This window comes from Flavobacterium sp. N2270 (assembly GCF_025947225.1).
In the GTDB taxonomy this organism is placed as follows: Bacteria; Bacteroidota; Bacteroidia; order Flavobacteriales; family Flavobacteriaceae; genus Flavobacterium.
Genome location: NZ_CP110005.1, coordinates 2,018,498 through 2,076,168, shown reverse-complemented (window position 1 = coordinate 2,076,168; position 57,671 = coordinate 2,018,498). Strand labels below are relative to the sequence as shown.

54 protein-coding genes and 1 pseudogene (2 of these 55 running past the window's edge) are annotated in these 57,671 nt (G+C 28.2%); 29 read left to right on the top strand and 26 right to left on the bottom strand.

Features of this window, described 5'->3' with window-relative positions:
- The 3 genes from OLM55_RS09630 to OLM55_RS09620 all read right to left on the bottom strand — a co-directional run.
- Positions 1-500: the 5' portion of an archaemetzincin gene (locus OLM55_RS09630; RefSeq protein WP_264558689.1), read on the bottom strand. Its footprint begins 118 nt before the window's first position; the window shows 500 of its 618 coding nt (coding positions 1-500); its start codon is at positions 498-500; the stop codon falls past the left edge of the window.
- A gap of 244 nt (positions 501-744) precedes the next feature.
- Positions 745-2,457, bottom strand: a complete 1,713-nt coding sequence (locus OLM55_RS09625; protein ID WP_264558688.1) for an AIPR family protein — start codon at positions 2,455-2,457, stop codon at positions 745-747.
- Positions 2,458-2,764: 307 nt separating this feature from the next.
- Positions 2,765-4,741 carry a dehydrogenase E1 component subunit alpha/beta gene (locus OLM55_RS09620; RefSeq protein ID WP_264558687.1) on the bottom strand — a complete coding sequence of 659 codons (1,977 nt, stop codon included), beginning with the start codon at positions 4,739-4,741 and terminating at the stop codon, positions 2,765-2,767.
- Positions 4,742-4,951: 210 nt separating this feature from the next.
- Here OLM55_RS09620 and OLM55_RS09615 point away from each other — a divergent pair, with 210 nt between their 5' ends.
- The 10 genes from OLM55_RS09615 to OLM55_RS09570 all read left to right on the top strand — a co-directional run bounded on the left by OLM55_RS09615 (position 4,952) and on the right by OLM55_RS09570 (position 11,987).
- A complete protein-coding gene (locus OLM55_RS09615) occupies positions 4,952-5,905 on the top strand; it encodes an isopenicillin N synthase family dioxygenase (protein WP_264558686.1) in 954 nt (317 codons plus the stop codon).
- 163 nt (positions 5,906-6,068) lie between these two features.
- On the top strand, positions 6,069-6,464 hold the full coding sequence (locus tag OLM55_RS09610; RefSeq protein ID WP_264558685.1) for a GxxExxY protein: 396 nt from the start codon (positions 6,069-6,071) through the stop codon (positions 6,462-6,464).
- A 145-nt stretch (positions 6,465-6,609) separates the two neighbouring features.
- Positions 6,610-6,942: a translation initiation factor gene (locus OLM55_RS09605; RefSeq protein WP_264558684.1), complete on the top strand. Its 333-nt coding sequence runs from the start codon at positions 6,610-6,612 to the stop codon at positions 6,940-6,942.
- Positions 6,943-6,963: 21 nt separating this feature from the next.
- Complete coding sequence (locus tag OLM55_RS09600; RefSeq protein WP_264558683.1) at positions 6,964-7,830, top strand: nucleoside phosphorylase; 867 nt, start codon at positions 6,964-6,966, stop codon at positions 7,828-7,830.
- A gap of 80 nt (positions 7,831-7,910) precedes the next feature.
- Positions 7,911-8,450: a DUF1003 domain-containing protein gene (locus OLM55_RS09595; protein WP_264558682.1), complete on the top strand. Its 540-nt coding sequence runs from the start codon at positions 7,911-7,913 to the stop codon at positions 8,448-8,450.
- Positions 8,451-8,828, top strand: coding sequence for a VOC family protein (locus tag OLM55_RS09590; RefSeq protein ID WP_264558681.1), 378 nt, complete (start codon positions 8,451-8,453; stop codon positions 8,826-8,828). It abuts the gene before it with no gap.
- Complete coding sequence (locus tag OLM55_RS09585) at positions 8,829-9,368, top strand: GNAT family N-acetyltransferase (protein ID WP_264558680.1); 540 nt, start codon at positions 8,829-8,831, stop codon at positions 9,366-9,368.
- Between the two features lie 54 nt (positions 9,369-9,422).
- Positions 9,423-10,268, top strand: a complete 846-nt coding sequence (locus OLM55_RS09580) for a substrate-binding domain-containing protein (protein ID WP_264558679.1) — start codon at positions 9,423-9,425, stop codon at positions 10,266-10,268.
- A gap of 27 nt (positions 10,269-10,295) precedes the next feature.
- Positions 10,296-11,228 carry a transglutaminase gene (locus OLM55_RS09575; protein WP_264558678.1) on the top strand — a complete coding sequence of 311 codons (933 nt, stop codon included), beginning with the start codon at positions 10,296-10,298 and terminating at the stop codon, positions 11,226-11,228.
- Positions 11,229-11,345: 117 nt separating this feature from the next.
- A complete protein-coding gene (locus OLM55_RS09570; protein WP_264558677.1) occupies positions 11,346-11,987 on the top strand; it encodes a hypothetical protein in 642 nt (213 codons plus the stop codon).
- Here the strand turns inward: OLM55_RS09570 and ung are convergent, their stop codons facing one another.
- Entirely contained in the window at positions 11,988-12,656 is a 669-nt protein-coding gene (ung, locus tag OLM55_RS09565) for a uracil-DNA glycosylase (protein ID WP_264558676.1), read from the bottom strand. It lies immediately after the preceding gene.
- Between the two features lie 67 nt (positions 12,657-12,723).
- Between ung and OLM55_RS09560 the strand changes: the two genes are divergently transcribed.
- Genes OLM55_RS09560 through OLM55_RS09550 form a run of 3 tightly spaced genes read left to right on the top strand, consistent with a single transcriptional unit; the run spans position 12,724 to position 15,532 of the window.
- Positions 12,724-14,892 carry an endonuclease MutS2 gene (locus OLM55_RS09560; RefSeq protein ID WP_264558675.1) on the top strand — a complete coding sequence of 723 codons (2,169 nt, stop codon included), beginning with the start codon at positions 12,724-12,726 and terminating at the stop codon, positions 14,890-14,892.
- Between the two features lie 13 nt (positions 14,893-14,905).
- Positions 14,906-15,325, top strand: a complete 420-nt coding sequence (locus OLM55_RS09555; RefSeq protein WP_264558674.1) for a thiol-disulfide oxidoreductase DCC family protein — start codon at positions 14,906-14,908, stop codon at positions 15,323-15,325.
- A gap of 60 nt (positions 15,326-15,385) precedes the next feature.
- Positions 15,386-15,532 carry a hypothetical protein gene (locus OLM55_RS09550; RefSeq protein WP_264558673.1) on the top strand — a complete coding sequence of 49 codons (147 nt, stop codon included), beginning with the start codon at positions 15,386-15,388 and terminating at the stop codon, positions 15,530-15,532.
- Between the two features lie 33 nt (positions 15,533-15,565).
- Here OLM55_RS09550 and OLM55_RS09545 read toward each other — a convergent pair whose 3' ends face one another.
- Both OLM55_RS09545 and aroC read right to left on the bottom strand, forming a co-directional pair.
- Positions 15,566-17,248, bottom strand: coding sequence for a T9SS type A sorting domain-containing protein (locus OLM55_RS09545; RefSeq protein ID WP_264558672.1), 1,683 nt, complete (start codon positions 17,246-17,248; stop codon positions 15,566-15,568).
- Between the two features lie 205 nt (positions 17,249-17,453).
- The gene (gene aroC, locus OLM55_RS09540) at positions 17,454-18,509 is read right to left on the bottom strand and encodes a chorismate synthase (RefSeq protein WP_264558671.1); all 1,056 of its coding nucleotides are present in this window, start codon (positions 18,507-18,509) and stop codon (positions 17,454-17,456) included.
- A gap of 122 nt (positions 18,510-18,631) precedes the next feature.
- Between aroC and OLM55_RS09535 the strand changes: the two genes are divergently transcribed.
- Both OLM55_RS09535 and OLM55_RS09530 read left to right on the top strand, forming a co-directional pair.
- Positions 18,632-19,414 (top strand): hypothetical protein, encoded by a 783-nt coding sequence (locus OLM55_RS09535; RefSeq protein ID WP_264558670.1) that lies wholly within the window; start codon positions 18,632-18,634, stop codon positions 19,412-19,414.
- 52 nt (positions 19,415-19,466) lie between these two features.
- On the top strand, positions 19,467-19,958 hold the full coding sequence (locus OLM55_RS09530) for a hypothetical protein (protein ID WP_264558669.1): 492 nt from the start codon (positions 19,467-19,469) through the stop codon (positions 19,956-19,958).
- A 42-nt stretch (positions 19,959-20,000) separates the two neighbouring features.
- On the opposite strand, the gene OLM55_RS09525 is transcribed toward OLM55_RS09530, so the two are convergent.
- The 12 genes from OLM55_RS09525 to OLM55_RS09470 all read right to left on the bottom strand — a co-directional run bounded on the left by OLM55_RS09525 (position 20,001) and on the right by OLM55_RS09470 (position 31,566).
- Complete coding sequence (locus OLM55_RS09525) at positions 20,001-20,429, bottom strand: protease complex subunit PrcB family protein (RefSeq protein WP_264558668.1); 429 nt, start codon at positions 20,427-20,429, stop codon at positions 20,001-20,003.
- Positions 20,429-21,562: an N-acetyl-alpha-D-glucosaminyl L-malate synthase BshA gene (gene bshA / locus OLM55_RS09520; RefSeq protein WP_264558667.1), complete on the bottom strand. Its 1,134-nt coding sequence runs from the start codon at positions 21,560-21,562 to the stop codon at positions 20,429-20,431. The genes OLM55_RS09525 and bshA overlap by 1 nt, the downstream gene beginning before the upstream one ends.
- 64 nt (positions 21,563-21,626) lie before the next feature.
- Positions 21,627-22,082, bottom strand: a complete 456-nt coding sequence (locus OLM55_RS09515; RefSeq protein WP_264558666.1) for a DUF1801 domain-containing protein — start codon at positions 22,080-22,082, stop codon at positions 21,627-21,629.
- A 20-nt stretch (positions 22,083-22,102) separates the two neighbouring features.
- Positions 22,103-24,985: a glycoside hydrolase family 3 N-terminal domain-containing protein gene (locus tag OLM55_RS09510; RefSeq protein WP_264558665.1), complete on the bottom strand. Its 2,883-nt coding sequence runs from the start codon at positions 24,983-24,985 to the stop codon at positions 22,103-22,105.
- A gap of 69 nt (positions 24,986-25,054) precedes the next feature.
- Positions 25,055-25,537, bottom strand: a complete 483-nt coding sequence (locus tag OLM55_RS09505; RefSeq protein ID WP_264558664.1) for an ABC transporter ATPase — start codon at positions 25,535-25,537, stop codon at positions 25,055-25,057.
- Between the two features lie 2 nt (positions 25,538-25,539).
- Positions 25,540-26,157, bottom strand: coding sequence for a hypothetical protein (locus tag OLM55_RS09500; RefSeq protein ID WP_264558663.1), 618 nt, complete (start codon positions 26,155-26,157; stop codon positions 25,540-25,542).
- Between the two features lie 15 nt (positions 26,158-26,172).
- On the bottom strand, positions 26,173-26,817 hold the full coding sequence (locus tag OLM55_RS09495) for a hypothetical protein (protein ID WP_264558662.1): 645 nt from the start codon (positions 26,815-26,817) through the stop codon (positions 26,173-26,175).
- A 4-nt stretch (positions 26,818-26,821) separates the two neighbouring features.
- Complete coding sequence (locus OLM55_RS09490) at positions 26,822-27,613, bottom strand: (Fe-S)-binding protein (RefSeq protein WP_264558661.1); 792 nt, start codon at positions 27,611-27,613, stop codon at positions 26,822-26,824.
- Between the two features lie 26 nt (positions 27,614-27,639).
- On the bottom strand, positions 27,640-28,086 hold the full coding sequence (locus tag OLM55_RS09485) for a phosphoheptose isomerase (protein WP_264558660.1): 447 nt from the start codon (positions 28,084-28,086) through the stop codon (positions 27,640-27,642).
- Between the two features lie 26 nt (positions 28,087-28,112).
- Entirely contained in the window at positions 28,113-29,444 is a 1,332-nt protein-coding gene (locus tag OLM55_RS09480) for a (Fe-S)-binding protein (protein WP_264558659.1), read from the bottom strand.
- 13 nt (positions 29,445-29,457) lie between these two features.
- Positions 29,458-30,408, bottom strand: coding sequence for an MlaD family protein (locus OLM55_RS09475; RefSeq protein ID WP_264558658.1), 951 nt, complete (start codon positions 30,406-30,408; stop codon positions 29,458-29,460).
- Positions 30,409-30,441: 33 nt separating this feature from the next.
- Positions 30,442-31,566, bottom strand: a complete 1,125-nt coding sequence (locus OLM55_RS09470) for an N-acetylmuramoyl-L-alanine amidase family protein (RefSeq protein WP_264558657.1) — start codon at positions 31,564-31,566, stop codon at positions 30,442-30,444.
- A 71-nt stretch (positions 31,567-31,637) separates the two neighbouring features.
- Here OLM55_RS09470 and OLM55_RS09465 point away from each other — a divergent pair.
- Together OLM55_RS09465 and OLM55_RS09460 are read left to right on the top strand one after the other, a co-directional pair.
- Positions 31,638-34,321, top strand: a pseudogene (locus tag OLM55_RS09465) (putative LPS assembly protein LptD).
- A gap of 31 nt (positions 34,322-34,352) precedes the next feature.
- On the top strand, positions 34,353-34,733 hold the full coding sequence (locus tag OLM55_RS09460) for a RidA family protein (protein ID WP_264558656.1): 381 nt from the start codon (positions 34,353-34,355) through the stop codon (positions 34,731-34,733).
- A 78-nt stretch (positions 34,734-34,811) separates the two neighbouring features.
- Here the strand turns inward: OLM55_RS09460 and OLM55_RS09455 are convergent, their stop codons facing one another.
- From OLM55_RS09455 to OLM55_RS09435, 5 genes are all read right to left on the bottom strand, one after another.
- Positions 34,812-35,183 carry a methylglyoxal synthase gene (locus OLM55_RS09455; RefSeq protein WP_264560617.1) on the bottom strand — a complete coding sequence of 124 codons (372 nt, stop codon included), beginning with the start codon at positions 35,181-35,183 and terminating at the stop codon, positions 34,812-34,814.
- 16 nt (positions 35,184-35,199) lie between these two features.
- Positions 35,200-36,051, bottom strand: a complete 852-nt coding sequence (locus OLM55_RS09450; protein WP_264558655.1) for an N-acetylglucosamine kinase — start codon at positions 36,049-36,051, stop codon at positions 35,200-35,202.
- Complete coding sequence (gene gap, locus OLM55_RS09445) at positions 36,052-37,056, bottom strand: type I glyceraldehyde-3-phosphate dehydrogenase (protein WP_264558654.1); 1,005 nt, start codon at positions 37,054-37,056, stop codon at positions 36,052-36,054.
- A 68-nt stretch (positions 37,057-37,124) separates the two neighbouring features.
- Positions 37,125-38,111, bottom strand: coding sequence for a 6-phosphofructokinase (pfkA, locus tag OLM55_RS09440; protein ID WP_264558653.1), 987 nt, complete (start codon positions 38,109-38,111; stop codon positions 37,125-37,127).
- Positions 38,112-38,155: 44 nt separating this feature from the next.
- Positions 38,156-42,562 carry a translocation/assembly module TamB domain-containing protein gene (locus OLM55_RS09435; protein WP_264558652.1) on the bottom strand — a complete coding sequence of 1,469 codons (4,407 nt, stop codon included), beginning with the start codon at positions 42,560-42,562 and terminating at the stop codon, positions 38,156-38,158.
- A 190-nt stretch (positions 42,563-42,752) separates the two neighbouring features.
- Between OLM55_RS09435 and tsaD the strand changes: the two genes are divergently transcribed.
- From tsaD to OLM55_RS09380, 12 genes are all read left to right on the top strand, one after another.
- Complete coding sequence (gene tsaD / locus OLM55_RS09430; protein ID WP_264558651.1) at positions 42,753-43,775, top strand: tRNA (adenosine(37)-N6)-threonylcarbamoyltransferase complex transferase subunit TsaD; 1,023 nt, start codon at positions 42,753-42,755, stop codon at positions 43,773-43,775.
- A gap of 5 nt (positions 43,776-43,780) precedes the next feature.
- Positions 43,781-44,488 carry a 16S rRNA (uracil(1498)-N(3))-methyltransferase gene (locus OLM55_RS09425; RefSeq protein ID WP_264558650.1) on the top strand — a complete coding sequence of 236 codons (708 nt, stop codon included), beginning with the start codon at positions 43,781-43,783 and terminating at the stop codon, positions 44,486-44,488.
- Entirely contained in the window at positions 44,478-45,125 is a 648-nt protein-coding gene (locus OLM55_RS09420) for a DUF4159 domain-containing protein (RefSeq protein ID WP_264558649.1), read from the top strand. Before OLM55_RS09425 ends, OLM55_RS09420 begins: the two co-directional genes overlap by 11 nt.
- An 11-nt stretch (positions 45,126-45,136) precedes the next feature.
- Positions 45,137-45,643: a TrmH family RNA methyltransferase gene (locus OLM55_RS09415; protein ID WP_264558648.1), complete on the top strand. Its 507-nt coding sequence runs from the start codon at positions 45,137-45,139 to the stop codon at positions 45,641-45,643.
- A gap of 20 nt (positions 45,644-45,663) precedes the next feature.
- Positions 45,664-45,987, top strand: coding sequence for an AI-2E family transporter (locus OLM55_RS13260; RefSeq protein WP_319800092.1), 324 nt, complete (start codon positions 45,664-45,666; stop codon positions 45,985-45,987).
- A 151-nt stretch (positions 45,988-46,138) separates the two neighbouring features.
- On the top strand, positions 46,139-46,753 hold the full coding sequence (locus tag OLM55_RS09410) for an AI-2E family transporter (RefSeq protein ID WP_413614311.1): 615 nt from the start codon (positions 46,139-46,141) through the stop codon (positions 46,751-46,753).
- A gap of 1 nt (position 46,754) precedes the next feature.
- Positions 46,755-47,933 (top strand): THUMP-like domain-containing protein, encoded by a 1,179-nt coding sequence (locus tag OLM55_RS09405; RefSeq protein WP_264558647.1) that lies wholly within the window; start codon positions 46,755-46,757, stop codon positions 47,931-47,933.
- Positions 47,934-47,935: 2 nt separating this feature from the next.
- On the top strand, positions 47,936-48,502 hold the full coding sequence (locus tag OLM55_RS09400) for a hypothetical protein (RefSeq protein ID WP_264558646.1): 567 nt from the start codon (positions 47,936-47,938) through the stop codon (positions 48,500-48,502).
- Between the two features lie 260 nt (positions 48,503-48,762).
- Entirely contained in the window at positions 48,763-50,073 is a 1,311-nt protein-coding gene (locus tag OLM55_RS09395; RefSeq protein ID WP_264558645.1) for a site-specific integrase, read from the top strand.
- A complete protein-coding gene (locus OLM55_RS09390; protein WP_264558644.1) occupies positions 50,074-51,084 on the top strand; it encodes a hypothetical protein in 1,011 nt (336 codons plus the stop codon).
- 87 nt (positions 51,085-51,171) lie between these two features.
- Entirely contained in the window at positions 51,172-51,459 is a 288-nt protein-coding gene (locus tag OLM55_RS09385; protein WP_264558643.1) for a helix-turn-helix domain-containing protein, read from the top strand.
- A gap of 79 nt (positions 51,460-51,538) precedes the next feature.
- The gene (locus tag OLM55_RS09380) at positions 51,539-54,325 is read left to right on the top strand and encodes a CHC2 zinc finger domain-containing protein (protein ID WP_264558642.1); all 2,787 of its coding nucleotides are present in this window, start codon (positions 51,539-51,541) and stop codon (positions 54,323-54,325) included.
- 232 nt (positions 54,326-54,557) lie between these two features.
- On the opposite strand, the gene OLM55_RS09375 is transcribed toward OLM55_RS09380, so the two are convergent.
- The 3 genes from OLM55_RS09375 to OLM55_RS09365 all read right to left on the bottom strand — a co-directional run.
- Positions 54,558-54,884 (bottom strand): hypothetical protein, encoded by a 327-nt coding sequence (locus OLM55_RS09375; RefSeq protein WP_264558641.1) that lies wholly within the window; start codon positions 54,882-54,884, stop codon positions 54,558-54,560.
- Positions 54,885-55,034: 150 nt separating this feature from the next.
- A complete protein-coding gene (locus tag OLM55_RS09370; RefSeq protein WP_264558640.1) occupies positions 55,035-57,179 on the bottom strand; it encodes a hypothetical protein in 2,145 nt (714 codons plus the stop codon).
- Between the two features lie 244 nt (positions 57,180-57,423).
- A protein-coding gene (locus OLM55_RS09365; RefSeq protein WP_264558639.1) for a DnaJ domain-containing protein crosses the window boundary here: on the bottom strand, positions 57,424-57,671 show its 3' portion. Its footprint extends 280 nt past the window's final position; the window shows 248 of its 528 coding nt (coding positions 281-528); its start codon lies beyond the right edge, outside the window; it ends in the stop codon at positions 57,424-57,426.

Genomic DNA, 57,671 nt, shown 5'->3' with positions numbered 1-57,671 from the left:
AAATTATGTCCAAATTCGTGAATGGTGACTTTCTTCAATCTAGTAAAATATTTTACTTCGTTTTTATGTTTTAAACGAAAGGAAGAAATGATACAACTGTTACCCGGACAATACGCCAGTCCCATTATTCCCCAATCTTGGTATTTGTATTTGGGTTCTTTTACAGCTCCATTTTTATCTCTTTTTGTAGTAGAAATATCTTTATTGGTCAAACCAAGAATAAAATCATATTTGTTTAAATCTTTACGCTGAAATTTAATGATACTGTCTGCTCTATAACGAGGTGATTTTGTATTAATAAATGCCGATTTGTACATTTCTTTTGTTTCTAAAACTTCAACGGAAACCTTATAAAAGTCTTCAACTAATTGCGCTAAAGAGTCTGTTTTAACTTCTGAAAAACCTGTATAAGGTTGTATGGCAACTTTAGTGTCTTTTGATATTCTCTTTTGACAAGAAAAACATACAACTATAAAAAGTAAAATAGAATATTTTGGCATTGATTAGGTTGGTTTTTCAAATATAGTAAAAGTGACGATGTTTAAAGGTTTTGTGTATGAAACGTAGCGAATAAATAAACGCTAACTTTTCGGATTTAGAACGAGCCGAATTTTTATTTTTTCTATTTATCTTTTAACTTCTAAATATACAAAAATAAAAATTTGGCAGACTTAATAAATAAGCAAAAAACTCTCAGAAAGCCTATAATAGCTATGTTTTATACAAGTTGTAACCACCAGTTTTTTATTTATTCGAATTTACATAATCAAGTAATATTTTTGTTTTAGACACTAATTTAACATCTTGTTTATCTGTTTTGTCAAAATCAGAATTGTCAATTATTTCTACGCATTTTTGAAATGCTTTAATTGCCTTTTCATCATCATTAAGTATTTTCAACAAATCATCACAGTATTTATCCATTTTCTTACTGTTGAAAAGAGGTAGTGGCTCTTTTGAATTTAGAATTCTAAATAGCATTAAAATATGAAACTTAACTTTTCTGTATGAAGTATCTATATTACCTTTTCTGAAAAATGTTTCTAATTTATAATATGCAAATGCACTTGTATAGTAAGGTGAATAAAGGTGTTCGGAATTAAATATTTGCATTCTACCTTCGTTTAATCTCCTAACAATTAATCCAAAATAGCTTGTAACATTATGAGGTTCGTCAAGGAACATTCCAGCAAATGACTTGATTTGATAAGGAACAGTAATAATTCTTGATTTTAAAACATTATTATCGGTATTATACTGTTTGGACCTTCTTTCATAATATATTTTAGAATCTCCAGTAAATGAATTATAATACTGTTCTAAACTTCTCTGAAATTGGGTTAAAGAAGCAAGCTGTTCTTTCTTTATAGGTGTTTGATTATTTGTTGCAAGTGTAATTCTAGTTTTAATATCATCATCAGTTGTCGCAATCAACTTGATTGGAATATTTACTTTATTTATATTTTCTGAATCTTTGTTGTTGTACAAAACATTACTTGTTTGACAACCATTTACAATTTGATAATCAGTAATAGTAAACTGATTACCTGTTGGAGAAATAGAACTGGCAACTATGGTTACACCGTTATTAAGTACGCTAAAAATTTCTGAATCATTGTTGTTCAATGTCGAAGATATACCACCATTTACATCATTATTTTCCCCTTGAAAGTCTCTTACATTATCTTCAAACACGCTTAATAAACTTCCTTCGTCATCAGAAACTATTTTGATAAATTCTTCATAAGGTAACAAACCAATATAAGCTTGAGAAATACCATTAATTTCAGGCATTGTTATACGATTGTTGAAATTTATAGTTGTACTAATGGATTCTTTAGTTTTACGATAAGCAATCGATAATTCTCTTGCTCCATAAGGTGTGAAATTTATTTTTTCAAATAGATTTGTTTCTTCTAATGACTCAATTCCATTTTCTATAATTCCTTTTAAATTTTGGTCTTCAGTCCATTTTCCAGTTGTTACATAGTATAATTTTAATATTGGATTAGTTTTGAATTTCGGTGCATTATCGTATATATGATTTGTTATTTCAACGTACTTTAATATACTTTCATTTCTAACTAACTTTGGTTTGTTTGAGAAAAAGTCCAAAACACCAAAGAAAAAAGTGTTTATATCTGCACCAGAAAATTTAGAAGATGTTTTTGATTGCGTAAAAATGAACTCAACATCTAAAAAATTATTTTTTTCAATCAAATCATCAACTTCTTCTTTTGAGTCAATTAATTGACCATTTACAATTATTGCTAAACCATCAACTCCAGTGTCATTTCCTTCACCAATTGTGAGATTTTCAATATCAAAAGTCTTATTGTATTCGTTCGATACAATTGTATAATTTACCAACTTTTCAAAATCTTTTGATTCTCCTTTTGACTTTAATTCTTGGTTTAATAATAATTCTTTAATTAAACTTTCTGTTATTCTATCCATTCTAGGTTTTTTTTCAAATTGCTGGTAACTTCTGTATACTTACTATTAAGTCAGGTAAAACATATATTTTTCAAATTTAATAAAAAAATACGCACAAGAACTAGGTAGAAACACCTGTTTTAAGCTTAGTTTTTAACAACTAAAATATCAGGTAATAAAAAAGAGCTTCCTAAAGGAAAGCTCTTTTTTATTATAATATCAAAAAACGTTTGGTGTAATTAGTCAACCGGTTGTTTGTATGAGCTTGTCGAAGACCTTCTAAAAAAACATTTCGACAAGCTCAATGTTATAAACACTGTAAAATAAATTAATACGCCAATAAATCTTTCAATTCATTTTCAAAACGATTTTTTGGTAAATATTGATCTTCTAGTGCTTTTACAAAAGGAATAGCCGTTTCTAAACTTCCAACTCTTTTTACTGGAGCATCTAAATGTTCGAAGCAATTTTCCATTATCATTGCCGAAATATCACTTGCAACACCACCAAACAAGGTATCTTCTGTTAAAATAATTACTTTATTGGTTTTCTTAACCGAAGCGTAAATAGTTTCAACATCTAAAGGCTGTAAGGTTCTTAAATCGATTAAATCAGCTGAAATTTCAGGGTTTTTATTCAATGTATCCAAAGCCCAATGTACTCCTGCACCAAATGAAATAACCGTAACGTCATTTCCTTCTTTAATTAAAGAGGCTTTTCCAAAAGGAATGGTATAATAATCTACAGGAACATCTTGGTACACACTTCTATATAATTGTTTGTGCTCAAAAAACATAACCGGATTAGGATCGTTAATGGCAGTATTCAACAAACCTTTTACATCATAAGGAAAGGCAGGATACACTACTTTTAAACCTGGTGTTTTTGTAAACCAAGCTTCGTTTGTTTGTGAATGGAACGGTCCTGCTTGAGTTCCACCACCACAAGGCATACGCACTACTACATCGGCTTTTTCATTCCAACGGTAATGTTGTTTTGCTAATAAGTTTACAATTGGGTTAAAACCTGTAGAAACGAAATCTCCAAATTGCATTTCCATAATGGCTTTATGACCGTTAATTGAAAGTCCGTTTGCTGCAGAAACCACAGCACTTTCACAAATTGGTGTATTACGAACTCTTTCTTTTCCAAAAGCGTCTACAAAACCATCTGTAATTTTAAAAGCACCACCGTATTCTGCAATATCTTGACCCATAATAACCAAGTTATCATGACGTTCCATTGATTGTCTTAATGCGTTAGAAATGGCATCAACTACACGTATGTTTTCAACTTCTTTAGAATGTGTAAATTCCTCAAAATCATAAGGTTCATACATGTCATTTAACTCTTCAGTTAAATCAGCAATAACATCTGGTTCACCTTGAGTAATTACCCAATGTTCGTCTATTTCTGCTTTTATTTCTGCTCTGTATTGTGTATCTGTTTCTTCGTTTAAAACATTTGTTCTAAGTAAGAATTCTTTAAAGTTTTCAATTGGATCTTTTTCAGCCCACATGTCCATTAACTCTTGCGGAACATATTTAGTACCACTCGCCTCTTCGTGTCCTCGCATTCTAAACGTTTTAAACTCTAGTAAAACCGGACGAGGATTTTCGACCATAGAAGCTTTTAATTTAGAAATTAAATTTACTACTTCTAATATATTGTTTCCGTCAACTATATGGCTTTCCATACCAAAACCTACACCTTTATCGGCCAAGTTTTCACAACGATATTGTTCGTTTGTTGGAGTTGAAAGTCCGTAACCATTGTTTTCAATTACAAATAACACAGGTAAATCCCATACCGCAGCAATATTTAAGGCTTCATGAAAATCTCCTTCTGAAGTTGCTCCTTCACCAGTAAATACTGCGGTTACTTTTCCGTTTTTCTTTAATTTATTGGCTAAAGCAATTCCGTCAGCAACACCTAATTGCGGACCTAAATGCGATATCATTCCAACCAACTTAAATTCTTGTGTTCCAAAGTGAAAACTTCTGTCTCTACCTTTAGTAAAACCAGTCTTTTTACCTTGCCATTGCGAAAATAAACGATGTAATGGAATCTCTCTTGTAGTAAATACACCTAAATTACGGTGCATTGGTAAAATGTACTCATCTTTATCTAAAACCGAAGTAATACCAACTGATATTGCTTCTTGCCCTATTCCTGAAAACCATTTAGAAACCTTACCTTGACGTAAAAGAATCAACATTTTTTCTTCAATAAGCCTTGGCTTTAATAGTTTTTTATATAAATCTAATAACTGTTCGTTTGTTAAATCTTGTCTGTCAAAATTCATAAAATGAGTGCTTTTAATTTGGTACCAAATGTATGAAAAATAACATTTTCAAAGCGTATTGTTATAAAAAAAATATGAATAAATATAAACAGCTTTAAACTAGATTTTTATAATGTTAACAACTTTCATATTTTCAATTAAAAATATTTAATTACTTTTGTTCTAAGTAGGTATTAAACCTATTGTAAGTTATTAACAAAATGTAATATAATGCAAAAAATTCCTAGTGTTGACTTACGTGATTTCCTGTCGGATGATCCGGCACGTAAACAAAAATTTGTAAATGAAATCGGAAAAGCCTACGAAGAAATTGGTTTCGTAGCATTAAAAGGTCATTTTTTAGATGACAAATTAGTTGAAGATTTGTATAGTGAAGTTAGAAATTTCTTCAATTTACCATTAGAAACTAAAGAAAAGTATGAAATTCCTGGTATTGGCGGACAAAGAGGTTATGTTTCTTTTGGAAAAGAACATGCTAAAGGTCGTTCTGCGGGAGATTTAAAAGAGTTTTGGCACTTTGGACAATATGTTTCTGAAGGTTCAAAATATGCAGGAGAATATCCTGATAATGTTGAAGTTAAAGAATTACCTAAATTCAATTCTGTAGGTAAAGAAGCGTATCAATTGATTGAAAAAACTGGTGTTTATGTTTTAAGAGCATTGGCCATTCATATTGGTTTAGATGAATTTTACTTTGATAAGTACATAAAAGACGGAAATAGTATTTTACGTCCTATTCACTACCCACCTATCACTGATGAACCTAAAGAAGGAGCTGTAAGAGCTGCTGCTCATGGAGACATTAACTTGATTACTTTATTAATGGGTGCTCAAGGAAAAGGATTACAGGTACAAAACCATAACGGTGATTGGATTGACGCTATTGCAGAACCAGATGAAATGATGATTAATGTTGGTGATATGTTATCGAGACATACGAACAACAAATTAAAATCTACGATTCACCAAGTGGTTAACCCACCAAGGGAATTATGGGGAACATCTCGTTTTTCTATTCCGTTTTTCATGCATCCAGTTAGCGATATGTCGTTAAACTGTTTGCCAGAATGTATTGATGAAAATAATCCGAAAGGATTTGAAGACATTACTGCTGGAGAATTTTTACATGAAAGATTAGTAGAATTAGGATTGATAAAAAAATAATTTTAATTTTATAATATAAAGAAAAGACATTGAGTTTATCTTGATGTCTTTTTGCTTTTTAGTGTTGAACACAGATTAAACAAAAAATATACGCCAAATAGGACGCGGATAAAACGGATTTACTTCGTAAAACGCAGATTTTACAGATTTTAATAATTATTATATGCACTTATTACATAACGAATTAACATCGTTTATTTTAAAAACATTCTACGACGTTTATAATGAACTAGGCTATGGTTTTCTTGAAAAAGTTTACCAAAACGCTCTACTCATTGAATTAAAGAATAAAGGATTAGAAGTAACTTCTAATGAAAAGATTAAAGTTTATTATAAAGGGGAAAACGTAGGAGATTATTATGCAGATATTATTGTAAACAATACCGTAATACTAGAATTAAAAGCAGCCGAATGTATAGTAGAAGCATTCGAAAATCAACTTCTCAACTATTTGAGAGGTACAGACTGTGAAGTAGGTTTGTTATTGAATTTTGGAAAAAAGCCTGAATTCAGAAGAAAAATATTTGAAAATAAAAGAAAACAAAGAAAAAATCTGTAAACAAGCGATTCGCATTTGCAAATCCGTGTAATCAGCGTTCAAATAGCATTTTACATTAAAGAAAATATTTGAAAACAGTATAAAAAAATCAGTATTAATCAGCGTTTCGCGTAAGCGAATCTGTTAAATCCGCGTTCAAAAAAAAATGGACTTAAGCGAACAATTAAAAAAACTATTTCCAGATCATGAACCTTCAAACGAACCTGAAGTTGTTGTCGATTCTGAACACGAATTATTCGTTCAAAAAGAACCTATGATTTGTAAATACGAAAAGAGAAAAGGAAAACCAACCACTATAATTTCTGGTTACGAAGGAGAAGATGAAGATTTTAAACTTTTAGCAAAAGAAATTAAAAGCAAATTAGCTGTTGGCGGAAGCTTTAAAGAAGGTGAAATCATCATTCAAGGTGATTATAGAGATAAAATAATGAAAATTCTTCAAGATAAAGGTTTTAAAACCAAGCGTGTTGGAGGATAAGAATAATTAAAATAAATAAAAATGATTAAATCATCAGAATTAATATTAAATCCAGATGGAAGTGTTTACCATTTGAATTTAAAACCAGAAAACATTGCACATGATATTATCTTTGTAGGAGATCAAAATCGTGTAGAAAAAATAACTAAACATTTTGATTCTATTGAATTTTCTACTCAAAAAAGAGAATTCAAAACTCAAACAGGAATTTATAAAGGCAAAAGGATGTCAGTCATGTCAACCGGAATTGGTCCAGACAATATTGATATAGTAATGAACGAATTAGATGCTTTAGTTAATATCGACTTAGAGACGCGTAAACCAAAGCAAAACTTAACATCGTTAAACATTGTTCGTATAGGTACTTCAGGTTCTTTGCAAGCAGATATTCCTTGCGATAGCTTTGTAATGAGTCAATACGGATTAGGTTTAGATAACATGCTTCGCTCCTATTTAATTGATGATATTTCTGAAATTGAAATTGAAGATGCATTCATTAATCAAACCAATTGGGATTTAAGAAAAGGACGTCCTTATGTAATTAAAGGAAGTGAAAAGTTAGAAAAAATATTTGAAAGCGATAAAATTTACAAAGGTTTTACAGGAACCGCTGGAGGTTTTTATGGACCACAAGGAAGAGTATTGCGTTTAGAAATTCAAGACAATGATTTAAATAGAAAAATGGACAGTTTTAACTATAAAGGTACAAAAATGACCAATTTAGAAATGGAAACTGGAGCCATTTATGGTTTAGGAAAATTACTAGGTCACGAATGTTTATCTTTAAATGCCATTATTGCTAACAGAGCAACAGGAAATTTTAGCGCTGATCCATACAAAGCTGTTGATGAATTAATTGCTTATGCTTTAGATAAATTAGCTGAATAAAAGTAAAAATTTAGATCTAAGAAACTGATATAATTTTAAAATCTCCAATTTCATTAATCTGTTTTCTAAATAAAATAGCAATGGATAAATCCTCAAAAAATTTACTAAACTCTGAAAAAGAGCAATTGTTAAAACTTCAAAACATTGTAAAACAAACGTTTGAAGAAGAGAAACTAATGGTTGATAATTTATTACATCAACCAGAAGAAGTAATAACAAAAGGTCAAAAAATTTCAGACAAAGTAGCTAGTTTTGGAGGAAGTTGGAAATTTATAATATTATTTGCAATTATTTTATTTATATGGATTCTATTCAATACTGTTGCTATACTATCTTTACGATTTGACCCTTATCCTTTCATTTTAATGAATTTGATTTTATCTTGTATTGCTGCACTTCAGGCTCCAATTATTATGATGAGCCAAAACCGTCAGGAAGAAAAAGACAGGAAACGAAGCGAAAATGATTATTTAATTAATCTGAAAGCTGAATTAGAATTAAGAAGTTTACATCAAAAAGTTGATTTATTACTAGAAGAACAAATTCAAATGCTAATAAAAAGTCAAGCTGAACAACTTGAAATGTTGAAAAAATTGCAAAAAAAATTAGATTCAAAATAAATGAAATTTAGAATTGCCAGACATACAAATGATTTAGAAAAAATAAAAACCTTTTACACTAAAGTTTTAGGTTTTGAAGTCTTAGGTAGTTTTGAAAACCACAATTTATATGATGGATTTTTCATAGGAAAACCTAATACAGATTGGCATTTAGAGTTTACAACATCAAATGAAGTTGTTGAGTTTAATTATAATGAAGATGATATTATTGTATTTTATCCTGAAAAAATAAACGAATACAATCAATTACTTGATACTGTTCAAAAACATAATATTTCTTTCATTAAAGCGAAAAATCCTTATTGGAATGAAAACGGAAAAATGATTTTAGATCCAGATGGGTATCGAATTATAATTTCAAATTTAAAATGCAGATAAATGAATTTAATTCTTGAAACTGAAAGACTTATAATGCGAGAAATGCGTCATGAAGATGCAGAAGCTTTATTTGATATGGATTCTAACCCAAATGTTCATATTTATCTTTGGCAAAAACCGTTTACAACTATTGATGAGATTCATTCTTACATTGATATGGTTCGTAAACAGTATCAAAGAAATAAAATTGGACGCTTCTCAACAATAATTAAAGAAACTGGTGAGTTAATTGGTTGGACAGGAATTAAATATATCGATGACCACGTAGAAAATGGAAATACAAATTTCTATGATTACGGTTATCGTTTAAACGAAAAATTTTGGAATAAAGGATTTGCTACAGAAGCAACAAATGCGTGGTTAGATCATGGTTTTAATGAAATGAATATTGATGTAATGAATGCTTATACTCATGCCGAAAACGGTGCTTCTAATCATGTTTTGAATAAATGTGGTATGAAATTCATAGAAGATTATTTAGATCAACACGGAGCGTCATGGAAATGGTGGCAAATGGTGAATCCTATTAAGTCATTATAAAAAAGTAATTAGTAATAAAAATCGGAATGAGAATCCCTCGTTCCTCTCAATGACATGAAAACAATAAAAATAGCAGGCGTACCAGAACATTTCAATTTGCCTTGGCAAATGTGCATAGTTGATGGTGATTTTGAAGAAGTTGGAATTGATTTACAATGGATAGATGTCCCTGAAGGAACAGGCAAAATGTGCCAAATGCTTCGCGATAAAGAAACAGACATTGCAGTAATTCTAACTGAAGGAATTGTAAAAGATATTATTGCTGGAAATGAGACAAAAATTGTTCAGGTTTATGTAAAAAGTCCACTTATTTGGGGAATTCATGTTGCAGCTAATTCAAAATTTGAAAAAATTTCTGATCTAGAAAACACAAAAGCAGCTATTTCTCGTTTTGGATCCGGCTCACATTTAATGAGTTATGTAAACGCACAAAACAATAATTGGGATACTAATAATCTTCAATTTGAAGTTGTAAATACTATAGACGGCGCTGTTGAAGCTTTAACTAATGAAAAAGCAGATTATTTCATGTGGGAACGTTTTATGACTAAACCTTTAGTAGATAATGGAACATTTAGAAAAATTGCTGACTGTCCTACTCCATGGCCTTGTTTTGTAATTGCTGTACGAAATGAAATTTTAGAAGAAAAACCTCATGTAATTGAACAAATATTAGAAATTATAAATACTACAACTTCAGAATTTAAAATGATTCCAAGTATCGATAGAATGTTAGCTTCAAAATACAATCAGAAAATTGAAGATATACAAGAATGGTTGTCTTTAACCCATTGGTCACAAAAACAAATCGATAAAAAAACACTTAATAAAGTACAAGAACAATTATATACGTTAAATATTATTGAAAAAAGAGTTCCGTTTGAAACTATAGCTAAATAATTACTTATTTTTATCGTTTTAAACACAATGGTTAAAATTGATCCCATTTCTTTTACAAAACTTAAGGAAAAGCTTTCTTTGCCAAAGCCATGGGATAGTATTGTAATTTTTTTATTAAACATTCTTATTGCAATACCTACTTTTTTAATTGTTCATCATAATATTATTGAATTTAATTGGCCAATAAACTTAGATCGAATTTTTATTTTTATAGGAATATTAATTCTTATTCAACTCATTTTAAGAACATTAAAAACAATAATTGTAATTTGTATATTTTTCTATATAATTACACTTATTTACGGAACATTATTTGGAGAATATGGCTTTCAACGCGTTTTTGAAGATTATCGTTCCATGATATATTCAATGCAAGAAGATCCACATCCACAAGATTTAATTATTTCTAAATTATTGCCATTCCCTAATAAATCAAAAATTATTGATGCCGTAAATTTTACCAATCCAAAAGTTCGAAATTTTGCATTATATGCAACCACAAAACACTTTAAAGACATCAAAGGCCATGCAAAAGACAGAAAGCTAATTCAGTGTTTTGCTGTTTTTAAAGAAATAAAACAACGCTGGAATTATGTAAATGATCCAAAAGGTCAAGAGTACATAGCCGCTGCATCTGAAAGTATTCAACATTTTTCAGGCGATTGTGATGATCATGCTATACTAATGTCAGCTTGTATAAAAGCTATTGGTGGAACCCCAAGAATAATCCACACAGGTGGACACATGTATCCTGAAATGCTTATTGGCGATAAAAACGATTTAGAAACTGCAGTTTACCTAATTAAAGAAGTTTTATTTGTTGAAGAAAGTAAAAATAAAGAAATTCATTACCATATCGATGAACGTGGAAAAATATGGTTAAACTTAGATTATACTGCAAAATTTCCAGGTGGTCCATTCATGAAAGAAGAAATATTAGGAGAACTTACTTTCAATTAACTTTTTTAAGAAAAATTATAGAATTACTATATGTAATAACTATATTTCTTAAATACCTTTGAATTGATCCAAATTTACATTGTACTTAATCAATACAAGCATAACCTTCAATCTTAAATGAATTTAACAAAACGAGTAAAAAAACTTTTTTTTAAACAAAAAGAATATTACTTTTCAAGGTATTATTACAGACAATTAATTGATAAATATACTACAAACATTGCTACCTATGTTAAATTGTTAAATGCAACATCGCTAGCAGTATATAACCAAAATACAAATAAAAATATCCTTGAAGATTCAACGGTTACATTTAAATACACAATTTCACAAACTAAAAAAATATACGGAGAACCTATCTATATAATTGAAAATCATGTTATTAACGAAATGTCTATTTTATTCTACAGATTAAAATTTGCGAACGAAAGAGTTAAATGTGAATTTCATTTTTACAAAAACGAATTATTCTACATAAAATATATTTTTTCATATATATCTGATAAACAAAAAAAATCAATCATAAATGTTCTAGAAGGAAAATATTTGGAAGGAAAGAAATTTAATTATAAAATGAATATAATATCAGACAATAATAACAATAAGCTACTTATTACAGAAGACAGCCACTTTAATATTGATTTTTTAAGTCTAAATTCTGATTTTTTTAATAGTATAGAAGATTTAAAAAAGCAAAATGAAGAAAAACAAATTGAAAGCCAATTAAAATTCATAAATCAAATGGCTAAAAATTTATAATTACCATGTTATTGGTGTCTTTTTATTTTTTATTAAAAAATCATTCGATTTGCTGAAATGTTTATTTCCAAACCAAAAACCTCGGTTTGCACTTAAAGGAGATGGGTGGCCAGATTGTAAAACAAAGTGTTTATTTTCATCAATGAACTTTATTTTCTTTTGAGCAAAACTTCCCCAAAGTAAAAAAACAACATGTTCTTTTTCATTTGAAATGGTTTGAATCACAGCATCTGTAAATTTTTGCCAATCTAAATGTTTATGACTGTTTGCTTCATCTTTCCTTACCGTTAAAGTAGCATTTAGTAACAACACACCTTGCTTTGCCCAATGTTCTAAATTACCCGATGTTGGCAACATAATACGTTCTAAATCTGAATTAATTTCAGCAAAAATATTTCTTAAAGAAGGTGGAATTTTCACATTATCATTCACCGAAAAGCACAATCCATTTGCCTCGCCAGTTCCATGATAAGGATCTTGACCAATAATTACAACTTTCAAATCATCAAAAGAGCATAAATTAAAAGCATTAAAAATCAGTTCTTTTGGTGGAAAACAAATATTTTTTTCGTACTCATCATCAACATATTCCATTAATTGAAGAAAATAAGGTTTCTCTAACTCTTTTGAAAGGGCATTTTGCCAAGATGGATGTATGTTCATAATCATTTTTATTGCAAATATAATTACTTTAAAACTTTATACTTTGTAACTTTACCACTTTGAAAAAGAACACATGATTTCAGTTACCAATAAAACACTTCAGGATTTAGAATTTAATACCATTTTAGAAACCATTTCTAGTAAATGTAATACTGAAATTGGTATTGAAAAAGCACTTCAAATTGTACCTTTTAAGGACAAAGAAACCTTATTAAATGAGTTACAACATACTTCAGAATATGTAGCTTCATTTACCAATAATAATGCAATTCCTAATCATGGCTTTGAGGTCATTTCATATGAATTGAAATTTCTTAAAATTGAAGATAGTTTTTTAGAGCAAATAAGTTTTAAAAAAATTGCAGGAATAACTGATACTGCTATTCAATTACTTCGTTTTTTAAAGAAATTCCAAGACTATTATCCAACATTATATCATAAATCTGCCGAAGTTGAACAATGCAAATACATTTTAGAAAAAATTGATGCTGTTTTTGATAAATATGGCGAATTAAAAAATAATGCTTCTCCCGATTTATTACACATTCGAAAAAGTATTCAATTGGTTCGTGGAAAAATCAATCAAAGTTTTGGAATGGCTTTAAGCCAATATAATGCAGCTGGATACTTAGATGATATTAAAGAAACTGTAGTTGAAAATCGTAGAGTTTTGGCCGTTTTAGCCATGTACCGAAAAAAAGTAAAAGGAAGTATTTTAGGAAATTCAAAAACAGGAAGTATTGCTTATATTGAACCTGAAGCTACATTAAGATATTCGAGAGAGTTAAATGCATTAGAATATGAAGAACGTGAAGAAATTGTACGTATTTTAAAACGTTTAACTAATGAAATCAGACCTTTTAGAGAAACATTAAGCGATTATCAAGAGTTTTTAAGCGATATAGATGTAATTGCTGCAAAAGCTAAATATGCAAACACGATTAATGGAATATTACCTACAATTACAAATGAAAAACGTTTGTTTTTTAGAGAAGCCTTCCACCCTATTTTATATTTAAACAATAAGGCAAAGAATGCTGTCACTTATCCACAAACAATTGAATTAAATAACGAAGGTAGAATTATTGTAATTTCAGGACCAAATGCTGGAGGAAAAAGTATTACGCTTAAAACCATTGGTTTATTACAATTAATGTTGCAATGCGGAATTTTAATACCGGTTCACGAACGAAGTGAAACTTTTTTATTCGATAGAATTCTAACTGATATTGGCGATAATCAATCAATTGAAAATCACTTAAGTACTTATAGTTACCGATTAAAAAACATGAATTACTTCTTAAAAAAGTGTAATTCAAAAACGTTATTTTTAATTGACGAATTCGGTACAGGTTCTGATCCTGAATTAGGTGGAGCTTTAGCAGAAACATTTTTAGAAGAGTTTTATGCTCGTGAAGCTTTTGGAATCATTACAACACATTATAGCAATTTAAAAATATTAGCAAACGAATTACCTTATGCTATAAATGCCAACATGCAATTTGACGAAAAATCGTTAGAACCTATGTATAAATTGCATTTAGGTCAGGCCGGAAGTTCATTTACATTTGAAGTTGCTCAAAAAAACGGAATTCCATTTGGTTTAATAAACAGAGCTAAGAAAAAAATTGAAAAAGGGAAAGTACGTTTTGATAAAACCATTGCTACTTTACAAAAAGAACGTTCTAAATTAGAAAAGACTTCCCAAAACCTTAAAGAAGAAGAAATAAAGGCGAGAGAAGAAAGCCAAAAAATGGAAAACATTAATGCAAAAATTCAAGAAAAATTAGAGCGTTATCAAGAAGTTTATGATGCCAATCAGCGTTTAGTTTATTTAGGTCAAAAAATTGATGATCTTTCTGAAAAGTATTTTAATTCTAAAAACAAGAAGACCTTGATGTCTGAAGTTTTGAAAATGGTTGAAATAGAAAATTCAAAACGTAAAAAACTTACACCAAAAGAAAAAAAGGTAAAAGAAAAAGTTGAAAAGGTTGTTATCGAAGAAATAAAAGTTAAAGTTGAAGAGATTCGAAAAGAGAAAAAAGAAAAGAAAATAAAAGCCAAAATTGAAGAAGAAAATAAACCAAAAGTAATTTTAAAAGTTGGAGATAGAGTTCGAATGAACGATGGAAAAGCCGTAGGAACAATTGATAAAATTGAAAAGAAGAAAGCAACAGTAAATTATGGTATTTTTACTTCAAAAGTAAGTTTAGACGAATTAGAATACGTTCAACCTAAATAACAAATAATACATTATGGAAATTGAAAATTTACCAGTTGATAAAAAAATAATTCTATTTGATGGCGTTTGTAATTTATGTGATGCATCAGTACAATTTATTTATAAGCACGATAAAAAAGATATTTTTAGATTTGTTGCCATTCAATCTGAATTAGGACAGAAAATCATAAAACACATTGGAGTTGATACTTCAAAAATTGATTCTATAATTCTTTACGAACCTGGATTATCCTATTCGTATAAAGCTGAAGCAGCTCTTACAATTGCTAAAAACTTATCCGGAATTTACTCTTTATTAGGTTATTTAAACTTTATTCCAAATAGCATTAAGAATATTGTTTACGATTATATTGCAAAAAATCGTTATAAATGGTACGGCAAAAAAGAAGCCTGTATGATTCCGACTCCAGAATTGAAAGCAAAATTTTTATGATAATTATCATTTTTAGAGTACTTTTATGATTATACATTTGTTAAAATTAAAGTAACAACTATGAAAAATTTATTTATACCTTTAGTAAACTGGGGAAATGGTGCTTTTATTATGATAGTAATATTTTCATTAGTAATTCTTGGGCTTGTTGGAGCAGTAATGCTTTTAATGAATACAGACAAAAAGAAAAAAGAAAACGACCAATAAATTGGTCGTTTTCTTTTTTAAATAAATTTTTAATTACTCTTTTATAATTTTCTTTGTAAAGCTTCCTTGGTCAGAAACAAATTGAGCAATATAAACACCTCTTTGTAATTCAGAAATGTTTACATTAACTCTATCTGAATCAATTTCAATAACCTTTACAACTCTTCCATTTATATCTGAAATAGTTAATTTAGAAACTGTATTAAGATCGTTTTCTACAGATAAAATATCTTTAACCGGATTAGGATAAACTTTAAATTGAGATTCTACAAAACTATTATTAGATAACGTTTGATCAACAGTAAAATTATCAACAATAATAGCATGAGTACCCGCAGCATTTAAAGGTGTATAATTTCTAAATCCAAAATAATAAACTCCAGAAGTAGAAGGTGTGAAAGTAAATGTTTTTAAAGTAAATGCAGCAACTGAAACACCAGTTTCATCTGCTAAAATTGTAGTTTGAGCTGCAGAATTTTGAGCATTTCCTACAGTTAATTGATAATTCCCTGTTGCAGTTGTACCACTTTGGTAATTACTTAAATAATAAGTAATTGTAGCTTGTTCTCCAGCAACCAAGTTAACACCTCTAGAAAACATCCAATTATTTGCCGCCGCGGCCGCAGGAGTAACAGAAACGACAGATGAATTACCTTCTTGAACAAGTGCTCCAGCTCCGTAATATCCAATAGACCAATCACCAGCTACAGGAGTTACATTTGGAGTTGTCCAACCTACAAAAGGTAAAATCTCATGTTCAAAGCTTGTATTATAAGGAACATTTGCAGCATCAAATAAAGTTGAGAAAGCATAAGGTCCATTCCAAACACTATAGCCAGTACCGCAATTTGTTCTAACATAAAAGTCATAAACTGTATTAGCTGTAAGACCACTTAAAGAGTATGGAGAAGAAACGTTTGCAAAACTATTAATACCACTTCCTTGTGTATAACCATATAATCCATATTCAATATCAACATTTGCTCCACCAGCAGGATTCCATGATAAAGTTGCACTTGTTAAAGTATTACCACCATTAACATACTTAACACTTGTAGGTCTAGCACAAGAAACTGGTATACCTAATCTTGTTTCTGGTCTAAAACTAGAAGCAGTGGTCGTTGTTGGAGCTGTAGTACTTCCAGCTGCAGACATAGCCCCTTTTAATCCATTAGTTAATGTAGTATTACAATATGCTGTGTTTAAACTTGATAATGGGTTAGTTAAATTTTGATAATCAAAAGCAATATAAAGACCTCCTCCTGTATAAGTAAAAGTTGAACCTCCTGAGAAAGAATAATCAAATTCTCCAGCAGCTGTTGGAAGTGTAATAGGCGCATTACTAACAGTTGTCATTCCTGAGATTGCAGTAGCCCAGGTAGTACTTTTTGAGTTTGTAGTATTTGTAGTATTTTGCATATAAAATATTGCATTTCCAGTAGTAGTAACATCTTGTCCCGTCTGATATGTAAAGCCAATTCCTGAAATATCTTGCCCACTGGTAAATCCAGCTGCAGTCATTTCAGCAGCCGTAATTAACCAAATACTTCTTGTAATATTTCTTGCTCCTTGAGGCGCTCTACCATTTTGAGAAGTACTTGTTCCCGAAATTATTGAATAATAATCATTTTGGGCATAAAATGAGAAACTGCTTAGAAAGCAAATTGAAAGAATAACAAACTTTTTGAAACTCTTCGTTAAAGTAATTTTTTTCATATTTTATAGTTTAGAATTTAAACAAAATTAAATCGAAAACGAATATAAAAATCTGTACAATAGATAATTATATAAAATATAAAAAACTGTCAATAATTGGCATTAAAAATATATTTTACATCAAAAAAAATAAAATTTATTGAATTTAAATTTTATTTTTAATTAAAATATCGAAATTATCATTATTCAATAAATAATAATATTCTTACTTTTTGTTTAAAATAAACGCATCAGTTATCACCAATGCAGCCATTGCTTCAACTATTGGAACAGCTCTAGGAACAACACATGGGTCGTGTCTTCCTTTACCTTGTTGTTCTATTATATTTCCTTTAATATCTAAAACTTGTTGTTTTTGAATTAAAGTTGCTACAGGTTTAAAAGCTACTCTAAAATAAATATCCATACCGTTGCTAATTCCTCCTTGAATTCCACCAGATAAATTAGATTTAGTAGTTCCGTCTGAATTATATAAATCATTATGATCGCTACCTTTCATTTTAGAACCACAGAAACCACTTCCGTATTCAAAACCTTTAACTGCATTAATAGAAAGCATTGCTTTACCAAGTTCTGCGTGCAATTTATCAAAAACAGGTTCTCCTAGACCAATTGGAACATTTTGAATTACACAAGTGACAGTTCCTCCAACTGAATCGCCTTGTTTCTTTATTTCTTTGATAAAATTTTCCATTTTTAAAGCAGTTGCTTCATCAGGACAACGAACGGAGTTATCCTCAATTTTTGAAAAATCTAAATCTTGATAGGGTTTATCTATAAATATTTCACCTACAGAAGATACAAATGCATTAATTTTAATATTTGGGATAACTTGTTTGGCTATTGCACCACCAACCACTCTACAGGCTGTTTCTCTTGCAGAACTTCTTCCACCACCTCTATAATCTCTTATTCCGTATTTTTTATCGTAAACATAATCAGCATGACTAGGACGATAGGTATCTTTAATATCTGAATAATCTTTAGATTTTTGATTAGTATTTAATATTGAAAAACCAATAGGAGTTCCTGTTGTAATTCCTTCAAAAATACCCGAATGAAAAATTACTTCATCTTCTTCTTTTCTTTGTGTTACAATTGAAGATTGACCTGGTTTTCTACGTTGCATTTCAATTTGAATTGCTTCAAAATCAATTTTTATTCCTGAAGGACAACCATCAATTATTCCACCAATTGCATTACCGTGAGATTCACCAAAAGTTGTTAGTTTAAATAGTTTTCCAAAAGTATTACCTGACATTATGATCTATATTATTTTAATATAACAAATGTACTTAAATAAATTAAGTAAAATGTTTATATAAAATAGTAACTAACAAACAAAATTTAAAATATTGAGTATATTAGCTAAAAATAATTTTTATGAAAAACATATACTTTTTAAGCGGTCTATTAATAACATTAATGTCATGCTCTAATGATTATGACGATAACTTAAATAATCAAACAAATTTTGAATTACCTATAACTATTGGAAATTATTGGGTCTATGATGTTGATAATAGCGGAACCATCACAAAAGATTCTTTATTCATTTCAAAAGACACTATAATAGGCTCAAAAACTTATAAAAAAATTGAAACTGAAAATAATTTAGCTACCGGATTTTATTCTTCTTCACTAAAAAACAATGGTGTTAGAAAATCTCAAAATAAATTACTTCTTTCTGGAGATTTATCCCTTGGAAATGGTCAATTACCTATTAATTTAGATTTAAGTTTAGTTGATTTTATTATTTTTAAAGCAAATGCTTCAAATAATGAAACACTTTCAACAAAAACGGGTGTAATTAACGAAACTATTAATAGCTATCCTGTAACAATTAATTATACTTTAAAATCAATAGCAGGTGAAAATATTGCTCAATTTACATCTCCAAATACTGATATATACAGTAATATTAAGATTACAAAAATTATTTTAAATGTAACAATATCAACAACTATTAGTGGAATTAACATTCCTATAATTACTAATCAGGATGTATTAACTTCTTTACAATATATTGCAGATGGAATTGGAGTATTTCATACAAATACTACAATTTCTTATTCAATTTCTCAACTTATAGCAGATCAATTAGGTGTTCCTACAACTTCTACTCAAGTACAAAATGAATATTTAACAAACTATTTTATACAATAAAAAGCTACTTTTGTTGTTCTTATTATGTAAATTTGTAAAAAATAAAACTATTATGAAAACAAAAATTTTATCTGCCTTTTTACTATTTGGATTAGTATTTAGTGCAAATGCGCAAGAGATTTCAAAAAACGCAATTGGTTTAAGATTAGGTGATAATGATGGTTTTGGTGGAGAAGTATCTTATCAAAGAGGTTTGTCAAAAAATAATCGTTTAGAATTTGATTTAGGATGGAGAAATAGTCAGCATGTTGATGCTTTTAAATTAGCTGGATTGTACCAATGGGTTTGGAATATTGACGGAGGATTTAATTGGTATGCTGGTGCTGGTGGTGGTGTGGGTTCTTGGAGTGTTGATAAAGATTATGGAGATGGAAGCGGTTCCTTCGTTTTCGCAGCTGGTGATATAGGAATTGAATATTTATTTGATTTTCCATTACAATTATCGTTAGACTTTAGACCAGAAATATATTTTGGGGGTGATTATGCTGATTATAATGATAATTTTGGCCCAGATATAGCCTTAGGTGTTAGATATAGATTCTAAACACTTGTTATAAAATAAAAAAGTCCCAATTGTGGGACTTTTTTATTTTATAACAATATTTTTATTTTTTGGTAGTGATATTAAACAATAAGGGTGAGTAATTACCATTATAACATTTGAATGTTTTTGTGGAGTAATTTCTTTTGTTTTTATATATAATGCATTTTCTTTTTTCTTTATATAATCCACTTCTATTGAATAGCCGCCATTACTTCTCTCTCCAAGAAATAAAATGCAAACGTTATTTGATTTAAAATCTACATTTAATAAATTTTCATAATCAGATTCATCAACATTTAATTTTTCTATTGCAGCAATATAATCATCATTATTTTCTATTAAAATAAATTCTTTGTTTTCAATAGAAGCATTTTGACCTGAATGTAATACTTTATATTTAACATTAGATTTATCCTTTCCAGATGAACAACTTAAAAGTGTTATTGATAAAATAATAAATATATGTTTCATTAAACTTTCTCTTTTATTGCTTTAAAATACAAATCTTCGTAAATAGGTAATATATTTTTTATATCAAATTTTGATGCTTCATTTAATGCATTTTGTTTAAATTGTAGCAGTTTAGCATTATTAGATAAAATGGAAGTTGCATTTTTACTCATACTCTCAATATCTCCAACATTACTTAAATAGCCGGTAACTCCTTCTCTATTTACTTCTGGCAAACCGCCAGAATTACTTGATATTACAGGAACTCCACAAGACATTGCTTCTAATGCTGCAAGTCCAAAACTTTCTGTTTCTGATGGTAATAAAAATAAATCAGAATAACATAATATTTTATCAATTTCATTACTGTTTCCGAAGAAAATGACTTTATTCATAATTCCTAGTTCTTCACATAATCTTTCGGCTGTTTCTTTTTCAGGACCTTCACCAACCATCATTAATTTTGAAGGAATTGTTTTTTGGATTTCAAAAAATATCTTTACAACATCATCAATTCTTTTTACTTTTCTAAAGTTGGATATATGTGTTATAATTTTTTCGTCTTCTGTTGCCATTAACGATCTATGACAAGGTGATGTTTCGTCTATTGCATCTTTAGTAATCTCAATAAAATTTGGAATAACTTGAATTTCCTTTTTGATATCAAACAACCTGTAGGTATCATCTTTTAAACTTTCTGAAACACTCGTTACATAATCTGAATTATTGATACTAAATGTAACTGCTGGCTTATAAAATGGGTGATTTCCTACTAAAGTAATATCAGTTCCGTGTAAAGTAGTAATCATTGGTAGATTAATTCCTTCTTCTGCAAGCATTTGTTTAGCCATATAACCTGCATAGGCATGTGGAATAGCATAATGCACATGTAAAACATCGATAGAGTGAAGTTTAACCATGTCTACCAATTTACTAGAAAGCGCTAATTCATAAGGTTGATAATGAAAAAGTGGATATTCAGGAACGTGTACTTCATGATAAAAGATATTCTTATTCAATAAAGCCAAACGTACTGGCTGACTGTAAGTTATAAAATGAATTTCGTGTCCTCTTTTGGCTAATTCAGAACCTAACTCGGTAGCTACTACTCCACTTCCGCCAAATGTTGGATAACAAACAATTGCAATTTTCATTTCTTTTTAATTTTTTCTAAAAATAATTCTTTAAAACGAAAACGAAGTCTAAATAATAGTTAAATTATTTTTTAAATGCCGATTCGTAAGTTGTTATCCAATCTTGAACTGAAATTTTTTGAACCAACTCAGCAATTAATTGAAACGGAATATCTTCTTCTTTTTTAAAACGCATGCAACTTTTACCCATATCTAGTTTCTTCTTAGAATAGTTTGGATATTGAGAAACAAACCAATCATAAAGTTCTTTATTGGCATAAATTCCCATGTGATAAAAATTGATACTGTTTTTTTGAGAAGCAAAACTCATAAAAGGTAATGGCAATTTTGTATCACAATGATATCCATTTGGATAAATACTATGAGGAACATAATAACCAATCATTCCGTAGCTCATTCCTTCTTCAAAACCCTTTGGTAAATTATCCAAAATTGTTTTTCTAAGTTTTTCAACAGCTGGCAACCTGTCTGTTGGCACTTCATTTAAATATTCTTGAGGTGATTGTGCTTTTGAAGTCATAGTACTTTTTTTATTAAATATTAATCTGTTATAGCTTCATAAATAACTTCTTGAATTTTTTCTCTAATATTATTTCGAGATAAATTATTCGTTTTAGCTTCTGGATAAGTTCTATTTGACAAAAAGATGTAAACAATTTCTTTTTCTGGATCAGCCCAAGCTATAGTTCCTGTAAATCCAGTATGACCAAAACTTGTTAAAGAAACACAGCCACAAGTAGGACCAGCTTCTCCAAGTTGAGGTTTATCAAACCCTAGTCCTCTTCTATTTCCTTCTTTACAGAAATAACATTTATTAAATGCATTTAAAGTTTCCTCAGTAAAGAATTGGTGTCCACCATAAGAACCTTTTTGTAAATACATTTGCATCATTTTTGCAACATCAAGTGCATTTGAAAATAAACCTGCATGACCAGAAACACCACCTTGCATAGCGGCTCCCATATCGTGAACATAACCTTGCACAGTTGTATGTCTGTAATAATTATCAATTTCTGTAGGAGCAATATAACGCATATCAAATTTTCTCAACGGATTGTACATCATTGAATTTGCTCCTAAATAAGAGTAAAAATTATCTTCAGCTAATACGTCTAATTTTTTTGAAGTAATTCTTTCTAAATATTCTTTCATTAAAATAAATGAAAAGTCGCTGTATTTATATTCTTTCTTAGGTAACAAATCACTATCAGCAATTACCTTCATAATTGTATCATTATAATCTCTTCTTAAAAATAAGTTTTCAGAAACCTGAATTGGAAATTCATCTGAAAATGATTTTTTGTAATATTTATCAGAAGGAAAACCAAGACTATCTAATGTTGCTTTATAGAAAGGTTCCCATGGTTTAAGTCTTGCTTGATGTGTTAGTAAATCTAAAAAAGTGATGTTTTCTTTATTAGTTTTTTTAAATATTGGTAACATCGTACTTAACTTCGTATCTAACTTAATTTTACCCTTTTCATATTGAACCATTAAATTTGGTAACGTTGACAAAATTTTTGTTAATGAAGCAACGTCATACAAGTTTGTATTTTCTACTTTATCTTTATTTTCATAAGTCATGTAACCAAAAGATTTTTGATAAACTACCACTCCTTTTCTAGCTACAATAATTTGTGCGCCAGGTGTCATTTTATTAGAAATAGCATAATTAGCAATAGTATCAATTTTTGAAAGAATTTTAGAATTCATTCCCACATTTTCTGGAACTCCAAAAGCCAATCTGTTTAAATTTTGAGTTATAATTCCATCATTTACTTCAAAGTCATCATTTATAGAAACAGGTAATTTTCCTTTAGCACTTTTAGAACCAAAGATAATATCTGCAGCAGAAATTTGAGCAAAATCGTTATTTTGATAAGCTAAAATAATACTTTCAATTCCAGAAAAATTCTTAATATTTAATAGCGAATAAGGTTTTGTAAAAAAAGTAACAATTGTTTTATTTTGTTTTGAAATTCTATCAATCCAAAGTAATTCTTTAAAACTTAAATCGTGATTTTTCCAAGCACCGTCAGCTTTTTGATAACTAATAACAACTTTCGTATAATCTTCTAAAAGAACTAATAATTCATCTAAATTATCTGATTTTATTTCAGTTACATCAGTATATTTATTTAATGAATTTATAAAAGTATCTGAATAATCATTACCAATACTTACATAAGCTATTTTCTCTTTTTCTATTTTCTTAATAGGAATTATTTTTTCTTTATTGGTAAGAACAGTAATAGCATTTTCATATAAATCGAAATTTAAAGCATCAAACTCAGGTTTATTTAAATCTTCAACAAGATTATTAATTTCAACAGGTTTATAATTATTTAATCCTGCTTTATATTTATAATTTAAAATTTTTTTAACCGAAAAAGCAATTCGTTCTTCAGATAATTTTCCTTCGTTAAAAGCAACTTTAAATTTTTCAACTGCTAATGGAACATTTTCAGCAAAAAGCAAAATATCGTTTCCAGCTAAAAAAGCTTCTAAATCGATATCACCAGGTTGTTTAAAATTACTTGCACCTTTCATATTTAAGGCATCTGTGAAGATTAAACCTTCAAATCCGAGTTCATTTTGTAAAATATCAGTTACAACATTATAAGAAATTGAAGTAGGATATCCTTTTCGAGGTTCTAAACTTGGAATATCTAAATGAGCAACCATTATACTCGATAAACCATTCTTAATTAGCTCTTTATACGGATATAGTTCAACTTCGTCAATACGTTTTTTATCAAATTTAACAACAGGTAATGTATGATGAGAATCTGAAGAAGTATCTCCATGACCAGGAAAATGTTTGGCTGTAGCAAATAAACCTTCGCTTTGAAAGCCTTTCATTAAAGCAACTGCGCGTTCTGCAACATTAAACTTATCTTCACCAAATGAGCGATTACCAATGATAGGATTTTTTGGATTAGTGTTAATATCTACAACAGGTGCAAAATTAAAATGGATTCCCATACGTTTTGATTGTTGACCCATTTGTTGTCCCATTTTCTCAATAAGACTCAAATTTTGTACAGCACCAAGTGTCATGTTCCATGGATAACGATAAGTAGAATCTAATCGCATGCTTAAACCCCATTCTGCATCAATACCTATAAATAAAGGAACTTTAGATTGTGCTTGATATCTATTTGTTAAATTAGCTTGACGAACAGGTCCGCCTTGAAAAAAGATTAATCCTCCAATTTTATACTTAGAAATTAAATCATCAATAGATTTGTTATGTGCTTCATTTTTATTAGAATAAGCTGCAACCATGAATAATTGCCCAACTTTCTCTTCAAAAGAAAATTGATTATATACACTATCAACCCATTTTTCTTGGGTAATAGTAGAGTTATCCTGAGAAAAAATAAATGAAGTAAAAAGCAGTGCTATTATGATATATCTCATACTAATATTATATTAAAAAAAATCATCATTAGGTTATAATGATGATTTTTAAATTTTTATGTTACAAATTTAAAAAAACCTATTATGCCAACTTTCGCTAGCAGGTACTTCCCAAAAATCTTGCCACTCTTCAATAGTATTTACCAAATTATTGTAAACAATAGTTGAAGGAGAAACAGATTTTGCTTTAGCCATTTTCTTAAAATCGATTAGTGATTTATAAGCAATGTATTCACCTGTTTTAAAAGTTACATTCATTCTATCCATTAAATCTACCTTGTATTTTTGTTCCAATGATTGAATAAATTGAACAGAAGCATCTATAGAACAACCTGTTACAGCTTGTACATCTTGATTTACAGCAATGATTATAAATCTTTCGTATTTTAATAAATACGAAGCTTCTAAACTTTGACCATGTGCAGACCAAGATTCTATAAATGATTTTAAACTTTCCTCAATTTCAGAAATTTCTACTTCAGAAAATTTTCTATCTGATTGATAAATCCAAATTCGAGAATGAGTAGGTAATGTTGAAAACTCTACTAACATTATTATTTTTTTATAATATCTGAAACTATTTTATAAGTAACAAATTTTTTAATTTTTGCATCAAACATTTCTAATTCATAGTAAAAAACCTCAATTTCATCATTTGATTTTAATATATTTTCAGTCAATAAAAATGAATTATCGAAATTATTTAATAAAATAAATTCAACCGTTTTACCAGAAGCTTCTTTTATTGAGAAAGTAACAAATTGCTCAGATTTTGCTTGAAAATATTTACCTACAACAGATGGTTCAATTTCTTCAACTGCCTCAATTTCTTCATCATCACCATCATCATCTCCTACACTATCCATAATTAATTTTAAAAAAGAAGGACATTTTGTAGCCATTTGAACACCTACATCTCTACCTAGAGCTTCCATTTTACTATCGTCAGAAATTACATTTTTACCGTAGTATTTTTCAATATCTTTTTCATATTTATTAAAATCTTCTAGCATGCAAAGGCCTAAAGTTAGTTCAAGATTTTCTTTAGTAATTTCTTTTTTTGTAATACACTCACAAGTTCCTTCAGAAATCTTAGTAATTAATTGTTCTTTTGATAATTTTTGAGCAAATACTGATTGAGTAATTAATAATAATAGGATAATTTTTTTCATAGATAGTTTCTTTAGTTATTTTTTAATGATGTCTGTTACAACTTTATAGGTAATATATTTATTAATTTTTGCGTCAAATAATTCTGTTTCATAGTAATAAACATCAACAATATCATTTGGTTTTAGTAATTTTTCGGTTAGCAAAAATGAATTATTAAAATTATTAAGCAAAATAAATTCATCAGTTTTACCAGATGTTTCTTTAATAGAAAAAGAAATAAATTGATCTGCTTTAATTTGAAAAACTGTTCCTGTAACAAAAGGATCTAATTCTTCTTCTTCTACTTCTTCTTTATAAGTTTTATTCTTATTTGCTGAACCATTGTCATAAGTTATTTTTTTTTCGCCAACTTCTAACATAAAGTTTGGACAAAATTTAACCATTTTAATACCAATCTCTTCTCCAAAAGATCTCATTTCTTCATGGTTGGTCAAATCAACTTTATCTCTATTACTAAATTTAGAGCTATGGTTTTGATAACTATCTAACATGCATACTCCTAAAGCCATTTTATAGTCTTCATAAGAATCTGTTTCTTGATTCATTTTCTTCTTTTGAATACAATCACAAGTTTCTTCAGCAATTTTAGAAATGATAGCATCTTTTTTTTGTGCAAATGAAATTTGAGTTATCAATAATAGAAAAAATATTGTTTTCATACTATTATAAATCTTGAGCATTAGCTATTAATTCAGCAATGTCTAATACTTTAACTTCTGCTTCTTTTTCTTTGAACTTAACTCCGTCAGTCATCATAGTATTACAATATGGACAACCTGTGGCTATAATGTTTGGTTGAGTTTCTAATGCATCTTCAGTTCTAAGTACATTTATGTCCATGTCTCCTTTTTCTGGTTCTTTAAACATTTGCGCTCCTCCTGCACCACAACATAATGCCGAGTTTTTACTCCTTTTCATTTCTACGACATTTGCATTAGTAAGTTTTAAAATATCTCTAGGGGCATTATACTCATTATTAGCACGTCCTAAATAACATGGGTCATGAAATGTTATACGTTTATCTTTATAAGTATCTCTATTAATATTTAAACGACCTTCATCTATTAATTGATTAATAAATTGTGTATGATGCATTACTTCATAAGTACCTCCTAAACCAGGATATTCATTTTTTAAACAATTAAAAGAATGTGGATCACAGGTGACTATTTTTTTTACTTCATAAGCATTTAGTATTTCAATGTTCATCATCGCTTGCATTTGAAATAAAAATTCGTTTCCAGCTCGTTTTGCAACATCACCAGTACAACTTTCCTCTATTCCTAAAACTGCAAAATTAACATTGGCATTATTGAGTATTTTAACAAATGCTCTTGTTATTTTTTTTGCTCTATCGTCGAAACTACCAGCAGAACCAACCCAAAATAAAATTTCTGGTTGTTTTCCTTCCGCCATCATTTCTGCCATAGTTGGCACAATTAAATTTTCAGCCATATTTTTTTGTTAATCTGTTAATGTTTTTATTCGTGATGTTCGTCATCAAATACTTGAATCGTAACTTCTTTATCTACTAAATCGGTGAATTTACCTCTATATCTTGTTGCTTTAACCAAATGATTATCAATCCAATGGTAATTTCCACCTCTTGGTTTTCCCATAACCATTCCATGAAATTTAAATCCATGCTTGTTTAACCAGTTTTCAGTAACCTCTCTATGTGCTTCAGTTCTTGATGTAAAAAAGCAAATTATATGACCTTCATCATACCATTTATTAAGTGTTTTTAATGCATCAGGATAAACTTGAGCAGTTGCCATTCTTTCAGGCTCTTCATTAGGAATATCGTCACAAATTGTTCCATCTATATCTATTAAATAGTTTTTAATTCCTTCTGCTAAAATAGGACTTAAAGATTCTCCATTTTCAGATATTGCTTGCAATTTGCTTTCAATTTCTTCTTTTTTCATTGTAGTTGTGTTGTAGTTATTTCGATTTAATCTTCTGATTTCCAGTTTAAACGATCCATTTGGTTGTATTGCCAAGGAGCACCGTTATTTTCAATATTAGTCATCATACTGTTTAGTTCGGTTGGTGCTGCACTTTGCTCCATTACTAAATAACGTCGCATATCCATAATAATTGACAATGGACTAATATTTACAGGACATTCTTCAACACAAGCATTACAAGTTGTACAAGCCCAAAGTTCCTCAGGAGAAATGAAATCATTTAATAATGATCTTCCATCATCTACAAATATTCCTTTGTTTGCATCAATATTTTTACCAACTTCTTCTAATCGATCACGTGTATCCATCATGATTTTTCGAGGAGAAAGTTTTTTACCTGTTTGATTTGCCGGACAAGATGAAGTACAACGACCACATTCTGTACATGTATAAGCGTTTAATAATTGTACCCAATTTAAATCTTGCACGTCTGAAGCTCCAAATTTTGCAGGAATAGCATCTGGATTTGCAGGAGCTGCAAAAGGATCTGCGGTTGGATCCATCATCATTTTTACTTCTTTAGTAACACTTTCTAAATTATCTAATTTTCCTTTTGCATTTAAATCTGCAAAATAAGTATTTGGGAAAGCTAATAATATGTGTAAATGTTTAGAAAAATATAAATAGTTCAAGAATACTAAAATACCAGAAATATGCAACCACCATGCTCCTCTTTCAATTAAGAAAACAACATTATTACTCATTCCATTAAAAATAGGTGCAATAAATTGAGAAATTGGGAAACTTCCCGCTTGATGATAATGGCTAAAGCCGCCTTCAACAAATTGTAAATGTAAATCGGCAGCATTCATTATTAAAAACAATGACATTAATACCATTTCAAAATATAAAATAATATTACCGTCGTTTGTAGCATAACCTTTCATTTCAGGATTTGTAAAACGTTTTAACTTTATAACGTTTCTTCTCAACCAGAAAACAACAACCGCTACAAGTACTAAAAAGGCAAGTATTTCAAATGAACCTATTAATACATCATAAACAATTCCTAAAGAAGAGAATACTCTATGTGTACCAAATAATCCATCGATAACAATTTCTAAAACTTCAATATTAATTATTATAAAACCAACGTATACTATAATATGTAATACACCAGCAATTGGTCTTTTTATCATTTTAGATTGTCCAAGTGCAATCATAGCCATATTCTTCCATCTTTCAGAAGAATTGTCTTTTCTATTTACATCTTGACCAAGCTTGATGTTTCTAATTAGCTTTTTTACATTATTTGCAAAATAACCAGCTCCAATTACTAAAATTACAGCAAATAAAATATTATCTAAATAACTCATAATATATAATAAATTAGTCTTTTTTAGTTTCAGTTGGTTCTACATATGGTTTATTTTTTTTACCAAATACAGAAACATTTATATAACGTGTAGGGTTTAATCTTAAATCTTGTAAAAGTAATTCTAATTCACTTGAAGCTTTTGTAAAATTATTGTACATAGCTTCGTCTTTCATTAATTTACCCATTGTACCATTTCCTTGTTCCATATCAGCTAAAAGTTTGTCAACATTTGCTAATGTTTTTTCTAAATTTTTAACTGTTTTTCCAAGGTTTGCATTGGCTAATGAATCTGAAATTACTTCAAAATTAGAAACTGTTTTATCTAAACTTGTAAACGTATGATCTAATTTAGATTTATTTGTAGCTAATAATTGATTAAGGTTTTTAGAAGCGCCACTAAATTCGGTCATTGTAGAATTTAATTCTGAAATTGTATTTTGAAGATTAGCTTTTGCTTTTTCGTCTAAAATGTCATTTACATTTTCAAATAGTATATTAGCATTTTCTAAAAGTTTTTCAATTTTATCTTTAAGTGGTTCAATTTGAACAGCAAGTGCATCGGTTAAACCTAATTTTGAAGAAGCTTTTAAATAATCACCCGAAGCAGCTTCGCTTTTATCTTCTAGATTTAAATTGATTGAAATTTGTCTTCCACCAACTAAACCAGAGTCATAAATTTCTGCGATACTCGATTTTGAAATTGGAAAATCGGTAGAGATTTGAAGTTCTACTAATAATTTACCATCAGGATTAATGGAAATACTATTTACTTTACCAATTTTTAGTCCATTTAAAGTAACAGGTGCAGAAGATTCTAGTCCCGCAACGTTTTCATAAACCACGTACAATTTTTTATTTGTATCAAATAAATTTTTACCTTTTAAAAAACTATATCCCCAAAAAAACAATAAGATGGATGATATAACCAATATGGCTGTTTTAATTTCTCTAGTTAATTTCAAAATTTTCTATTTTTAACAAAAATAAACAATATTTTATTTTATTGCGTCTGAAACGCTTATTTTTACTCCATCTTTATAAGCAACTAAAAATGCAGAGCTATAACCTTTATCTTTTGCTTCTGTTAACCTTAATTTTGCATCATTGTAATTATTTTCAATTCCATAAAAGTATTTATATAATTTACCCGATTGCTCTCTAGAAATATTATCTAAACCTTTAAAATTAGATGAAGATGTTTCTAGTTTTGTTCCACTAGCTGAAATTTGAACTTTAAACACAATTCCTTTGTTAGGTACTGTTTTTACCACTGGTTTTTCTTCATTTACAACTTTTTCAACTTCTTTTTTAGTCTCAACAACAATACTTGAAGATGAACTTGGGTTAAAATATTCCTTTTTATAAGAAAAGATAGCATCAGCAATTGCTTTTGCAACTTTATCCTGTCCGTCATCTGAATTTAAAAAATTTCCTTCTTCAACATTTGAGATAAATCCTATTTCAATAAGTACACTTGGCATATAAGAAGCATCTAAAACCCATAATGGAGCTTGTTTAACACCTCTATCTTTTCTGTTTAAAGTATTTGTAAAGTTTGATTGCACTTTTGCAGCTAAATCTATACTTTGATTTAAATATTCCTCTTGAAGAATCTTAAGTCCAATAAGAGTTTCTGGTTTATTAGGATCAAAACCGTTATATTTTTCTTTATAATCCTTTTCTAATAGAATTACCGAGTTTTCACTTTTTGCCACATCTAAATTAGTAGTACTACGTGTTAAACCCATTACAAAAGTTTCTGTACCATAAGGTCCAAAGTTTTTTACTCCATTACAATGAATGGAAACAAATAAATCGGCATCGGCTTTATTAGCATTATTCGCTCTATCTTTTAGTTCTACAAAAACATCAGTCTTTCTGGAATAAACAATTTCAATTTCTGAGTCTTTATCTAATAAATCACCCACCTTTAAAGTAGTTGCTAGTGCAATTTTCTTTTCAATATTTCCATGATAAACTGTTCCATAATCTTTTCCACCATGCCCAGCATCTAAAACAATTTTAAATTTTGATTTAGATTGAGCATTAATTTGGTTTGAAAAAATGAAAGAAATACTTAAAAGAAATATCTTTAAAAAGTGATTTTTCAAAAAATTCATATTATTAGTTTTTAGTAACATCGTTATAATTATATTAAAATCTTATTTTTGCAAAAAAATATATTGTAAGTTTGACACTTCAAAAAGTGAGCCAAATTTTTACAAAAATACTATTATTAGCATTGCACACAAAGTTATTTCATATCGTTTTATCCGCATTTTTTCTAATAATTGGAATTATTCCTGCATATTCTCAGGAAACTCCTAAAAATGAAACATTTAGCGTAACTAAAATAGGAACAGAAGAAGCTAAAGTTTCTATTGAAAAAGATTCTGTAAAAAAACAAAAAAATATTCTTGAGGGTATTGTTAAAAGAAAAGCTCTAGATTATGAAAAAATGGATCAGGTTAAAAAACAGCTTACTTTATATAATCAAGCCGAACTTTATTATACCGACATTGAGTTAAAATCTGGAATTATTGTTTTAGATTATGAAAAAAGCGAAGTTTATGCGGGACGAATAAAAGACAGTGCAGGAAATTACACACAATATCCTATTTTTAAACAGGGTAATAATATAATTGAACCTGATTCTATTCGTTTTAACTTTAAAACTAAGAAAGCTTTGGTTTGGAACTCTAGAACCAAGCAAGGTGAATTAAACATAAAAGCTGAGATTTCTAAAAGAGAAAATGATTCGGTTTATTTTATGAAAAATGCAAGAATCACCACTTCAAAAAACATAGATGATCCTGAATATTATTTTTTAATTAGAAAAGTAAAATTTGTACCCAAGAAAAAGTTGTTGCAGGATTAACAAATCTTGTAATTGCTGATGTTCCTACTCCTATTGGATTACCTTTTGCATATTTTCCTATGACAGAAGAGAACACTTCTGGTTTTATTTTACCAACTCCTGGGCAATCTAATAAACAAGGTTACTTTCTTCAAAATGCTGGTTATTACTTTGCATTAAGTGATTATTATGATTTAGCAGTTTTAGGTGATTATTATACTAATGGAAGTTACGCACTTCGTGCTGAAAGTAGTTATGCAAAACGTTATAAGTTTAATGGAAGATTAAACTTTAGATTTGAAAATAACATACAAAGTGAAAGAGGTTTTGATGATTATGTTAAATCTAAACAATATAACATTCAATGGTCACATGCTCAAGATTCAAAAGCGGCTGCTAATTCTAGGTTTTCTGCATCTGTTAACTTAGGTAGTAGTCAATACTATAGACAGTCAGTAAGTTTAGCTAATATTGGATCTAGTTTGAACAATAATATGAGTTCATCTATTTCATATCAAAAAACGTTTCAAACTGTTCCACAAGTAAACTTATCATTATCTGCTACTCACAACCAAAATACAAATACTGAAATTATAAATATGACCTTACCTACTCTTCAAGCAAGTGTAGATAGAATATTTCCATTTGCTCCAAAAGACGGAATAAAAAAAGGTTTTATTAAAAACATTAACTTTCAATATAATTTGAGAGGAGAAAATAGGATAAGTACAAATGATTCTTTATTCTTCAAACCTCAAATGTTCAGAGATGCAAAATCGGGTTTTCAACATACAATTCCTATTAGCACCAATTTTAAAATATTTAAATATTTTAGTGTTACTACTAGTGCAAATTATAATGAAGTTTGGACTTTTAATACCATAAATAAATATTTTAGTTCAACTGATAACGAAGTTATTACAGATGACATTAAAGGTTTTGATGCTTTTAGAACATACAACTTTACCTCGAGTATTGGTACTACTATATATGGTACTTTTAATTTTGGAGAAGAGAAAAAAATTCAAGCTATAAGACATGTAATGAGACCAAACGTTTCTTATGGTTATACTCCAAGTTTTGAAAAATATTACGATACATATGCAATTGATGCAACAGGAAACACTTATCAAGAATATACTAGATTTGAAGGTGGAATATTTGGATCACCAAGTCAAAGTAATTCAAATATTTTAGGATTCTCTTTAAGTAATACATTTGAAGCAAAAGTTACTGATAAAGAAAGTAAGAACGGAATGCCTAAAAAAGTAATGTTATTGAATAACTTAAACTTTTCTGCAGATTATAATATAAATGCTGATTCTACAGCTTGGTCTCCAATGCGAGTTAGCGGTGGAACGCAATTCTTTAAAAATAAAATGAATGTTAATTTTGCAACTACATTAGATCCTTATGCTATTGACAATTCTGGAAATAGAATAGATACTTGGAATATCGATAATGGAGGTAGTTTGTTTAGAATGACTAGTGCAAATATGACATTAAATTATAGTTTTTCTAGTAATGATACAAAAAAATCAGAGCAAACCCAACAAAATGGCGGTAGAGGAGATGATTTATTTGGCACAGGTGTAGACTTAAGTAATAGTAAACAAAGCTTATTTGACAAAAATGATGAAGATAATAAAGGTGAAACAAAAGAAAACAAATGGTACAATACAGAATTACCATGGGACTTACGTTTAGCTTATTCTGTGACTTATAATAATAGTAACAGGCAAAATGAAATTTCTTCAAATTCGTTAATGATGTCTGGAAATATTGAATTAGCACCAAGATGGAAAGTTGGATTTTCTTCAGGATATGACTTTAAACAACAAGGAGTAACATTTACACAATTACGTTTTGAACGAGATTTAGAAAGTTGGAGAATGAGTTTAAATTGGGTTCCATATGGTACAAATACATATTGGGGATTCTTTATAGGAATTACTTCTTCAGTTTTAAGTGATATTAAATGGGATAAACGTCAATTACCAGATAGAGTTTTTCAATAAAAATTTAGCTAACTACTTATTTATACACATCATGAAAAAAATAATTTTCACCAAAAATGCACCAGCTCCTATTGGCCCCTATAACCAAGCGGTTTTGGTAAACAATACATTATACACCTCTGGACAAATTGCTATTGATCCAAAAACAAACGAGTTAGTTTTAGATACTATAGAAAATGAAACTAAAATGGTAATGGAAAATATGAAAGCAGTTTTAGAAGCGGCTGAAATGAATTTTAGCGATGTTTTTAAAGCTACTATCTTTATTAGCGACATGAATAATTTTGCCAGAATTAATGCTGTTTATGGCGCTTATTTTGATGAAAAAACAGCTCCTGCAAGAGAAACGGTTGAAGTGGCTTGTTTACCTAAAAATGTAAACGTTGAAATTTCAATGATAGCTTGTAAGTAGTCGATATAACAAAAAATAAAAAGGCGATTCTTCAATTTAGAAGAATCGCCTTTTTATTGTAAATATTAAAACTTAAAATTAATCCATTAACAAGGCATTCATTAACATTTGTGCTGTAGCCTCGTTTGTAGCCAATGGAACATTATGCACATCACAAATACGAATAAGCATAGAAATATCGGGTTCGTGAGCATGGCTAGAATTTGGATCTTTAAAAAACAAAACCATTTTTGTTTTGCCCTCTGCTACTCTAGCTGCAATTTGTGCATCGCCACCTTGCGGACCTGAAAGCATTTTTTTAACTTTAATTCCTACTGATTCTACCTTTCCTCCAGTGGTTCCTGTTGCAATTAACTTAATATTTTCTTCAATAAGAATATGTTTATTTTTATTCAAAAACTGCACCATATCAGCTTTTTTACCATCGTGTGCAATTACTGCGATTTCCATTTTTCTATTCATTTTTTTATGAATTTAAAATATGATAATTAATTAAGCCTTCCATAGGTTTTACATAAACATTACCTATTTGTAATCCGTGAGAATGTAATGCTTCGGTTAATTCTTCTTTTAAATAATAAGCTATTGAACCAATAAAGTGAATAGGAACTTCTTTAGCATTTTCAAATTGTAAAATATTATGTTCAATGAATAATTGAATTTCTTCGTTAATATATTTTTTACAAAAAGAAGTATTTTTATGTTCTATTAAAAACTTTGCAAAAGAAGCTAGAAATGCATTTGGATTAGGTTCTTTGTATAATTTATTTTTAATAAAATCGGCATCTAAATTATATTGTTGTTCTAGTTTTTCTCTCAAATAAATTGGCATTTCATTGAAATAATAACCACGAATAATATGTCTTCCAAAACGATTACCGCTACAATCATCCATAACAATATAACCTAAAGAAGTGATTTTTTGATGTAATTTTTCTCCATCAAAATAACTACAATTAGAACCTGTTCCAAGAATACAAACTATCGCCTTTTCTCCTTTTGGAGTTGTTCCAAAAACCGCAGCATAAGTATCTTCATATACTTGAATTTCAGCATTTTGAAAATAGTTTTGCAGCAATTCTTTTAAATACATCTTCATTTTTTCGGTACCGCAACCAGCACCATAAAAGAAAACCTTTTCTATATTTTTTTTATTAGTTGATATTGATTCATTTGTACTTATACGTTCAATAATTTCATCACCAGATAATACTGACGGATTTAAACCTAAAGTTGCCGTAGCAAAAAGAGTTCCTCCGTTATTGTCTACTGCTGTCCAATCCGCTTTTGTAGAACCACTATCAACTAATAATATCATTTATTTCAAATTTGCTACGTGAATAGATAAATCTACTAATTTACTTGAATAACCATATTCATTATCATACCAAGATACTATTTTGAAAAAAGTACTATTTAAACCAATTCCTGCTTTTGCATCAACAATTGAAGTTCTTGGGTCAGAATTAAAATCAGTAGAAACTACATCTTCTTCAGTATAACCCAAAATTCCTTTCATTGAAGTTTCTGATGTTTTCTTAATAACTGCCATAATTTCTTCATAAGTAGTTTCTTTTGCCACTTTAACCGTTAAATCTACAACAGAAACATCAGCTGTAGGAACTCGCATTGCCATTCCTGTTAATTTTCCGTTCAATTCTGGAATTACTTTTCCTACTGCTTTTGCAGCACCAGTTGAAGCTGGAATAATATTTAGTAAAGCAGAACGACCACCACGGAAATCTTTTTTAGAAGGTCCGTCAACCGTTAATTGTGTTGCAGTTGTTGCATGAATAGTTGTCATTAAAGCTTCCACAATTCCGAAATTATCATTGATTACTTTTGCTAAAGGTGCCAAACAATTTGTAGTACAAGAAGCATTAGAAACAATGGTATCAGTAGCTTTTACACTTTCGTGATTTACACCCATTACAAACATAGGAGCATCTGCAGATGGAGCAGAAATAACTACTTTTTTTGCACCACCATTAATATGATATTGTGCTTTTTCTAAAGTAGTAAAAATTCCTGTACATTCGGCAACAATATCGGTTCCTACTTCATTCCATTTTAAGTTGTTTGGATCTTTTTCAGCAGTTACTCTAATATGTTTATTATTTACATATAATTTTCCTTCTTTTACTTCAACTTCACCAGCAAATTTTCCATGTACAGAATCGTATTTTAGTAAATAAGCTAAATGATCTACATCTAATAAATCATTGATAGCAACTACTTCAATATTATCTCTATTTATAGTTTCTCTTAAAACAAGTCTTCCTATTCTTCCAAATCCGTTTATTCCTAATTTAATTTTTGACATTTTAATTTTTTTTAATTGTTAATTTGCTTGATTAGTTGTGTGTTTATCTTAGCAATTATACAATGAAATTATGTAGACATTATGTCTGACACTCTAATTAATTCTTTATCTATTTCGAAATGACCCTTAATGGCTTGTTCTAAAGGAGTTAAGACTATTTTGTCGCTTAATATTCCTGCCATAAAGTTAGATTTCCCCTCTAATAATGCTTCGACTGCTTTAACTCCAAGCCTTGAGGCTAAAACTCTATCAAAACATGATGGCGCTCCGCCACGTTGCATATGACCTAAAACAGAAACCCTAACATCATATTCTGGCATATGTTCTTCTACATAATCTTTTAGTTCGAAAACGTTTTTACCTGTTTTATCACCTTCAGAAACGACTACGATACTTGATGATTTTCCTGATTCTTTACTGCGCTTTAATGATTCTAAAAGTCGATCTAAACCTAAATCTTCCTCAGGAATAAGAATCTCTTCTGCACCTGCTCCAATACCTGTATTTAAGGCAATATGACCTGCATCTCTTCCCATGACTTCAACAAAGAAAAGTCGGTTATGAGAACTAGCTGTATCCCTAATTTTATCAATAACATCAACTACAGTATTTAAGGCAGTATCGTATCCAAGAGTGTGGCTTGTTCCAAAGATATCATTATCGATAGTTCCTGGAATTCCTATTACTGGGAAATTGAATTCTTTATTAAAAATTTCAGCTCCTGTAAAAGAACCATCACCACCAATTACAACGAGTGCATCAACATTAGCTTTTTTTAAATGATTGTATGCTTTTTTTCTACCTTCAGCAGTCATAAAATCTTTTGATCGGGCAGATTTTAAGATAGTTCCACCTTTATTGATAATATTATTGACTGAACGAGGTCCCATTTCTTTAAAATCGCCTTCAATCATTCCTTGATAACCTCTATAGACTCCTAAACAATTGACATTATGATACGCGCAAGTTCTTACAACTGCACGAATTGCAGCATTCATTCCTGGAGAATCTCCTCCAGAAGTTAATACAGCAATTTTATTAATATTTGTTGACATAGTATTTTATATATGTAAATTTAAAAAAAGGAAATGAAAAACAACTACTCAATCTCAGGAACTTTTAATGGTTCCTTTTCTTTTTCAGCTTCAGGAATAGGTTTTTTTCTTGTTTCTTGTGTCCAATTCATATAATCAGGAGAAAGTTCAGAGTCTGAAGATTGATTTGAAGAATTAGAATCAGAATTAGTTTGCTTATCTTTCTTTTTAAATATTTTTTTTAACATTTCACCAAATGTATCAAAATCTATACTATAGGTTAATCCAATTCCTTGTGTGTAACCAATATTTCCTCCAATATTATAATTTAAATCATTTTCACGATTAAAAACATGAGCTTGAAGTGTACCATCTTCGTTAAGCTTCATCTGAATTTCAAGATTTCCTACCAAAACAGATTGAGAGACACCACCTACAGGAACTCCTACTTTTCCATTAATTGAAATTTTATCATTAATTTGAGTGTTTAATGTAACACCTACTCTGTCTGATATTTGATTAACTCTATCTCCTTGACTGTAATCTAACCCAAATTTAAGCATACTATCTTCATCAGCAAAAATATCGCTTAAAATAGCACTTACACGTTCAAACAAAGGACCATAAGCAACATTACCAGCATTTTCGGCAGTCATAAAAGAGCCTGTTGAAAGTAAAGCCATTGCTTGAGTTTGTCTTGTATCTTTATTTTGTAATCGATAATCTATTTCGCTCTTTAGAACCGAACTTACATTAGGGAAATCAATATTAAAATCGGGTTCTGGATTACTTATTGTTCCATTTAAAAGAATAGAAACATTTGTAATTACTTTTTTATTAAAAGTTGCGCTTTCTAATAATAATGCAGGATTAGCTTCTGTAGTATAAATCGCTTCTAAATCTAAGTTTGCACCTAAAGGTTCACCTTCCCAGCGAATAGTTCCTCCTTTTTTAACATTAAATTTTTTATCTATTAAACCTCCATATTTAAAATTATACTCCCCTTCTTCAACAATAAAATCTCCGTACATGAGGAATTTACCTAAAGTGTTAATTTCAATATGCATTGAGCCATAGCCACTTCCGTTCATTGAATGTCCTGAATCTCTATCTAAAATAATTTCAATATTAGCATTTGTATCTACATCAAAATCTAGTTCTAGTTCTATTCCTTGATATTTATTCTTTTCAATTGCTTTTTCTCCTTTTAAACTGTATTTATCTTTTGCTTTTACAAAATTTAAAAAAGAATTATCTCCCATTGACTCTGAATCGCTCACTGGGATTTTTATTTCGGTTCCTTTTTCTGAAGCACCATTAACTTTAATAACAAGAGCATTTGTTGGTCCTTTTACCGATGCAAAACCATTCATAAATGCAGTACCAAAATAATAAGCATCTTCACTATCTTTAGTATCTAAGGCTAGTAAATTATTTGATTTAATTTCTAAATCTATTTCCCAATCGGCAAAAACATCATGTCTTACATTACCATGTAAAACACCTTTTGTTTTATGCTTAGTATCAGTAATTTCAATATTTCTAAAAATAAATTGATGTTCAGTAACATCTATAATTGCATTTTTTTCAAAGTCATAATTTACATTTAAATAAGGAACTTTAACTCCTGAATTATTTAAATATAAACGACCATCTATTTCAGGATCAATTAAAGAACCACCTATTGTAGCTTTACCGGTTGCATTTCCTCTCACATCAGATAAAATTGAACTTAGTAAAGGTCCGAAAGCACTTATGTCAAACTTATCAAATCCAGCTTCTAAATTAAGTTCCGTTTCTTTTTCAAAATAATTTAAATCACCTTGTAAAGTAAAACGTTCATCTTCATCTTGCTTTAATTTTGAATCAATAAAAAACTTATTAAAATCTTTATTTCCTTTAATGTTAAAATCTAAATTTCCTAAAGCAATATTGTTTATTTGTAAATTATCAATTGTAAGCTGAGATTCTGGTTTATATATTGTGTTGTTTTGTACATATTTAATCATTCCGTTTAAGTTTCCATCAAACTTTAAACTATCAACAGAAGGCGTAATTTTATTGATATCAATATCTTTAAATGTTAAATTAAAATCTTTGTAAGTTGAATCTTTTAGCTTTCCATAAAAGTTCATTTTTTGGTTATTATGTGACAAAGTAAAGTTTCGGAAATCAAAATTGGATAATTTTTTATCAAAAACAATTTTGTTTTCTTTTTCTTCATTTTCATTTATAAACCAAATATAATCTTTGAAATTAAGTTCTGATTTTTTGAAACCTACAACCGAATTTTTATTTTCGTCAATAGTATGATAAAGGTTTAAATCAAATTTATCATCGCTTTTTTTTCCACCTTTAAACTCAGTTCTTACAAATAATGTGTCATTCATTGTTACATTAATAAGGCTGAAATCGGCAATTTTATAATTCTTATTTCTAATAGAATCCATTTCTATATAAGTGTTGTATAAAGGATTCTTATTATCTATATCGATTTTTATATTATTAAAATAATTTTCAAAAGCAATAACTTCTGGAGCATTGAAATCAAATTCAAACTTTCCTTCATCAGCATTAATTTTACCTTTAAACTTTGTGTTTTCGGAAATTGAAACATCTGGAATAAATATATCAATAATTTTATTGTAAATTGAAAATTCAAAATCTAAGTATTGACCCGATTTTAGTTCATTTGGAGTATAGTTTGCATATAAACTACCAACAGCATTTTCTAGTATCTTTTTAACTTCATCAATTTTATATTTACCAACTACTTTTCCTGTAATTATATCTGGCGAATTAACAGTAATTGTTCTTACCTTATCATTATCAAAGCTTGATGTTAGTTGAAATTCATCAAAAACATAATGTTCTTTTGTATTTAAATAAGAAGCGCCATTTACATTTAAAACACCTTCCAAATCATCAAAAGTATTTCCTTTTGCATCTAAAGTTACATTCCCTTTAAATATTGATATGGTGTCAATTGTTGAAAAATGTAATGCAGCTAAATCAATATAATCAATTTGAGTTTTAAAATTGTAGTTTTTAACTTTCGAACTTAAATCGACTAATCCGTTAAAATCTAAACGTAAATTTGGATCATTACTATTTAAATATCCTTTAAAATAAGGCATTTTCATAGTTCCATCCACTTCAATATTTGAATAATTGTATTTGTTATAGTACAATTTATCTATTTTTCCTTTAATTTTAGTGTTTAAATATTTTGTGTTGAATCCTTTTCCATCAACATCAACTTGTAAAGTCGCAGCACCTAAATCGTTTTGATTTAAGAAATTTCCAACATTAAAATTCTCTAATTCAATATGTCCTTGATAAGAAGCATTGTCAATATTATCAATATTTTGAAGCGATAAATCTGCATCAATGGCTCCCAGAAAAGAAGTTAAATATACTTTCGAATTTATATATGTACTTGTAAGCTCAACATTTCCGTTTAAGTCAATGTTTCCAAGTTTTATTAAGTTAGAAGGTAAGTTATCGCCTAAAATTCGAGGTAAAATGTGATTTAACTTCTCATAACTTGATGATAAATTGTCAAAATTTCCTTTAATGTAAAACGATTGTGTCTTATCAAAAAGATATTTAAACGTAACGTTTCCGGTAATTTCTGAATGATATTTATCTGTTAATTTTAAATTATGAGTTGTAAAATTATTTAAGGTACCTAAAAGATGTGTGTCAATAAAAAACTTATTGTCCTTACCAAATTCATTATAAAAATAATTTAAATCGTTTGAAGCAATTATGGCTTTATCAAATTCAGCGTCAAAAACAACTTTATTATTAAAGTCAGAAAAATCTTCTCTCTTATATTTTAACTCAACTCTACCAATCATTTCAGATTCTTGAGTTGTAGCATTTAGGTTTTCTAATAATATGTTAGATTTTGTATAAGTAAATTTCGATTTTAAGTTTTCAACAAAAAGACCTCTGTAATCTTTAAATGAAAGTTTATTAATGTTCGTATAAACATTTGGCCCTTTAATATAAAAGTCTTCAATTAAACCATTTAACTGACTAAAATCAATTATTTTAGGAGTTTCTAAATTATTATCCGTGTACCTAAATCTACTTCTAAAAATAGTCATTGAAGAAGCTTTCATTCTAAATCTACCAGAAGAAGGTGAACCATCATCAAAAGCATCAATAAATCGATCTAAATTGGTGTCTTTTTCACCTTTATACTGAGTTAACTTACAATCTAAACCATCAAGAACAACATCGCCTAAGTAAGGATGACCACTATCATAAAGTTTCTTAAAATCTAAAATTGAACTATTTAACCTATCAATATAAAAAAGAGTATCTTTATGATGATCTCTAACAAGAATATTTCCTAATTTAACAGTACCAAATGGGGTAATTGTTAAATTTTTAATAGTTATATCTGTTCCATATGCTTTATTTAATTCATTTGTAGCATATTTACCAAAATAAGTTTGCACAAATGGCAACGACAAAACGATACTCAGAAGAAGTAGTAAAATTAAAATTCCGACAATAATTCGGAGGAATATTTTTTTAAATTTTTTGATACTCTATTTTATTTTAAATTTGTGCTTTGGTAATTGAACAAAAATAAGGTTTTTTGTACGATACTAAATAACTTTTAAGTCAAATTTCGTGCCTTTTTATATGAATAACAATAAAATTTACACTTTAGCCATTGAAAGTTCTTGCGATGATACATCTGCAGCGGTTTTATTAAACGATAAAGTGCTCTCAAATGTTGTTGCAGGTCAACCTATTCATGAACAATATGGGGGTGTAGTTCCAGAACTTGCTTCAAGAGCACATCAGCAAAATATTGTCCCAGTGGTTGATGTTGCTTTAAAAAAAGCAGGCATTACTAAAGAACAATTAAATTGTATTGCTTTTACTCAAGGTCCAGGATTAATGGGTTCGTTGCTTGTTGGTGGTTCTTTTGCAAAATCTATGAGCATGGCATTAGAAATTCCACTAATTGCAATTAACCACATGAAAGCCCATATTTTAGCCCATTTTATTGACGAAGAAGGTTATGATAAACCAGAATTTCCATTTTTAGCATTAACCATAAGTGGCGGACATACTCAAATTGTTCAAGTGAATAGTTTTTTTGATATGAAAATTATTGGAGAAACTACTGATGATGCTGTGGGTGAAGCTTTTGATAAAAGCGCAAAGATACTTGGACTTCCTTATCCAGGAGGACCATTAATTGATAAATATGCAAATGAAGGAAATCCAAAAGCTTTTCCCTTTACTAAACCAAAAGTAGACGGTTTGAATTTTAGCTTTAGCGGATTAAAAACTCAAATTTTATATTTTGTTCAAAAACAAGTTAAAGAAAACCCAAATTTTATTGAAGAAAATAGAAATGATATTTGTGCTTCTATTCAACATACAATTATCAATATTTTAATGGATAAATTAACAAAAGCTGTTGAGGAAACGGGAATTAATAGAATTGCAATTGGCGGTGGAGTTTCAGCTAATTCTGGTATAAGAAAAACATTGAAAGAAGCAGAAAATAAATACGGTTGGAAAACACATATTCCAAAATTTGAATACACAACTGACAACGCTGCAATGATAGGAATTGTAGGCTATTATAATTATCTTGAACAAAATTTTAGCGAAGCAAATGTAGTTTCAAAAGCACGAATTGAATTTTAATTATTATGCAACTATTTTATAATTCTGAATTAAAACAAAACGATACTATTTTTACTTTCGATAAAGAAGAAAGCAAACATATTATTAAGGTTTTACGAAAAAAAGAAGGTAATAACATTCATATTACCAATGGATTAGGATTTCTTTTTATATCTGAAATTACCATTGCTTCTGAAAGAAAATGTGAAGTTCAAATTAAAGAAACTCAGTTTTTTGAACCCAATAATTACAATTTACATATTGCTGTTGCGCCAACAAAAAATAATGATAGAATTGAATGGTTTTTAGAAAAAGCTACCGAAATTGGCATCAACGAAATTACACCTATTATTTGCGATCATTCTGAACGAAAAGTATATAAAAAAGATCGTGGTGAGAAAATTATTCAAGCCGCAATGAAACAATCTTTACATTTTTATATTCCAATACTTAACGAACCTATTTCGTATTCAGAATTTATTAAAAAAGAGTTTTCTGCTCATAAATTCATAGCTCATTGCGAAGAAACAGAAAGAAAATCGTTTAAAAATGAAATTCAACCAAAACAAGATATTCTTATTTTAATTGGTCCGGAAGGCGATTTTTCAACAAAAGAAATTAACTTAGCTATTCAAAATAAGTACAAACCGGTAACTTTAGGAACTACAAGATTACGAACAGAAACCGCTGCATTAGTGGCATGTCATACAACTGCTCTCATAAATGAAGAATAAATTTTATCTTTTTATAACTTTACTTTTTGTACACACGTTTTTGTTTGCACAGGATATCGCTGTTGTAAAATATTCTGGCGGCGGAGATTGGTATGCAAATCCAACTTCATTACCTAATTTGGTTAAGTTTTGCAATCAAAACATCAATACTAAAATTAGTACTAAAATTGCAACTGTTGAAGTAGGAAGTGCTGAAATTTTCTCTTATCCATTTGTTCACATGACAGGTCATGGAAACGTTGTTTTTAGTCCAAATGATGTCCAAAACTTGAAAAATTACTTGAATTCTGGTGGTTTTTTGCATATTGACGATAATTATGGAATGGATGAATACATTCGAAAAGAGATAAAAAAAGTCTTTCCAAACGAAGAATTAAAGGAAATTCCAATATCGCACGAAATTTTTCAAAAACCTTATAATTTTCCAAACGGATTACCAAAAATTCACGAACACGACAATCTACGTCCGCAAGCATTTGGAATTTTTGTAAATAATCGATTGGTTTTACTTTATACTTTTCAATGCGATTTAGGCGACGGTTGGGAAGACACTGAAGTGCACAACGACCCTATTGAAATAAGAGAAAAAGCTCTAAAAATGGGCGCAAATATTATTAATTACGTATTTAATAATTAGAAAATAAAAAATTGGAACAATTAAATCATTATAACACCGATTTTAAAGAGCAAAAGTTTCCTATAACCGTTGTTTGTGATGAAGTTTATTTTCAACAAAACATAGGAAGTATTTTTAGAATTTGTGATGCTTTTGGAGTTGAAAGTATCATTTTTATTGGAGAACATTTTATACTTTCTGAAAGAAAAGTAAATAAAACTTCGCGAAATACACATAAAACAATTCCTTTTGAAATTATTAGAGAAAAAAACGAACTAATTCGTAAACTTCAAAATAAAGATTTTCAAATTATTGCATTGGAAATTACAGATTCAAGCACTCCAATTGATAAGATTGAAATTACAAACAAACCTATTATTTTAATTATAGGAAGCGAAATATATGGTGTTTCAAAAGAGTTATTAGCACTAGCGAACATAACTACTCATATTGCTATGTTTGGGAAAAACAGCAGTATGAATGTTGCCAATTCATTGTCAATTTCACTTTACGAGATTGTAAAACAGCTTTCATTATAATATTTTACTTATTTTTGAAAATGAATTCAAACGAACTAACTAAGGGGCTTTTAAAAACTATTGCAATAATATTCGTAATATTATTAACTTGTTTTTTAATTTATAAGATTTCTGCCGTTTTAATTTATGTTATTATTTCAATTGTTTTTACCCTAATTGCAAATCCAATAGTCCTATTTCTAAAAAACAAATTAAAGTTTAAAAACACACTCGCAGTTATTACCACATTATTTTTATTTTTAGCATTAATTACTGGCTTTTTCTTAATGTTTGTTCCGTTAATTATTGATCAAGGAGAGAACTTATCATTATTGAATATTAATTCTTTAGAAAAAAAACTATGAAGATGTAATTAACAACTTAACTGTATATTTAGCTAATTATAATATAGACGTTCTAAAAATTATAGAATCTACAAACATTACATCATCTTTAAATTTTAAGTTAATTCCCGAGTTCTTCAACAGCTTTATTAATACACTTGGAAATGTTGGTATGGGAGTTGCATCTGTCTTTTTTATTTCTTTTTTCTTATTGAAAGATAGAGCTCGTTTTTTTGATACTTTTAAAACTATTCTTCCAAAAAATCAAAAAAATCAAGTTTTAACTTCCATAGATAAAATTACACATTTATTATCAAGATATTTTATTGGTTTATTACTTCAATTATTAATCATTTTTATTCTAAACGGACTTGTTTTTATCATTTTTGGAGTTTCAAATGCTTTTACAATCGCACTTTTATGTGCCATTTTAAATATCATTCCCTATGTAGGTCCATTAATTGGTATGTTTGCTGCAGCAATTTTAATTCTTATTAGCGGTATAAGTGGTGATTTTATTAATGATGCTATACCTACTACAATATATGTTCTTATAGGTATGTTTATTGTTCAATTAATAGATAATAACATTAATCAACCAATAATTTTTTCTAAAAGTACAAAATCACATCCTCTAGAAATATTTTTAGTAATCATAATCTCTGGAGTATTATTTGGGATTGTAGGAATGATTTTAGCAATACCTACTTATACTGTCTTAAAAGTTATAGGAAAGAGTTTTTTTCCTGAAAATCTTATTATCAAGATATTAACGAAAAACATATAAATTGAATTTTAAACAATTACTTTCATCCAAAATTCAAGAATTTATCAATTCCAATTTAGATACTGACGTTACACGACTAGCGTTATCTAAAAATCCGTTTCCAGAAATTGAATACACTTCAATAATTAACCAAATTAAAGCAAAACAAAAGTCAAAAGAAAAGCTTCCTCTTTGGTATACCACATCAAATATTATCTTTCCTTCGAATATCTCGGTCGAACAAACTTCATCTGAAGTAACAGCTAAATACAAATTAGAAATTGTTTCTGGAGATACATTAATAGATTTAAGTGGCGGATTTGGTATAGATGATTATTATTTTTCTAAGAAAATAAAATCGGTAACACATTGTGAAATTAATTCAGAATTATCTAAAATAGTTGCTTATAATTTTAATGTACTTAATGCTATCAATATTAAATGTATTAATCAAAATAGCACCGATTATTTAAAAGAAAGTAATGACTTTTTTGATTGGATTTATATAGATCCGTCAAGAAGAAATGAAAAAAAAGGAAAAGTATTTATGTTTGAAGATTGTGAACCAAATGTTCCTGATTTACTGACTTTATATTTTTCAAAATCAAACAATATTCTTATAAAAACTGCACCACTACTCGATTTACAAGCTGGTATTGAAGAGCTGAAACACGTAAAAAAAATACATATAGTTGCAGTGCAAAATGAAGTAAAAGAATTACTCTGGGAAATAACAAAAGGTTATGAAGGTATAGTAAAAATAGTTTCTGTGAATATTGAAAAAGATAAACAAACTTTTGTAGAAACAATTCATCAAAAAGAATATAATGTTGAATTTTCTTTACCTTTAAAATATGTTTACGAACCTAATGCTTCTATACTAAAATCGGGTTCGTTTGATGCTATTTCTCAAATTTATGATTGTCAAAAATTACACAAAAACTCACATCTATATACTTCAAATACTTTAATTGAGTTTCCCGGAAGAAGATTTATAATTGAAAACATCATTACTTTACAAAAGAGTGAAGTAAAAGAACATCTTATTGGAAAAAAAATGAATATTTCAACCAGAAATTTTCCTATTAAAGTAGAAGAATTAAAAAAGAAATACAAAATAAAAGATGGTGGTACGACTTTTGCATTTTTCACCACAAATATTGAAAACAAAAAAATAGCTTTAATTTGCAAAAAAATTTAAATATGAAATACTTATTATTTATACTATTAGCAGGAACATTTTCATTTGCACAAAATAAAAACTGCAAATATGATTTTGAAGAAAAAACCGACTCAACTCTTGTAAAAGTTTTACCAGAAAAATTAATTTATGAAAGAGTTTATGGAAACTCTAAAGAAATGATTCATTTTGTTTTAATAAATAATAATGGAGTACCTACATTAAACTTACAATTCATACAAACAAGTAAAGATTTCATTCCTGCAAATTGTTTAGATAAAACGTCAAGAATTGTTTTTCAACTAACAAATGGAAAAATTGTAACCTTAGTAAGCAATACTGATGAAGTTTGTAATACGCTTATTTACAATGAAAAAGAAAAAACCAATATTAGAATACTTGATGGGTATTTTTTATTTGTAAATAGTAATTATGATGATTTAAAAAAATATCCAATTAATTTAATGCGCATTCAATTTACAAATGGTGCAAAAGATTTTGTTATTCAAAAAGAAATTAAATCGGAATTATTAAATCAAACTTTCTTTCCAGAAAATATATTTATAGACTTTTTAAATTGTGTAGAATAAAGAACTATTAAAAAAAGTTACATGTCCAAACAACAAAACTAAATAAAACAAAAAAGCCTTGCAAATGCAAGGCTTTTTTTGTGATCGCGCCAGAATCATAAAGGACTTAATCATAAAAAACAAAAAAGCACCTTAAAGCCTTTTAAATTAACACTTAACGAATTATTTAAAAAATAATAATTAAGTATAATTATTGATTATTAAGATAAATTAACTAATTTTCGGCAAAATATCGGCTAAAATAATTACAAAATATCATTATGAAAGTACGTTTTTTCGTTACAAAACCTAAATCTCAAAGATGTAGTATTTACGTACGATTCTGGGATAGCAACAGAATTGATTTAAAAACAAGAACAGGTTTAACCGTAAATTTTTTAGATTGGAGTAAAATTAAAGAAGAAGTAAAACATACCTCTATAGCTTCAGATAAAGATTACTCTAATAAAAAATTACGAGAATTGAAAAATTATATTTTAGAAGAGTATAATATTGATTATAATTCAAATAATGAAATAAATAGTAGTTGGCTTAAAAATAAAGTAAATGATTTTTTTGATAGAAAACCGAATGACGAACTTCATAAAGTATATTTTTATAATTGGGTAAAAAAATATATCGATGATGCTCCAACAAGAACCTCAAAAGGTAAAGCAATTTCTCCTACTAGAATTAATAGATATACAGTTGTAATGAATAAAATTGAAGTATATCAAAATTATTCAAATAGAAAATTACGATTTAAAGATATAGACATGGTATTCTATAATGATTTTTTAAAATATTTTAGGACAATTGAAAAACTTACAGATAATACAATAGGAAGTTATATTAGTATTATTAAATTTTGGTGTAAAAATATAGAACTAGAAGGTTTACCAATTAACAATTATTATAAGCATTCTGATTTTGCTGCAACTTCAAACAAAACTAAAGATGTTTACTTAAATGAAGATGAAATTTATAAAATCTATACAACAGATTTTTCACATTCAGAAAAATATGATAATGTAAGAGATAATTTTATTATAGGATTAAGGACTGGCTTACGTATAAGTGATTTTTTAAATAAACTAAAAGTAATTAATATCAAAGGTGATTACATAGAAATAGAAACTACTAAAACCGAACACAATGTTGTCATTCCAATGCATCCTCAAGTAAAAGAAATTTTAGAAAAACGTAATGGAGAGTTACCGCGTAAAATTTCTGATGCAAAATTTAATCTATATGTCAAAGAAGTTTGTAAAGAAGCTGGTATTACCGAAAAAGTTGAAGGTGCTAAAATGGAAAATAAAAAAGAGGATACTGATTATTTTGAAAATGGATTTGAAATTAAAAATAAAAACAGAAAAGAGTATGGTTTATATTCAAAATATGAATTGATAACTTCACATGTTTGCAGAAGGTCATTTGCTACAAATCTTTATGGAAAATTACCTAATTTAAACATTATGGCCATAACAGGACATAAAACAGAAACACAATTCTTAAAATATATTAAAATAACACCTAAAGAGCATGCATTGAAACTAAAAGAGCTTTGGACAAAACAAGAAATACTAGAATAGATGAATAATGATTTTTTTACAAAAATAGAGCCAGAAGAACGTAATTATAAATTAATTGAAAATGAAAATATTTATAATAAGTTAACTGATATTGAAAAGCATAAATATGTTGTTCAGTTAGGTTTATATGTACATGTTCCTCATTTATATGTTAAAAAAATAGTTTATCCTCATATAAATCCAGAATCAATATATGCAAAAACATCAAGAGTTGAGAATAAATTTGAAATAGGAGATGAATTTGTTTTAGATTATAAGTATTATCAATTAAATCCTAAAGTGTTAAATGATTTATTTAAAAAAATTTATGATTATATAGAATTTGTTTCTGATCATAAATTAAATAATTTCATAATTAGTTTCAATCATATATTAGAATTAAACATAAGTAATAAAGAGAAAATTAAACTTTATAAAAAGAAAAGAAATAAAATAGTTTCTAAGTATGATAAGTTCCTAAAAAATAAAGAAGAATTCATTATAGCTTTTTTTGATTATGAGGAATTTGGATTTTCTTCATTAAGGGAAAGCATAATCTTTTCATTAAAAGAACATTTTGATGATATAGAAATTTATATTACCACCCACTCTTTTAATAAATCAGTAGTTTTTCAAGAATTAAAAAAAGCATACTCATTTAAAAAAATAATTCAATATTGTAATGTTCAAATTAATGAGTTGAGTAACAAAAAAGAATTAACTAATGAAAAAGAAATAATTTTTAAAAATGAAGGAGAAGGTTTTTATATTTATATAACTAAAATTTATCCTTCAAAAAAAGACACGGCCTTTTATAGTTATCTTTTTCATTTTTTGCAGGAAAAAGATATGACATTATTACCTCGAAGCAAGGATAGTAAAAAGTATAGAGAGTTTATTTTAAATAATACAGATTTAAAAAGTTTTAGTAGGGTGCAAATTATGAATAGTAATAATTTATATACTAAAGACGACATGTTCGATTTTTTTAATGAACAACTAATTAAATATTACTCAGAAAAAAATGAGTAACATTTGAGTAATTCTGAGTAATTACATGAGATTAAACTTAATTAGTTTTGGCATAAGAAAATTAAAAAAAAATAAAACAAATTTCTTATGAACAAAAAAATTATTCAAATTGAAAGTATCAGCACTGATCTTTTAAAGCAGTTATTAAACGAAGGTGTAACTGAAGCGTTAAAGAATTTTAATAATGTAGGAGCTTCTGAAGAAGACAATATATTATTAAGCAGAAATGAAACTGCAAAACTTTTAGATATAAGTCTAGTGACACTTTGGAAGTGGACTCAAAAAGACTTAATACAAGCTTATCGCATAGGAAAAAAAGTAAAATATAAGAAAAAAGATGTTTTAGATTCACTTCAAAAGATGAATAAATTTTAATAAAACCTCTTTAATAATAACACAAAACCATTACAATCTGCAAATTGTAATGGCTTAGTTAACTTTAATATCTTATACCATGCAAAGCAAAAATATTCTTACCAAAGATATAATATTATCTAAAACCAACCAATTACAAATTATTCTACATTTTTTAAAACTTAAAGAAATTCCTAGAGCAAATATCTCTAGTCCATTTACTAAAGATAATAATCCCTCTTTTAAAATTAATTCAAAAGAAGAAACCTATCATTGTTTTAGTACAGGAAAACACGGAGATGCTTTTTCTTTAGTTGCAGAATTATATAATTTAGATTGTAAAAATAATTTTAACCAGGTTCTTAGAATTATTCAAGATGACATGTTTATTAATAACGATAACTCCTTTCCTATTGTTAAGAAGAAACCAATTCAAGATAATAATTCTATTGAAGAAACTCCATTTGAAATTGATGATATTTCAAAAATATCATTTACGGATAAGCATTTAGAATTTTGGAATAAATTTGGTGTTTCAATAAAATTATTAGAAAATTACAAAGTTTCAGCAATATGTGAATATTCATTTTTTAGTAAAGCGAAAAACAAAAAATTAACTTTTAAAATTAAAGAAAATGAAATTGCTTTTTGTTATGAAATTAATGGAAGACATGAAATTTACGTGCCCAAACAACCATCACTTAAAAAGTCATTTTGTAATGGTTTACTAGCAGATGATATTTTTGGATTTGAGCAAATTAGAAACTCAAAAGTTGATCACTTAATCATTTGTGCAGGTAAGAAAGACACACTTGTCGCAATCTCAAAAGGATTTAATGCAATTTGTTTTAGAAGCGAAACACATACTTTAACTAAAACTCAAATCAAATTAATTCAATATGTTTCTAATCAACTACTTATATGTTATGATAATGATACTGGTGGAGTAAATGGAGTTGAAAAAATAACATCAACTTTTCCAGAAATCATTAATATTAAACTACCAGAAAAATATAATGACTTATCAGATTACTTTCTTGAAAATACAACAAGCAACTTTCAAACAATTATAGATAAAGTTATAAATAAGCCTGAAGTATCAAATGAAAAATACAAGAATATTAATCTACCACAAGATATTGATGAGCCTATAAGTAACTTTATTGACGATATTGAAAAGTATAATTTGTTTATGGCTAAGAATCAAATATGGATTGGTAACAATAATTCAAAAGACAAACATTTTAAATCAGTTTCTAATTTTTCAATGGAAATTATTCAGCATATGATTGATGAAAAGGTTCCAATGAAACTAATTCGAATAATTAATATTTTTAATCATGAACACATTTTTGATGTACCTTCTGATAGATTGAACACTCCGATGAAACTTGATGAAATTATAACATCTTATGGAAATTACCAATGGAAAGGTTCTCCTAAAGATTTTCAGCAGCTTCGCTCCTATTTATTTGATAAAATGGGTAATGGAAAAAAAATTGATTGTTTGGGTTGGCAAAACGATTACAAATTTTGGGTTTGGAACAACCATATAAATCTGTGTAATGGAAATAGTTTAGAAATTGATTCTAATGGTATATTTAGTTATAATAAAACATCTTTCTATATACCATCAGCAAATAAAATTTACAAAAATAACTTGTTCAAATATGAACCACAGAAAAATTTTAGAATATTAGAAGCTGAAACTACTTTAGAATCATATTTGATTAAACTATTAACAGTTCATAGAAACCATGCAATTACAGCAACTCTATTTACATTTAGTTCTTTATTTCAAGACATCGTTGTAAAAGAAATTAATGGCTTTCCGATACTATTTCTTCAAGGAAAAGCCTCATCTGGAAAAGATCAACTTTCTCTCTGTTGTCAAAGTTTTTATGGCACACCTCAAGCGTCAATTAATGTTGAAGCAGGTGTTTCAACTGCAAAAGCTCATATTCGAGAATTTGCCCAGTTTACAAATGGAATATGTCAATTTTCTGAATATAAAAATGGGGATAAACAATTAGATGGTATATTAAAAGGAATATGGGATAGAAATGGATATAAAAGAGGTAAAATTGAAAGTAGTGTTGCTACTGAGAGCGTTCCTATTTTATCATCACTAATTTTAACTAGTAATTACTATCCAGACGACGAACCTTTAATAACAAGGTTGCTATGGCTTGATATGAATAAAAATGAGTTTACTACAGAAGAAATAAATAGCTATAATGAATTGTCAGATATAACATCAAAAGGAATTAGTTCATTTGGAAATGAGATACTTAATTATAGAGAACTTTTTAAGCATAATTTTAAAGAATTATATCGAAAAAATAAAGAATATCTTTCTGATTTAGTACAAAAAGCACCAAGTAGAATTTCTACTAATTATGCAATTCTAATGGCTACATTTGAAATTCTAAGTAAAAAAATACATTTCCCATTTACTTATAATGAAATGCTTCAACACTTTGTTAAAAGTATTGAATTTCAGTTAAATAAAATTTCTTCAAGTAGTATAACAAATAAATGGTGGGATTGTTTTCTTACTATTATTCAAACAACAAATGAAAATAGATTAGAAATTAATAAACATTATAGAATTGAAGAAAATAAACTTCACTTTAACTTTACTAATACTTATTCAAGAATTCAACGACAATGGTATGTTCAATATAAAGAATCAATTCCTAATAAGTCTATTATTCAAGAAGCATTAAAAAAAGATAAATCATTTATAGAAACTAAAGCTAGTTATAGGTTTTCAACTGGTAAAGACGGAATTAATACTTCTGCTTATGTTATTGATGTTAACTTTACAAATGTTTCAGATGAAATTAAAAACGTGATTGAAACATTATCTTGTTTAATTTATTAATCTTTTATATTCAAACTAATCAAACAATAATGTATTTACTTAAAAATCAATATATTAATAAATAGTATTTATATAAATAACTGTTGGATAGTGTATGAAGGTGTTGGAAGCTAAAAAGGTATTTCCAACACTTTCTACATTAAAATATTAATAAAATCTTGATTTACAAGTGTTTAGAAGTGTTGGAGTCTTATAAGTGATTATTATGATAACAATAGCAAAAGAAAAAACGCTAGTCCCTATATTTTAGTGACTTTATTTTTTTATAAGCTATGCCTAGCAATGCTTTTATATTACTTTTAACAACATCAGAATTATCCACATCCAATCTATAAACAATTTCATCCAAAAGGGATTCACTTTCTAATCTATATTTTTTTTTAAGTTTATTATAAGCTATGCTAAATTCTACTATAACATTATTTAATTGGATAATTTCACCATAAAATTCGACACTAATAACTTCATCAGCCTCAATTTTTATCTTTTCGGTAATTTCACCAAAATGATTTAACATTTGAATATTACAAAATCTATCATTCTCTCTTACAACTTTCAAATTGATATAAATTTTATTTAATTTTTAATAATAATAGAATATATTAATGACAGCTTTTTTATTTCCGTATTTTAAATAATTATGTCTAAACTAGAGAAACAAAATTTAATAATATAGGCATATCACTTTGCAGATTGGCGAAGTGGGCTGTTAGCGTTTCGGGCTTTGATCAACTTTTTCTAATGTATTTGTAAATTCTTCCATTTTACTTAATGATGATTTGATATCTAGAAAATAAGTTGAAAACTCAATATTCGGTTTTAACATATCATAAGTTAATGTTCTTCTCGTGAGTGAATTGAAGAGCAGGTCATAAACTTCATTTTTTAGACCTAAATAATCAATTAGAAATTGCGAGGTTAATTTTTTTTCTGGCCATAAATGGAATTCTCCTTTATCTGTTCTAATTTCTCCTTTATTTATCATGTTTGTTATTTCATGAATGTTTCTAACAGCATATTTAAATATGTTTCCATTAAATAGACGATTACTTAATATTATTGCTCCGTGAATATTTGTTATTTCACCGATATTTTTTTTTGTTTTTTGTTCAATCTTTTTAATTAGGTTTCCTTCGTCAAAATCTTGCTTTATTAAATCTATTTGCTTTTCAGCTTTTTTTATGTAGTCAAAAGTTGTTCTTAAGTCAAATATACTAACTGGAAGCAAGGATTGTTTGCATTCAAAAACAAATAAAACTTTATCATAAACTGCAACAACATCTATATCTGTTGTACCTAAATTAATCTCCGTGTAACATTCTATACCAGCTTTTTTTAAAGATAAAATTAATGCGTTAACTAAAGGGTCAACTGTGCCATCGCTCAAAAGTTCTTTATTATTACGTTTATACTCTGAAGCATATGCATTTCGAATCGAATTTGAATGTGTGAATACGGAAAGTGGGATTATAAAATTCTTTTCAAAGTATAGAATTGGATGATATTGTAAGTCAAAAATGTAATCCATTCCAGGATCCCAACAAACCAAATCTAAAAAATCCTCAATTTTTTCTATTGGAAATACTTTTTGTAAAAGATTGTATAAATCTTCTTCTGTAAAGCTCGGAATTAGAGAACGTAATAAAATATCTGTTTTTATTTTCTCTATTTTAAAAATTCCTTTTGCAAAAAATAAATAAAAAATTATGAAAACACGTTGAATTTTTAGAAACTCTCCAAGAGTTAAATTCTTTTTTAAATTAATTTTTTCAAGGTCTTCAAAAGTTAACAGTTGTTCTTTAAATGTTGACGATAGGTAAATAATTTCTTCTTCAAACAGTGTGTTAGGTAGAATAAAATTTTCAATTAGTTTTTCAAAAAGCGGTTCAGGCATTTTAACGCGGTATCTTTCGTACCCAAAATCATTTGCTAATTCAAAAAAATCAAAATCTATTTTATCACTCAAATCATCAACTAATTTTTGGAAAGATAATGCATCAAAGGTTTCAATTTTATCAGTCATTTTCTGTAAATCTGTTCTTATATATCCCAAACGAATTGCTTTTTCGAAATTTTCATGGGGGGGGGTAATTAAAAGTTTATCATTTTCTAAAATGCAAGAATAATTAAAATGGTCAATTAAAATTTCAAATTCTCTAAAATCCAAATTATAACACGCAGATATTATTAGCTTTGGAAATTCATTGCTTTTTAAGAATTCTTCTGAAACAAATTGTGTATTAATATTTTGATTTTTAATGCGATTTGTGTAAAAATAAATTAGATAAGAAACAGCAGATGATATTTCTTCTTTTGTTCTCCCTGTTATTTCAGATATTACGCCTTTATCTTCTGGATAATAATCAGAAATAAATAAATAATCTACAGAAGCTAATAAAGTTTTAATGAATGACTCTTTAGAGTATTTTTTTTCAAATGCTTTGATTTCTAAAAGTATCACTTTGTCTATTGCTTGATAAAAATTGTAAACGGATGAAAAATTTATGACTGAATTGAGATATTCTTTTTCTTCTGAAAAAAAGTTATTTTCTTCGCATTTTTCGAGAATTACTGTAGCTACATTTTTTATTAAACACTTACCATTGGTATATTTAGAATACCTAAATATACCTTTCTTTTTAATGAAGTCAAAAAAATTAGCTAATTGTAAATGAATACATACGATAGAGATATTTGTTGAGCTTAAAAAGTCTCCAGCAAATAGCGCATCTTCAAATTTAGTCAATAATTGTTTCTCACTTTTTTTTGACAAAGCATTGAACTTTCCATTTTCTATATCTTCAATAAGAATTTTTGATTTTACTTTTCTAAAATTGATACTTAAAATATCCATTTACGTTGATTTTTAGTATTCTGCGATAGCCTGACCGCTAACGTTTTGCGGCTTCGCTAAGGTGGCGATTTTTACCACAAATGTGTCTGCGGAGCACTTAACCCGCCATTGAGCCAAACGCCTGTTACCTGCTGGCGTTCTTGTCATTTTATCTAATGTTAGTTATTCTGAATGATTTAAGAATTGTTGCGAAGTCCGACTTACAGTAATTACAAAAATCATAGTTGTTTTTATTCTCATATAACTAATTATTACAAGCACGAACTAAAAGGAAGATTAGATTTATTACGACAACCCAAATTACAAGTTGAATAATTCCATTCATACATCCATTTGCAGCGGCTTTTGTTACACCTTTAAAATCCTTAATTGTTTGAATGGCCAAATCCACAGCTTGTTTTTTTGCATTTTCCATCCATTTAGCGAGTATATCATCTTCGACTTTATAATCTTGATATTCATATTCCCTTTTAGAATGCTGTTGTTGCTTTT

Bases quoted from the DNA above. Each gene is read 5' to 3' on its own strand.
- OLM55_RS09625 (WP_264558688.1), bottom strand. From the start codon at position 2,457: ATGGATAGAATAACAGAAAGTTTAATTAAAGAATTATTATTAAACCAA.
- OLM55_RS09620 (WP_264558687.1), bottom strand. From the start codon at position 4,741: ATGAATTTTGACAGACAAGATTTAACAAACGAACAGTTATTAGATTTA.
- OLM55_RS09615 (WP_264558686.1), top strand. From the start codon at position 4,952: ATGCAAAAAATTCCTAGTGTTGACTTACGTGATTTCCTGTCGGATGAT.
- OLM55_RS09610 (WP_264558685.1), top strand. From the start codon at position 6,069: ATGCACTTATTACATAACGAATTAACATCGTTTATTTTAAAAACATTC.
- OLM55_RS09605 (WP_264558684.1), top strand. From the start codon at position 6,610: ATGGACTTAAGCGAACAATTAAAAAAACTATTTCCAGATCATGAACCT.
- OLM55_RS09600 (WP_264558683.1), top strand. From the start codon at position 6,964: ATGATTAAATCATCAGAATTAATATTAAATCCAGATGGAAGTGTTTAC.
- OLM55_RS09595 (WP_264558682.1), top strand. From the start codon at position 7,911: ATGGATAAATCCTCAAAAAATTTACTAAACTCTGAAAAAGAGCAATTG.
- OLM55_RS09590 (WP_264558681.1), top strand. From the start codon at position 8,451: ATGAAATTTAGAATTGCCAGACATACAAATGATTTAGAAAAAATAAAA.
- OLM55_RS09585 (WP_264558680.1), top strand. From the start codon at position 8,829: ATGAATTTAATTCTTGAAACTGAAAGACTTATAATGCGAGAAATGCGT.
- OLM55_RS09580 (WP_264558679.1), top strand. From the start codon at position 9,423: ATGAAAACAATAAAAATAGCAGGCGTACCAGAACATTTCAATTTGCCT.
- OLM55_RS09575 (WP_264558678.1), top strand. From the start codon at position 10,296: ATGGTTAAAATTGATCCCATTTCTTTTACAAAACTTAAGGAAAAGCTT.
- OLM55_RS09570 (WP_264558677.1), top strand. From the start codon at position 11,346: ATGAATTTAACAAAACGAGTAAAAAAACTTTTTTTTAAACAAAAAGAA.
- ung (WP_264558676.1), bottom strand. From the start codon at position 12,656: ATGATTATGAACATACATCCATCTTGGCAAAATGCCCTTTCAAAAGAG.
- OLM55_RS09560 (WP_264558675.1), top strand. From the start codon at position 12,724: ATGATTTCAGTTACCAATAAAACACTTCAGGATTTAGAATTTAATACC.
- OLM55_RS09555 (WP_264558674.1), top strand. From the start codon at position 14,906: ATGGAAATTGAAAATTTACCAGTTGATAAAAAAATAATTCTATTTGAT.
- OLM55_RS09550 (WP_264558673.1), top strand. From the start codon at position 15,386: ATGAAAAATTTATTTATACCTTTAGTAAACTGGGGAAATGGTGCTTTT.
- OLM55_RS09545 (WP_264558672.1), bottom strand. From the start codon at position 17,248: ATGAAAAAAATTACTTTAACGAAGAGTTTCAAAAAGTTTGTTATTCTT.
- aroC (WP_264558671.1), bottom strand. From the start codon at position 18,509: ATGTCAGGTAATACTTTTGGAAAACTATTTAAACTAACAACTTTTGGT.
- OLM55_RS09535 (WP_264558670.1), top strand. From the start codon at position 18,632: ATGAAAAACATATACTTTTTAAGCGGTCTATTAATAACATTAATGTCA.
- OLM55_RS09530 (WP_264558669.1), top strand. From the start codon at position 19,467: ATGAAAACAAAAATTTTATCTGCCTTTTTACTATTTGGATTAGTATTT.
- OLM55_RS09525 (WP_264558668.1), bottom strand. From the start codon at position 20,429: ATGAAACATATATTTATTATTTTATCAATAACACTTTTAAGTTGTTCA.
- bshA (WP_264558667.1), bottom strand. From the start codon at position 21,562: ATGAAAATTGCAATTGTTTGTTATCCAACATTTGGCGGAAGTGGAGTA.
- OLM55_RS09515 (WP_264558666.1), bottom strand. From the start codon at position 22,082: ATGACTTCAAAAGCACAATCACCTCAAGAATATTTAAATGAAGTGCCA.
- OLM55_RS09510 (WP_264558665.1), bottom strand. From the start codon at position 24,985: ATGAGATATATCATAATAGCACTGCTTTTTACTTCATTTATTTTTTCT.
- OLM55_RS09505 (WP_264558664.1), bottom strand. From the start codon at position 25,537: ATGTTAGTAGAGTTTTCAACATTACCTACTCATTCTCGAATTTGGATT.
- OLM55_RS09500 (WP_264558663.1), bottom strand. From the start codon at position 26,157: ATGAAAAAAATTATCCTATTATTATTAATTACTCAATCAGTATTTGCT.
- OLM55_RS09495 (WP_264558662.1), bottom strand. From the start codon at position 26,817: ATGAAAACAATATTTTTTCTATTATTGATAACTCAAATTTCATTTGCA.
- OLM55_RS09490 (WP_264558661.1), bottom strand. From the start codon at position 27,613: ATGGCTGAAAATTTAATTGTGCCAACTATGGCAGAAATGATGGCGGAA.
- OLM55_RS09485 (WP_264558660.1), bottom strand. From the start codon at position 28,086: ATGAAAAAAGAAGAAATTGAAAGCAAATTGCAAGCAATATCTGAAAAT.
- OLM55_RS09480 (WP_264558659.1), bottom strand. From the start codon at position 29,444: ATGAGTTATTTAGATAATATTTTATTTGCTGTAATTTTAGTAATTGGA.
- OLM55_RS09470 (WP_264558657.1), bottom strand. From the start codon at position 31,566: ATGAATTTTTTGAAAAATCACTTTTTAAAGATATTTCTTTTAAGTATT.
- OLM55_RS09460 (WP_264558656.1), top strand. From the start codon at position 34,353: ATGAAAAAAATAATTTTCACCAAAAATGCACCAGCTCCTATTGGCCCC.
- OLM55_RS09455 (WP_264560617.1), bottom strand. From the start codon at position 35,183: ATGGAAATCGCAGTAATTGCACACGATGGTAAAAAAGCTGATATGGTG.
- OLM55_RS09450 (WP_264558655.1), bottom strand. From the start codon at position 36,051: ATGATATTATTAGTTGATAGTGGTTCTACAAAAGCGGATTGGACAGCA.
- gap (WP_264558654.1), bottom strand. From the start codon at position 37,056: ATGTCAAAAATTAAATTAGGAATAAACGGATTTGGAAGAATAGGAAGA.
- pfkA (WP_264558653.1), bottom strand. From the start codon at position 38,111: ATGTCAACAAATATTAATAAAATTGCTGTATTAACTTCTGGAGGAGAT.
- tsaD (WP_264558651.1), top strand. From the start codon at position 42,753: ATGAATAACAATAAAATTTACACTTTAGCCATTGAAAGTTCTTGCGAT.
- OLM55_RS09425 (WP_264558650.1), top strand. From the start codon at position 43,781: ATGCAACTATTTTATAATTCTGAATTAAAACAAAACGATACTATTTTT.
- OLM55_RS09420 (WP_264558649.1), top strand. From the start codon at position 44,478: ATGAAGAATAAATTTTATCTTTTTATAACTTTACTTTTTGTACACACG.
- OLM55_RS13260 (WP_319800092.1), top strand. From the start codon at position 45,664: ATGAATTCAAACGAACTAACTAAGGGGCTTTTAAAAACTATTGCAATA.
- OLM55_RS09410 (WP_413614311.1), top strand. From the start codon at position 46,139: ATGGGAGTTGCATCTGTCTTTTTTATTTCTTTTTTCTTATTGAAAGAT.
- OLM55_RS09400 (WP_264558646.1), top strand. From the start codon at position 47,936: ATGAAATACTTATTATTTATACTATTAGCAGGAACATTTTCATTTGCA.
- OLM55_RS09395 (WP_264558645.1), top strand. From the start codon at position 48,763: ATGAAAGTACGTTTTTTCGTTACAAAACCTAAATCTCAAAGATGTAGT.
- OLM55_RS09390 (WP_264558644.1), top strand. From the start codon at position 50,074: ATGAATAATGATTTTTTTACAAAAATAGAGCCAGAAGAACGTAATTAT.
- OLM55_RS09385 (WP_264558643.1), top strand. From the start codon at position 51,172: ATGAACAAAAAAATTATTCAAATTGAAAGTATCAGCACTGATCTTTTA.
- OLM55_RS09380 (WP_264558642.1), top strand. From the start codon at position 51,539: ATGCAAAGCAAAAATATTCTTACCAAAGATATAATATTATCTAAAACC.
- OLM55_RS09370 (WP_264558640.1), bottom strand. From the start codon at position 57,179: ATGGATATTTTAAGTATCAATTTTAGAAAAGTAAAATCAAAAATTCTT.